This window comes from Methylocaldum sp. 14B (genome assembly GCF_002005105.1).
Lineage (GTDB): Bacteria > Pseudomonadota > Gammaproteobacteria > Methylococcales > Methylococcaceae > Methylocaldum.
Genome location: NZ_MSCV01000008.1, coordinates 115,344 through 173,014 on the forward strand (window position 1 = coordinate 115,344; position 57,671 = coordinate 173,014).

The window sequence follows — 57,671 nt, forward strand, 5'->3', positions numbered from 1 at the left end:
TGCGTCCCCATAGATTCATCGCTGGCCGAGCTTGTCCTCAAAATCCGTTCCGCCTCTCCGTCTTCTTCTTAATCCGTCCCGCAGCCTGGCCGTCGCCGTGACAGCGGTTCACGCATTGGCGGCGTTTGCGTCCCTGGCCAACCCGCTGCCGGCGTGGACGAGGCTGGGGCTGCTCGGCGCCGTGTTGTTCAGTTTGTTCCTTTGTCGTAGGGAATATTCATTGAATCCGGCCGTCAGGGAACTGGTCCTCAAACCGGGAGGCGAATGCGAGATCTTCCCGCCGTCCGGTATGCAATCCGGAACCGTGCTGGACAGCAGCATCGTCACCACGTGGATAGTCATTTTGCACATTAAAACCGAAACGAAGACACACGCCGTTACGGTGTGCCGCGACGGCATGGACGCCGAGTCCTTCCGGATGCTTCGGGTCTATCTTCGCTGTCGGTATTAGTTCGCGATCGATGGGGTTCGCAGGTTCAGCCGATCCTCTACATACTGCGATTGGAAAATCAGAAAGCGCACAAGACATGATGCCGCTAAATTGCCGGAAGAATATTGAAATGGCGCTGATCGAATACGCATCCTGGCACATATTCACGGCAGCCGGTATTTCTTGCAGTAGTCCGGGTAATCTGAAACTTCTGCCGAGTTTATGGGTCGAAGTTTATAAAATCAGGCGCGTAATCTGTTATCGGATATACGTCCGAACGCGTAACATTATGGTTACGATATTCGCATGAAAGTATCTCACGCTCTTATCGTGCCGATAAACACATAAACTGGCGATCTTATGCCATGTTATAAAGTACTAGGCACGCAGAACTGTTCTACGACGACAAACGGTATCAGGAATTCAAGAGAATAGTGGGAGGCCACCTTTTTTAGGGAGAGCGTGCCCTATGCAAAAAGTATTTGGATCGACTGGATTCGAATTCGGTTTTCTGTTCGTCATGCGGGCGGAAAGAGCCATGGATCCGGAGGCTTTTGAGCCGTTTTTCAGCAGTCTTCCCGTCGACCCTTATATCAAGGGTGACTATCGTCTTCGAAAGCTATCACGGTTCAAGGTTTCTGAGGATGGCATCGTTAAAATGCCGCATGGCTTTCTTTTCCAACCCAAAGAATATAATCCCCTGGTCGGCGGTATAAAACGAGAATTTTCCGAATTGGATGAGGAGCTCGTCAATTTCGGAATGTTCAAAAGCCTACTATCGATATTCAGAGATTTTTGCAGTCTCGATATTGGTACCGAAATAGGCGTTCATCAGATACGAACCACATGCTCCCCGGATAACTTTGGAAATCCGGCGCCAGAAGGTATACACAGCGACGGTGCCGACTTTGTTTGTATCTATTCTATTGACCGGAGAAATATTCAGGGTGGGGAAACGCATCTGTACAAAAATAAAACCGGTAATCCTGTTTTTGACAAAATCTTATACCCTGGAGAACTTTTGTTGATCAACGACCGGAAGTTCTTCCACTATACCAGTCCTATCCAACCTATTGGGAAGAGCGCTGGCCACCGGGACGTATTTGTTTTGACATCTCCGAGCTTGCTTATGGATTCCCGAGAAACGGCAGTTGACCGCTGAGATGGAGCGGAAAAGTCCTCGCACATTTTTCACCGCGGTTTAGCAGTGGGCATCGCAATGTGTAGGTCGGCAATCCTTTGCCGACACCCGCCGTCGGCGAGGGCCTTTGTCGGCAAAGGATTGCCGACCTACTTCGGGCGCTAAGCCAAACTGCAAAAGCGGGAGTTTTGTGAAGCAGGTTTCCAAACGGGAGCATGGGAAACCTGCTTTACCTGCGTAGATTCCGAAGGGGGCGCTTTATTAATCAGGTCCGTAAATACCCTCCTGGTATTTCGGGCCGCCGCCCAGGCCGGTACACGCCCGGCCTGGGCTCACGCGGCTTGTCGCCGCGCCGGGGCATCCCTGCCCCGGATTAACCCGGCCTATATTTATAGGCCGGGTTAATAATCCCGATTCTTCGACGGGGCTCAGGACCCACGGTCTTAGCTTGCCCGAACCGCGACACCCGTGGTCGACTCTGTCCCGTCCGGAAGCCGCTTTAACGTACCAACCGCTCCAAGCGGCGCAGAATCCCGTCGGGTTCGGCCACCGCCATGCCGGCGATGGCATCGGCACGCGCCTGAGTGTCCGCGACCGCGTAGATTCGCAGTTCGTCGGCATTGCCGGAAGGCCGCAGATGGGCCACATCCCCGTTGCCGAATCGTATGCGTACCCCGTCGATGAAATTCAGGGTCGTAATGGCGCCGAAACCGAGATCTGCCGTGAAGAAACCGGTGAGTTCCCGCCGAATCGCATCGAGTTTAGGAATTCCCACATCCGCGGTTTCGAGTTTCCGGCCGTCTGCACTCAGCACCGAGGTACCGTCGGGCGAGAACCGAACTTCGCCGATGGCTGGCTCGGAAGGCGAGAAACGTTTGACGATCTCGAGGCCGACCGATCTCGGAAACTGCTTGAGCAGTGCGGCGCGGCTGTAGCGTTTGGGTAATGAAGCGAACAGCTCGGTTAGACCGAGTCCCTGTTCCCGGCCGGCACAAAGCACGGCGAGAATGGGCAGGACGGCGTCGCGCGTGGGCAGCGCCTTGAGGGTCTTGCCGTTCCTGAGGATATCCGAGCCGGTCAGAAATCCGCCATTGGCTTCCCAGCCGCAGACTGCTTTTTTGCCGCGCGCACGCGCGGCTTCCATGCCGGCAATGACGAACGGCGAACCGATGCGCGTCTTGGGTTCGGTGATGTCCTTGAGTGCGCCTCGGTCTATGCCATCGTTGCAGCTGATCGGCACGACCGCGGCATCTGCCCCCAAATATTCCGCCGTAATCATCCCCACCAGATCGCCCCCGAAAAAGCGTACGGCGGAGGTTTCGGGATCCACGCCGAGAATCAGCGGACGATCGCTGTCGCCATCGGTGGAGACTACGGCATCGATCCGGCCGTGTTTCGCCACGGCTTCGTCGAACAGCGTCTGAATAACCGTGAGCTGTTCCGCATTGATGTTTTCGGTATCGATCGGGACGAAGGTTTCGCTGCGCCCGGCGACGACGACCTCGGCGCCGAGTTCGCGCAGGATTTCGACCACGAGATCCCGTCCCACGGCCGAATGCTGGTACACCAGGAGGCGTAGCCCTTTCAGCGACTCGGCACCGAAGAAATCCGCATAGCGCTTGATGTAGGCGGTGGCGGCCTCGCCGCTTTCGGCGGAGAGTTCGAGGTGGCCAGCCTTGAACTGCCCCTGCTCGTCGAACAGGGAATCGGCAAAAGACTGGCCGTATAGCTTTTCCCGCACCTCCCGCACCTTTTCGTTGATGGGCTGCTCATGCTGTTTCAGCAGTTCCCCGCGCGACGTGTTGGTCTTGTAACCGTTGCGGTCGAAAGGGATGTGGCTGCCCGTCACCATGATGCTGCCCTTGCCGCGCGACACGGCATAGTAGGTCAGCGCCGGCGTCGGAATGCGGCCGAGATTCACCGGCCTCATGCCGGCGGTGCGGATGGCGCACTCGACGGCCTGGGCAAGTTCTCCGCGCCGAGGTTCCCCGTCGATGAAGCGGCTGGAACTGGGGCGCAGATCGTAGGCGAAAAAGAAATCCTCGCCGCGCACGATGCCGCCCTCGGCAAGCGGCAACGATTGCAGGTATTCGAGCTCGGCGAGGGCATTGATGAAGATTTCCAGTTGGCTGAGGTGAATCAGCAGGCCACGGCGCCCGCTGGTTCCGAATTGTAGTGTTTGCGGCTCATGCTCCAGCCGCGAACGAAGCGATTCTTCTCGAGGAATAACGGATGTCATGTTGGGCAGGTGTGTCCATGGTTCGAATATCGCCTAAGTGTTCCATCAACCGGGCGACTGGGCAAGCCGAGCGCAGATCCGACCGGGGAGAACGACGGACTTTGAAAAACTGGTCACAGGCTGATTTCAAACCAAATCGAAACCACCGCCCCGGATTCGACCGAAACGAGCGTCTCATCCTTCGCCGGCATCCTTTGTGTTAACCTGTCCGCGGCCCAATGCTAAGACCGACGAAAAACCGGTTGGCGCTCCGATGGACAGGCCGACCGTATCACAGAGGAGTCCGCCATGGCATCTTTTGATCTCGAATGGATACGTTCCCAGTTCCCGGCACTCGCTCAAGGCATCGGCAGCCAGCGCCTCGTTTTCTTCGATGGACCCGGCGGAACCCAAGTGCCTCAATCGGTGATGGATGCCATGAGCCGCTATCTGGCAACATCCAACGCCAATGCGCATGGCGCTTTCGTCACCAGCCGGCGGACCGATGAGCTGATCGCCTCGGCTCGCTCCGCAGTCGCGGATTTTTTGGGTTGCAGTGCCGATGAAGTGATCTTCGGCGCCAATATGACCACGCTCGCCTTCGCTTTCAGCCGAGCCATAGGGCGCAGCTTGAAGCCCGGCGACGAAATCGTCGTGACGCGGCTAGACCACTACGCGAATGTTTCCCCCTGGTACGCGTTGGAAGAAGTCGGCGCGGTGGTTCGTGTCGTCGATATCCATTTGGAAGACTGTACACTCGACATGAGCGACCTGGAGCGGCAGCTCAGCGAGCGGACCCGCGTGGTCGCGATCGGATATGCTTCCAACGCGGTCGGCACCGTCAACGACGTTGCTAAAGCGGTACGTCTGGCCCATGCGGTCGGCGCGCTGGTTTTCGTCGATGCGGTTCACTACGCACCGCACGGCCCGATCGACGTACGCGCTCTCGATTGCGATTTTCTCGCTTGTTCCGCCTACAAATTTTTTGGTCCGCATGTCGGCATCCTGTTCGGCAAACGCGAGCATCTCGCCCGCTTTCGGCCTTACAAAGTGCAACCGGCTCCGGATGAAGTCCCTTCGTGCTGGGAAACCGGAACCCTGAATCACGAAGGCTTGGCCGGGCTGATTGCGACGATCGATTATTTGGCGGAACTCGGCCGGCGTGTTTCGTCTTCCCCAGAAAACCGCCGCGACGCCTTGATCGTGGCGATGGAAGCAAGCCGGCGATACGAGCGTGGCCTGTCCGAACGCTTGATTCAGGACCTGTTGCAAATAACCGGCCTGAAGCTTTATGGCATAACTGACCCTGCTCGCTTCGACTGGCGAACGCCGACCGTTGCCATAACCCTAGCCGGCCACACGCCCTATGCGGTCGCCGAACGATTGGGCGATCGCGGCATCTTCACCTGGCACGGCAATTTCTATGCGCTCGGCCTTACCGAAAAATTGGGCGTCGAATCGACGGGCGGCCTGCTGCGAATCGGGCTTTTGGCCTACAACACCTTCGACGAGATCGATTGTTTGTTGAATGCGCTGGACGAAATCAGCGCCGCTTCGGCCTGAAGCGGCCGAAGCGGCACTTTTTATTTCCTGGTCAGCGTATCGTTCCGCCATTGCCGGTATGCGGGGCGATTTCTAAAACGATCCCGCGATATCGCCGATTGCTGTTTAGGACGGAATCTTCCCGGCCGTTTGCACAGCGATCACCGTTCGCGATCAAAGGTGCCGCTCCATCGACCCTATCGTCGCCGCTGTCCGTCCGTAGCGCCGTCGTCGTCGCCTTCATCATTATCGTGATCGTTGCCGCCGTCGGTCGGCGTAGCGACGGCTACCCCTGTCGGCTCCACGATATTCGGATCGGTAATGGAAGTCAGCAAGGCGCCGGTGTCGGCGTCGTACACGTTCAGGGCGTTGGCGAAGTATTCCGGGACGTACAGCTTGGTCCTGTTCGGATGCAGTGCCATTTGATCCATCCCGTAGAATCCGAACGTCACCGAAATTGGAATCGACAACTGCGGCCTGGCGCCCAATTCCGCTGTCGCGGCCTTATAAGAGAAAACATCCACGAAACCGTCGTAGCTGCTTCTGGCAAAAACCCGGTCCCCGGCCGGATCGACGAAGCCCGAAATTCCGAAGTTCCCGGATAGGGCGCTTGTATTGACTCGCTTCAACCCCGGCACCGTAAACGAGGTTATATCGCCGGACAAAGTGGTGACGACGAGACCCGAGCGACCGTCCGGGGCGCAAAAGACGTTGTTGGGTTCGTCATTGAGAGACAAGACCTCGCCGGTATCCGTTAAGGCGCCGTCGCCATCGATCGTCAGCCGGCGCACCGTCCCGCTGGTAGAGGTCGCCAGCACCGAACCGTCGCGGCAGATATCCACCGAATTGGTGTCGGAGTCCACCGATAAGGTTTGGATTTCGCGCTGGGCGGCGATATCGATGACCGAAATCGGTTGAACGGCGTTGCCATCGGACGCCACCAAATATTTGCCGTCGGGGCTGATCGACAGATCCTCGCCAAAATTGGAGATGCGAATCGGATTGGTGCCCTCGGCAAGGCGGGGAGGAGATGCGGTCAAGTCGATGACGGAAACTTCATTATTGAAGTTGGTCACAAAACCCCGTTTCTGATCCGGCGTGATGAGCACATCGCCGATGGTGCCCGGAGGTATGGGCACCGTTCCCAGCACGCTATCGGTGTCCGCATCGAATACCGTGACCGTGGATTCGGTGTTATCCGCCACCATACCGAGAGTCCTGGCGGAAACCGCGGGCGACTGTAAGGCCAAGGCCATGACCGCGCCATTGAGTACCGCCATCAGGCGCATCCTTTTTCCGTAATCGTTTGTCATGATTATCCATCCCTGTCGATGTGAGAGACAGCCGCCGTTTATGCGGCCTCCAAGTCCACGCTGCCGCTATGGCGAGACGATCCCCGATAGAAACGCCTATCCGGCACGGCCTCGCAGCCGACACACGAAGTTCGGTCGGAGAAAAAGATGTAAAACCTTTAGACAGGTTTTGCATCGGACCATTCGCATCGGACCCGAGAATTTGCGTAGAGTGCCCGTACCTTGCGGTAGACACATCTTCCAGGCAGTATGGACACCAGCGCTCTTAGGGAAGCTCTATCGTTTCGCTGGTTTTCAGGCACGACGCTGGCGTCTGTATGCGGGACGGAACGAATCGCAAACGGGCTTTGAACTTAGAGCATGACAATCGCTCTATGGGGCAATGCTGTTTGAATTACAACAAACATGTTCTCTGCGATAGTTGAGCAGCGCGGCCGGGGTAATCACGCTATGCGTCTGACAGTGCGGTTTGGGAGACACAGCGCCGCGCTGTTTGCGGTTTCCAGGGAATGAACATGGACATCGCCGTGGCCGTTCGAAAAGACCTGGGACAGACTTGCCGACCCACCGTTCGGGTGCATCCGAAAGCCGGTTTCGGACTGAACTCGGCGGCGTGGTTTCGGCGGTGGCTCGTACCGTGGAGCGTGCGACTAACGCTCTTCCTGTGCTTGATCGTGCCCTGCTTGGTCCGGGCCGAGCCGGATCGTCCTCTCGTTGTCGGATCGGAGATCGGCTTTCCGCCCTATGCCGATGTCGATGCCGAGGGCCGACCGACCGGCTTCGCCGTCGAGCTGTTCGCCGCGGCGGCTGCGGCGGTGGATATTCCCGTCACTTTCCGTCCGGGCCGATGGGACACCATCTGGCAAGCCTTAAAGGCGGGCGAACTAGATGCTCTGCCCCTGGCCGCACGCATCGACGAACGTGAAGGGCAAGTGGAATTCACCCGGCCGCATACCATCGGATACGACAGTTTCTTTGTCCGCAAGGATCGTCCGCACATTCATGCCGTCGGCCAGGCCCGCGGCCTGAGCATCATCGTCTTGCGCTCGGATGCCGCTCACCAGGCCCTCGTCAGCCGCGGCTTCACCCATCAACTGGTGATCGTCGACAATCTGGCCGACGGCTTTCGTCTGTTGGCATCGGGGCAGCACGACGCGGTGCTGGCGCCGAGGCTGCAGGGAGACATGCTGGTGCAGACGAGCGGGCTCGCCGGAGTCATCGAAGCCGGTCCGCTGCTCAGGGATTACCGGCGGGAGTTCTGCTTTGCCGTGCGCAAGGGCCATACCGAACTGCGCGACCGTCTCGACCAGGGTCTGGCCATCGTCAAGGCGAACGGGGAGTACGATCGGCTTTACAGGAAATGGCTGGGCATCTACGAAACCCCGACGTTTCCGGTCAAACACGTCGCCTGGGGCGCGGGAGCGATCGCCGTCCTGCTCGCGCTCCTGGGCCTTTGGACCAGACAACTGCGCCGGCAGGTGGCGCTCCGCACCGCGGAACTGGGCCGGGCCGTCGCGGCCGTGCAGGCGGAACGCGAGCGGCTGCATGACGTGCTGCAGGCGCTTCCGGTTTCCGTGGTATTGCTGTCGCGAGACTACCGGATCGTGTTCGCCAATCGCTTCTTCGAACAGCGCTACGGCAAGGCATTCGGGCGGCGCTGCCACGACTACCTGTTCAACCGCGCCGAGCCTTGCGAGGTCTGTGAGACTTTCAAGGTCCTGAAGACGGACGCGCCTCTGGATTGGGAGTGGACCGGCCCGGACGGTTACGACTACCAGATTCACGATTTTCCGTTTACCGACACGGATGGTTCTCCGATGATCATGGAGGTCGGCATCGATGTCACCGAGATCAATCGGGCCAAGCAGGCCCTGAGGGAAGCCAATGCGTCGCTGGAACAGCGCGTCGCCGAGCGCACGGCCGAACTGGAGGCGGCACGACGGGAAGCGGAGGAGGCACGCGACCTCTTGCACGTAACCATGGACAATGCCCCGGCCCTGATGTCCTATATCGATGCCGACGGCCGATACCGCCGCGTCAACAAGGCCTATGAGCAATGGTTCGGTTACGGCTGTAAAGAGATGTATGGGCGTCGTATCTGGGATGTCCACGGCGAAGCCGCGTGGCAGTCCCTCGCTCCTTATGTCGAGAGGGCTCTGACGGGAGAACGGGTCGCTTTCGAAATTCCGGTGTCCTACGCCGAAGGCGGAAAGCGCTGGATTCACGCCACGTACTCCCCGGATCTCGATGCGGCAGGGCGGGTCCGAGGATTCGTGGCGCACGTGGTCGACATCACCGAGCGCAAACAGGCCGAAGATGCGTTACGCGAAACCGACCGGCGCAAGGACGAATTCCTGGCCATGCTCGCCCATGAACTCCGAAATCCCCTGGCGCCGATCCGCAACGCCGTTCAAATCATGCGCAGGCTGGGGGCGGCGGATGCCAAGCTGCCATGGGCGCGAGACGTGATCGATCGCCAGGTCGAGCACTTGACCCGGCTGGTGGACGATCTCCTGGATGTCTCCCGGATCAGCCGCGGGAAGATCGAACTCAAGAAAGAACCGCTTGCCCTGGCCGATATCGTGCAGCGGGCGGTGGAGACCAGTCGGCCGCTGATCGAGGCCCGTCGGCATCGATTCGCCGTGCATCTTCCGCCGGAACCGGTCAGCGTCGAGGGCGACCTGGTCCGTCTGGCGCAGTCGGTGTCGAATCTGCTCAACAATGCCGCCAAGTACACGGACGAAGGGGGGCAGATCACTCTGACCGTCGAGCCGTCCGAATGCGATGTCACGATTCGGGTCCGCGACACCGGCCGCGGCATCGATCCCGCGCAGGCAGCCAGCCTGTTCGACCTGTTTTATCAGGTGGATCACACCCTCGACCGGGCCGAAGGAGGCCTTGGGATCGGCCTCTGCCTGGTGAAACGCCTGGTGGCGATGCACGGCGGCGACGTATGGGCTTTAAGCGAGGGACTGGGTAAGGGTAGCGAGTTTGCGATCCGCCTGCCGCGCTTGCCGGAATACCCGGCGGTTCATCCTCTTGCCGTTCGGGGCGGCGCCGGCGAGCGGCGGATCTCGCTGCTTGGGCCGTCATCTTGAGGTCGGGACGTAAGGCTTGCAATCGCCCTACGGCCAGTATCCGGTGCGGGTTGTTCGCGCCGGAAAGCCGGAGCGTTCCGGCCGGTCGGTCAATAGACCGAAGCCGGTCCGCGCTTGCCTTTCGGTACGATGGTGATCCGGGGCGGGGATGCCGGACTTTGGTTCTTGTCGAGATATCGTCCGTCGCCGATGACGGAACCGGGCGGAATGATGTTGTAGCGATCGACGATGGTCCGGCGAAGTTTCGAGCCCCGGCCGATGACGGTGTAATCCATGATGATGCACTCGTCGATATCCGCGTCCGGCTCGACGATCACTTCGCGCCGAATCACCGAACGGTTGATCCTGGCGCCCCGGATAATGGTGCCCGCGCCGAGAATGCTGTTCCGGACTTCGCCGTCGATGATGCGGGTGTCCGGGCCGAGATAATTGTCGGAATAGATCGGCCAGCTCGGATTGAAAATTTCAAAGCGCGGCTCCTCGCCCAGCATATCCATATGGGCCGCGAAATAAGCGTCGATCGTGCCGACATCGCGCCAGTAAGGCTGCTCTTCGTACGGTTTGATTCCGGGGACCTGGTTCAAGGCGAAATCGTAAACGCACACCTTATGCGTGTGGATCAGCCGCGGCAGGACGTCCCGCCCGAAATCCTGTTCGCTGCACGGCCGAATGGCTTTGAGCGTGTCGATCAATACCTCGGTGCTGAAGATGTAATTGCCCATGGACGCGAGCGCTCTCCGGGGATTGCCGGGCATCGGCCTCGGACTGGCCGGTTTTTCCTCGAACTCCGCCACCCGCCCGGCATGATCGGGACGGATGATGCCGAAGGCCGAGCATTGCTCCAGCGGCATGGGCAGAGCGGCGACGGTGACATCCGCGTGTTGATCGAGATGAAAGCGGACCATTTGATTGATGTCCATGCGATAGACGTGATCGGACCCGAACACGGCCACCACGTCGGGGCGGTGATGATCGATCAGCCCCAGATTCTGGTGGACCGCATCGGCGGTGCTTTGGAACCAGTCCGGTCCGTCCCGCATCTGGGGAGGCACGACGGTGACGAAATGTCCCGCAATCAAATGAGATATCGACCAAGCCCTGCGCACATGCTCGATCAAGGATTGGGACTTGTATTGGACGAGCAGGTAAATCGAATGGATTTCGGAGTTGACCAGATTGCTCAGCACGAAATCCACGATGCGATACCGGCCGCCGAACGGAACCGCCGGTTTCGAACGTTCAGCCGTGAGTGGAAGAAGGCGGTTGCCCGCGCCGCCGGCCAAGACCATGGCCAAGACTTTGGGGGGCGCCATTGTTAGGCCTCTGTTGTTTTAGTTGAACAGCTTGGATAGCAAACGAACACGATTCTCTTTCCGGATGTCCCTGGCAATACGGACGATTACTGACGGCTAGCCCGCATTTCTCACACCTCTTCGTCGCGAGGGCGTCGAGGCGCGCCGCACGGACCGAGCGACGGCGTAGTGGTAGGTCGGCAATCCTTTGCCGACGAATGTGTGTCGGCAAAGGATTCCCGACCTACGACGTCGAGCCGGCGAGAGGGGCGAGGCGGAGAAGCCCATCCTCCGCTGAAGGATGGGCCCGCCGAGCGGGCGGCCAAGGAAGTCCGCCCTGGACGTTGTGCGCAACCGGAGGGCGCAGCGCAAAGACGGTGCGCCACAGCGAGCGAAGCGACCGTTTGCGATTGGAAGGGTCGCGACTAAAGCGACCGTTTGCGATTGGAAGGGGGACTTTGGTGCTCCCAAAGTTCCCGTTTGCGATTGGAAGGGTCGTCCTGGCGCTCCCAGGACGACCGTTTGCGATTGGAGGGATGTGAGATATGCGGGCTGGACCTTGTCGGCAATTTCCGCCACGATTTGCCTCCTTATGAACGCGACGGGTTCGGTATGTCTCGGCAGAGACCTGCTCGAGGAACGCTTTAACTGGTACCAGACTCCAAGCCAGGTCTTTAACCGATCCATATCCCTAAGGTATCAACGCGATGTCCATGTTCAGGTTTTTGCCCGGAATCCTCGTCGTGGAAGCGGCGACGGTCGGCGTGGTAATGGCGGCGAGAGGGGCTTCCGGCGAGACGGACTGGGTTCCGCTCGGGTTGCTCGCCTTCATCATCACGCTGCTGATTTCCGTGTGGTTCGGCTCTATCGCCGATCATGTGAAGAAAGACGCACTGGCCGAAGCCCGGAACAGCTTTGCCCGAGAACGGGAGAATCTCTTGGTCGCCGCGGAAACCGATAAGCGGGCGACGCTCGAGGAAACTCATCAGCGGCTGGTCCGCGAAGTGAGCCGTGCCAACCGCAGGGCCAATATCAAACTCGGCCTCGGACTTTTCGCTCTCCTGAGCGTTGGAGCGATCCTTTTGGCTATCGAGTTGGTGACGGTGGGTTTGCTGACGTTCGCCGCTGCCGGCGGCGCGGTCGCGGGTTATCTCGTTCGCAGCCGGCAGGACTCCCTGGCGTACCAGCAGAAGACTGGCCAAGGCGCGCCGCCTCAGCTCGATCGCGTGATCGAGGTCAAGCAGGCGAAACCGATGTCGCGCCGCCTCATTCGGCAGAGACGTCGGGACGAAGAGAATGATGGGCGTTAGACGGTATGTGGGAGCGGGCTTCAGCCCGCGACTGAAGGCGCCGAACAGATCGCAGGTCGGCAATCCTTTGCCGACAAGGCCCGCTTGCCGACCCAGGGTGTCGGGAAGGGATTCCCGACCTACTATAGCCAGGAAGTGCTATACCAGACCGGAAAATGTGGGAGCCGTGCGCCGCTTTAGCGGATGCACGACATATACCGCCTTCGCTACAGGCGAGCTCCGGCCGACGGCCGTTTACACCGGATCACGATCGTTTTTTCGACGATGGGCGCCGTTTTTCCCTGCCGGATGGCTCCCGTCACCATATCGAAAATTTCATTCATCTGCCGTTCGTCGTTTAAACCGATTTCGTCGTATCCCCGCGTCCCGCAGAGATCGCCGGCCTTCCGATAGCAGCTGTCTTTCGCGAGCCCTCGCTCTTCGCAGGTGATCTGATAGGCCGGTTCGCCGCTGGGCAAATAAATGGACCTTGCGGTCGGCTCCGACAACGAGTGGGCGCATCCCGTCAGCCCGGAGATCAAGCACATCATGCCCAGCCGCTTTTTCATGGATTCGCGCCTCGCGTAAGCCTGGAGTTCCTTAGGAATTATATTTCACTCGGAGCTTTGAGCGGTCTTCGCCTCGATGTATTTCCGGTGCGAGTCCAGATAAGTCGTTCGAACCAGCTCCCGCGCCGCCGCCCATGATCCGAAGCCTTCGGAGAAACCCGGTACGACCGGGTCGAGCGTCAGCCGGGCCGTGCCGATCAAATGCAGAATCAGATCGAGCGGGTCCTCGTCGCCGACGGCGACGCGAATGGTGGTCGGCGAGATGCCGGCTTCGCGCAGCGCTTTTTCGTCCAGCTCCGAATGCGTGGTCAGGGCGGGGCAGGCCACGATCGTGTTGCTCTGGCCGAGGCTGATCATATGGCCGAAAGTCGGCGAGAGGTTGTCGAAGAACCGCTGGAAAGCTTCCCGAGGCAAATCGCCCATATCCAGGGTGAACAGCGGCGCGGGCAGCCCGAGCGTCGCGGTCCTCTTCATGATCTCGCGGTTGGGATTGTCGGGCAGCGCGTTGCAGTGGACCGTGATATTCGGATGGGCGGCCAAGAATCGAGCGAGTATCTGCGTGTTGATGCATTTCTTGAGCATGCGCACATCCAGCGTACGCAGTCCCTGGAGTACGTCGAAAGCGGCATCGGCGTTGAGAAACGCGCCCTTGACGTAATACACGTTCCAGAACAGGGTTTCGTTCCACGGAACGCCGTTCATCGAATCGCCTTTGGGGGTGAACATGTCTTCGTTGCGCCCGATGACGACGCCGGCGATAACCGAGCCGCTGCCGGAAAGATCCTTGGTATAACTGTGGATGACGAAATCCGGGCGTTCCGCGCGATCTTTGCGCTGCAGCGGGGTGTAGAGGAAGGGTGTGCCGACGGTGGAATCGAGAATGATGCGCAGTCCGAGCCGGTGGGCTTCCCGGCAGATGGCCGGCACGTCCAGCACATAGCCGTGCGGGTTGCACGGCGATTCGAGGTAGACGTAGGCGCGCCGCCCGGCCGAGAAACGGTCGGCGTATCCGGCGAGAGCACGCTGCCAGGCTTTCAGGAAATCGTCGACGGTATAGCCGTCGAAGGTTTCGACGGCGATTTCCAGGTTCGCAGATTTAGCGAACCAGTGGTGGATGAGCTGATGAGTGCCGCCGTAGACATTACGGCTGGTGATCAGAATGTCGTCGCGTCCGAGAACGTGCGACAGCACTCCGTCGATGGCGGCCATTCCGCTGTTGAAGTTCCAGGCGAAATACTCGTTAGCATAAGGTCCGGCTTCAAGATCGACGATGTGATGGGCCAATGCGATCGATGTCGGGTTAAGCAGTCGCGAATAGATTTCCAGAAGCCGCTCCTTGCCCTGGAAGGCGTCTTCTATCCACTCGGCGCAGGCGTAGACGTACGTCGCCGTGCGGGTAATGACCGGATTCGCGGAGAAAATCGCGGGAACGTTGTCGAAGACGCTGTAAGGTCCTTTGCTGGCGGTCGTCGCGGTACTGTAATTCAGGCTCTGGTAACAGCGCCGGTTAGGGCGCTGCAAGTTGTCGAGCAATTTCGCCAGTTGAAACGAGAGGAACTTTTTCGCGTTGAAATAGGCGATCCGGTCGGAACGATCCAGGCTTTGGACAGTCTCCGCGGTTTCGACCCAAAGCCGGTCGATATCGGCGCAGCTCTCGTACATCCGCCGCGACACGCGTGCCAGCGTTTGGCCGAAAGTCGTTTGGGGATCGATGCCGAAATGGGCGAGCTGCTCCTCTACCAGTTCATCGAGCGAGCGAGCCGCCGTCGATTTCCGTCGTGGCGAGAGAATGCGCAGGCGATCGATGCTCTCGAAGGCATCGCCCGGCTGCGCCGGTTCACGGGGCCTCGGAGGCGAAGCTAATCCGGTGTTGTCCATAATTCGACTCTTCCTCTTGATCTAGCTTGCAATGAGGCGACAGCCGATCGGTCGCCTTCGGCAATCATTAGACCAAATCGGCGGTCGATCCGCTCGCATAAGGTGCTGTTGTGCCCCTGTTTGGGGCGGGAAGGGACTAGTTCGGTAAATGTGTTCGTCTCCCGTGGTCTGCTCGACGGCTCTTGCAGGCACTTCGCCGATTTTTGCGGATCGTCGCACGAGTACCTGTCACTTTTCGGTACACTAACCCAGTCGTGATGTCCTGGCCGAGGGCGAGGATGGCATCGCAACCAACCCCGTGCGAGCTCCAAGCAGTAGCCGTTCCGAACGGTTCGGCAGATGGAGCGGGGTATCGCCGCCGCAGGTCGAATTTTTCAGACCGCGCGAAAGTTCCCCTTGCGCGATGACTGGCATGAGGCAAATCCGTTGATCGCCTATATCCCCACATATGCACAGTCTGAGTTTGCTTGAAAATATCGCCGCTACGCTGAGCTTCGCGTTTCTGGGCGGGCTGATCGTTCAACGCATAGGCCTGCCGCCCATCGTGGGTTATCTGCTGGCGGGCGTCGTCATTGGTCCTTTTACGCCAGGGTATTTAGCCGATCCCGAAACCATCAACCAATTGGCCGAATTGGGCATCGTCTTTCTGATGTTCGGCGTGGGCCTTCATTTTTCCTTCGCGGATCTGTGGAAAGTGCGCGACATCGCCGTCGTGGGCACGCTGGGACAAATGCTGACCATGCTGGCTTTGGGGTTCGGGCTCAGCCAGCTCTGGGGCTGGACGCCCATGGCGGGGTTGGTGTTGGGTTTCGTGCTTTCCATCGCCAGCACTATCGTCATGCTGCGCGGTTTCATGGACCGCGGCTGGCTGAATACCCCGGACGGACAGGTCGCGGTCGGCTGGCGGGTCATGGAGGACATCGCCACCGTTCTGATCATCATGATCATGCCTAACCTGGCTGACACCGGAGAATCCATAAATTGGAACACCCTCGGCCTGGCTTTGCTGTCCGCTTTAGGCTTTCTCGTGTTCATGTTGTTCGTGGGCACGCGCTTCATTCCCTGGCTGTTGCTGCGGGTGGCCCATACCCGCTCCCGTGAACTCTTCGTTTTGGCCATCCTGGCGATCTCTTTGGGAATTGCCCTGGGCGCCTCGCAGTTGTTCGGCGTTTCGTTGGCATTGGGCGCTTTCGTCGCGGGCGCGGTGGTCAGCGAATCGCCGCTCAGTCATCGCATCACATCCGATCTGCTGCCGTTCCGGGAGGCCTTTTCCGTCCTGTTCTTCGTATCCGTCGGCATGCTTCTGGATCCGGGCTTTCTGGTGCAGCACCTCGAACCGGTCCTCATTCTCACCGGTCTGGTGGTCATCGGAAAGTTCATCGTCTCGGGGCTTTGGGTCTTGCCGTTCCCTCGACCGGCCCGCACCGCTCTCGTCGTGGCGGCGGGCTCGTGTCAGATCGGCGAATTTTCCTTCATTCTGGATCAGACCGGGCTGCGCCTCGGGTTTCTCGACGAGGGGCAACATTCGACGATTCTGGCGGCTGCATTGCTATCCATCGTCGTCAATCCGCTCATGCTGCACGCAGTCGACCCGCTGCAGCGCAGTTTGCGGGCCATCCGGCCACTGTGGCGATGGCTGAATCGGCACGGCTCGACGCAGACGCCGGTGGAGGACTCCGTGGCCGATCATGTGGTGGTGGTCGGCTACGGGCGGGTCGGTTCGCACATCGTCGATATCATGGGCGAACTGGGGATTCCTTATTTGGTGATCGATTCCCGCATCCACCGGATCGAACGGTTGTCGAAAAGGGGCATTCCCACGCTCCTGGGCGATACCGCCAATTCCGACATTCTGACTCACGCCGCGCTGCACCGGGCCCGTCTGCTCGTGGTGACCTTGTCCGAGGAAGCCGCCACCGAACTGACGGTTGCGGCAGCCCGGGACATCGCCCCGGACCTTCCGATCATCGCTCGCGCCGCAACCCGGGCCGGCGTCAAACGGCTTTCCGACTTGGGTGCGCAACTGGTGATCCATCCGGAGCTCGAAGGCAGTTTGCAGGTGATCCGGCACACCTTGTTGCAGCTGGGGTTTCCGTTGCATGAAGTGCGGCATTACGCGGACACGGTTCGGCGCGAGCACTACGATGCGCTGGTCAAGGCACACGGCGAGCACGCGCTGCTGAGAGACTTGCTCGATGCCCACGAGTTGATCGACATTTCCTGGCGAAAAATACCCGCGGAAAGCCCGATGGTAGGGCAGACACTGGGCGAAGCTGCGTTCCGGGCGCGCACCGGCGCAAACGTGGTGGCCATCAAACGCAAGAACGAACTCGTGGTGAACCCGTCCACCCAGACCGTATTTCTTCCGGGGGACCGCATCGGCCTGCTCGGAAATCCTGAGCAGATCGAGGCTGTCGAGCGGTTATTGGCTGCGCATCAGCAAGCTTGAATCGATGTGAGGTAAGCCGGAAAAAGAGGACATCAAAGTTTCAAACTATGCGATGGAAGTGTTGAATGCAAAAGTTACCGAAAGGAACGTATACCAAAGAACCCGCGAACAGGCGGTGAAATTGGTGTTAGGAGAAGGGTTATTGTTGCGAGAGGCCGGCGTGCGGCTTTTTTGACTATCCACAGATTCCGTGGACAACCTTGTGGATAAGTGTGGGGGTAAAACGGACGGGACCTGATCTCACGGGGCTTTAAGTTAGCCTGGCTAGGTTTTTTTCAGGTCCTGGTTTCGCAGCAAGATAAAACGTAAGTAGTTGATTCTGAGGTTTTAATTTATTACGAAATAATGAATTAATAATTTACGGGGAGCAGTGATAAGTCGCCGCTTGCTGAAGTTCCTGTCAAGTCTTGACAGTGGATAAACTTTCAAGCTGGTATCCCGAACGGAACTACATGCATCAGAAAAGCGCCGCCGCAGCCGTTGGCCAAAAACGCCCGGGCGCGGTTGACGAATTCCGCACTTTGCCGGAAAGTTGTTCTCTGGGTCGCGGCGGGTAAGGGAAATGCCTATTGGTCGCTAGTCGGAAATGAGTTGCCCTCCTAGCGTCCGAGCGTTCGGTCATAATCGAATAACACTATGAGTTCACGAAAACACCCGGCAAACGGCGGTCTCGTATATTCCACCGAATTTGGACGGATGTGCCCGGCCTGTCGCAAACCCGTCGCCGAATGCCGTTGCAAGAAAGACCCGCCGGCGCCGAAATCGGACGGCATCGTGCGGGTGCGCCTGGAAACCAAGGGACGCAAAGGCAAGGGCGTGACGGTAATCACGGGGGTTCCGCTGGACGCCACGGCGCTTGAAAACTTGGGCAAACAGCTCAAGCAGCGCTGCGGTTCCGGCGGGACCGTCAAGGACGGCGTCATCGAGATTCAGGGAGACCATCGCGAACGGGTCGTAGAAGACCTGTCCAAACAGGGCTGGACCGTCAAGCGGTCAGGTGGCTGAATCAATCACCGTCTCGGTCGATGAATATCCGGCAATGCACCACTTTAATGCTATTAGCATTCGATGATATTCTTCTGCTATGCTCTACTTCTAAGCCCTATTTCTCACATTTTGCCGCAGCCAGTGCATCGTACGGACCGCGCGGCAGGAGAAGAGAGAAATGCGGGCTAATATTGTCGGGAGGCAGACCCGCGATTCTTGATGCGTTTTCCGCCATCAATTTATCCCGCCTTATGGAACACGACTTGCATCAATCGGGACAGAAAGGGTCGAAGGCATAACGCCTGTCATTTTTCCATACTGGAAGAGACGATATTTCGCCGTTGGGTGATCTTTTGGTGCGCGGCAATGCCGAGGACCGGCATTCCGTGTCGAAACTTTGGAGCCATTGTATGTACGCCATATTGATAATCCTGTTCGCACTCTTGCAAGTCGCAGATGGAATAGTGACTTACTTCGGGCTGAGCTTTTCCGGTTTGGAAGAAGCGAATCCTGTTCTTAATTTTTCCGCCGAACTGGTGGGGCTCGGATATTCGATTGTCCTGATCAAGGCCGCGGGCCTAGCGTTCATCGCGTTTTTATTCAGCGACCGGCATAAGGTGAGAAGCCGCTGGATCAAGGCGACCCTGACTTCGTCCGTTGCCTTTTACAGCTGGGTCGTGACGAACAATGTGATGTTGGTTATCGAGGCGTAGTACTGACGGCAGCCGGCGATCAAGCGCTCTGTACGTTACACGCCGGTTTCGCTTCCGTCTCCGCTTTGCAGTCGCCGAGCGGCAGCCGCACGATGAATTCGCTGCCCTTGCCGGGGCCTTCGCTTTTTACCTCCACCCGCCCTCCGTGCAATTCCGCGATCTTCTGTACGATGGTCAATCCGAGACCCAACCCGCCCTGAGCGCGATCCAGCGTCCGTTCCGATTGGGTGAACACGTCGAAAAGATGCGGCAGCAGCGCGCTGGGGATACCTTCGCCGTTGTCGCGCACCGAAATCGCGACCTCGTTACCCGTATGATCCACGCCGAGCCAGATCCGTCCCCCCGCGGGGGTATATTTGTTGGCATTATCCAGCAAGTTCGAAACCATTTGCGTCAAGCGCACCGGATCGGCCTCGAACCATAAGGGATATTTCGGCAGGGCCGCGGTAAGCAGATGGCGGCGGGCATCGAGCTGCGGTTTAGTGGCCTCCATGGTTTGATGAAGAAGGGCGGTGAGATCCACCGGCGTTTTCTGAAGCTTCAATTTGCCCTGAACGATCCGTGAGACATCCAGAAGGTCGTCCACCAGCCGGGTCAGGTGATCCACTTGTCGGTTGATGACTTCCTGCGCCCATTGCATCCTCGGGTTCGGCGGGGCGAACTTGCGTATCAAATGAGCCGCGTTGCGGATCGGGGCGAGCGGATTTCTCAGCTCATGGCCCAGCATGGCGATGAATTCGTTCTTGCGAAGATCGGCCTCTTTGAGAGCGGTCTCGGTCTGGGCTCGTTCGATAATATCCGCGGTTTGACGCGCCAACAGGTCGAGCAGGCGCAATGCCCGCTCGTCCGGCCAGTGGGGTGTTCCGTAGTGGGTCGAAAGCACGCCGAACAATCGGCCGCCGCGGCTCAGCAGTGGGGTGCAGTGGACCGCGCGCACCCCCGCGTTCAGGATCGCCTGAAGCTCCCGCGCGTCGTTAAAGATAAGACTTCGGGTAACGTCCTCCACGATCACGCGCTTTACCCATTCCATCGTAGCGCCCCAGGGCCCCGGCCCCACATGGGCACTATGCCAGAAATCGACGTAAGCCGGCCCGAAGCCTCGCTGAGCAACGATCCGGAGAGAGCCGGACGGCGTGTCGACCAGTTGAATGTGGCCGCGATCTGCGCCTGCGATGGCCATAGCCGTTTCCACGATCTGATCGAGTACAACCGGCAGCCCGTCCTCCCGTACGAAGAGCGCACCGACCGCTTGCAGTCTCGTCATAGCCTCCAAATCGGCCGCCAAGCGGTCGTTCGCTGCCGCCAATGCCTGCTGGGCCTGTTTACGCTCGGTAATGTCGTGGCTCACCGTCGCGAATCCCACCGGTTCGCCGTTCGTATCCCGGATATAGAACACGTTGCAAACCATCCAAAGCGTAGCGCCGGTTTTAAAATGGCGAAAGCGGATCTCCACCTCGGCACGGCCTTCACGCAGCACGCGCGGGAAGAATTCTTCATAAACGAATTCTTGGTCTTCCGGAAAGACGAACTCCTTCACCGGCGTTCGGCACGCCTGCTCCAGGCTATCCAGTCCAACCAGGCGCCGACCGGCCTCGTTGACGTAGAACGGCTGGAAGTCCAGGTCGCACATGCCGATAAATTCCGTGCTCTGATCGGCGAAGGAAACAAATTTCTGGCGTTCGATCTCGATCTGCTTGCGTTCGGTGATGTCCAGGAAAGTGGCCGTGGCGCCCTGCACGCGGCCGGTGTTGTCATATAGCGGTGCGGCCGCGCTCAGGACGAACCGGCGTGTGCCGTCGGCGCGGACTATTTCCAGTTCCACGTCCTCCACGACTTCGCCCGTCTTCAAGACTCGGCACATGGGGAGATCCTGAGCGGGAACCTCCCGTCCGTTGTTGAAGAAACGGTAAAGAGCGGCGCCGTTCGTGTCCGGCACGGCCGATAAATTTTCGCCTTCCGGTACGCCCAGCAATTGATGCGCCTGAACGTTGCCCGTGATCAGCCGGCACTCCGGGTCATGGGCGACGCAGATGGCGACTCGCGCCGTCTGCATGATGGCCCGCATCTGGACGTTGGCTGCGAGTGCTCGGGCTTCACTGGCTCGCAGAGCTTCCTCGGTCCGTACCAAATCGTCGATATCCGTGAGCGAACCGGTCCAGCGGACGATTTTCCCATCGGCATCGCGATCCGGCAGGGCGCGGGCGATAAACCACCTGTACGAGCCGTCGGCCGACCTCAGACGATACTGGCTCTCGAACGACGTGCCGGTTCGTGCCGCTTTGTTCCACCGGGCCAAAACCTTCGCGATATCGTCGGGATGCAGCGCCGATAGCCAGCCTTGCCCCGCGCTCTGTTCCGGGGACAGTCCGGTATAAGAGCACCATTGCTCGCTTACGAAGGTATTGTTGCCTTCCGCGTCGCTTTCCAACGTAAGGCTCGGGACGGCCTGCACGATCGTGCGGAAACGCGCTTCGCTTGCCCGCAGAGAACGCCGGTCGAGAACCCGCTGCATGGCTATCGCCACCTGGTCGGTGACCGATTTCATCAGATTCAGTTCTTCGGCGGTAAATACTGGGCGGGTCTTGGTGCCGAATGACAGGATTCCGATGACGCGTCCCTGTACCAGCAGAGGATGGCAGGCGTAGGCTTGAATACCGTAGCTTCGGACACGGGCAGCACATAGTCCGCCGTGATGACGAACGTTTTCGGCGGCAACATATTCACCGTCGCCTGCGAAGCAGCCGCAGGCGATCACGTTGCAATCGAGCCACTCGAGATCGCGAATCTCCTCGGCCGACAAGCCGGCGGAAGCATTCAGGCGGAATCGTCCTTTGGCGTCGTCGAGCAGAAAATTGAAAAAGCATTCGCAGCCGAGTTGGCGCATTACGGCGAGGCAAAGATCCTCGATAATCGTATGCGGCTCATCGGTAGCCAACAGCCTCGCCGACGTTTCGGCTAGCAGCTTGAACCGCCGTTCGCTCGCTGCCAGCGTCTGTTCGGCCTGTTTACGCTAGGTAATGTCTATGTTGCTTCCGGCCATATGGACCGGACGGCCTTCGGCATCGTAGCGGATTGTGGCGCGCAGTTCGATCCAGCGGACGGTGAAGTCATTTTGGCGGATGATGCGGAATTCGCTGCTGAAATCCGGCGCTTGCCGCGCGAATGCCGTCTCGATACCCGACTTCAAGGTATCCCGATCGCCCGGATGTACCAGATTCAGCCAGGCATCGGAGGAGTGTTCGAAAGTTTCGGGCGCGATACCGTAAATCTGGTACCACTGCGGCGACATACGGTGACGAGCGTCTTGGCTTAGATCGGCCTCAAAACTCGCTACCTGGACGATCTTTTGCGACAGCTGGAGGAGCTGATCGCGTTCGTATAGCGCAGCCTCGAGGGGCTGCCGCTCGGCCAAGGCTCGATTGAGCAGCGACTGGCGCTCCAATGCGGCCCTGAACGCGCGCCGTTCGGCTTTGCGCAGGCGCGAAATCCCAAAGCTCAGCACTGTGCCTACTCCAAAAAGTAGTCCCAATCGCAGGGCCTCGGCGGGGTTCAGGATGTCGATAGAATCGGTCAGAATGACCAGGAGCGAAATGCTTGCCCCCATGCTCAGCGCGGTAGCCGCGAACCCCGCGCTCATTCCGCCATGCCATGCCGCGAACATTATTGCGACCAAGAACAGGGACAACGGTGGCGGTGGATCGAGAATGGCTCCTAGTGCAAGAATTATGGCGCTGACACAGGCCGTCGCTCCGATCGCAACCGAATATCCGTTTCCCAGCAATCGCTTTACGTTCACTCCGTTGTTCCCTCATATGACGTCAGGTCACGGGTTCACAAATGGTTAGTGTACTGCGGGTTGCGGGAAGGGGTGAAGGTTTTGTCGAGAGGCGGCTAACCGAATGAACGGACGCCCCTCGGACGGGCGGAATATCAAAAGCGGTTAGCTACGGAGAGCGGTGCCGGGCAGGGCATCAGGAAAAGGAGAATTATAAGAATTTTGCCGAAAGCCCCATTGCGGCTGAGACTTACCGCATTAGATGAGATAACTGGACCAGACCGCCTCCTCCTCTTGACCGACTCTCGGCTGGCCTTTGGCCGATGTCTTTTTCTTTGGTATTTTTCTGGTCCAGTTATCTTGGAGCATCCTGTTCCTGCGAGATCCGCATTCCTTTCGCTATGTCCTAAATCCTATCGAATCGTCCATGGTTCGGCCTCGAATCGTTCAACCCGTACTCCTATCCTTAGCCAGGCTTAGGGGTAGGCTGTTACATTCGAGTGACGCGTATTTAGAGCCTATCCCAGTAGGCCGTTCGCCCTGAGCTTGTCGAAGGGTTTCTTGAGCCTACTGGGATAGGCTCTTAAGCGTGTTGCGCCTGACCAAGACATCCGCAAGTCTACGTATGGACACCGGTGTACCGAAAAAGCCGTCGGTTTGGAATTGCCTGGGCCGTTCATGCGTCCATAGGCACTTTTGCGTATTTCCGAAAGAGCTCGGACGCTGTTCAATGACAACTACTCTGCAATCACCAAGGGCGCTTTCCCCCGAGGCGCCCGTGGCAGTCGTCGAGTGGAATCAGGGATGATTCGATCAGTGTCAGGACAAGCGAAAGGAACCGGGATGTCGCATGGAAAAGGATGTTCCGAGAGTAATGATGGCTGGGCGCTGGTGTCGAGTCACCCGGAAATGCGGAATTTGTCGCCGAAACAGCGGATGTTTAGGTCCAGTCGTCAAGACTCTCCTTCGAACCTCACGCTTCGGTTATTCTGTTTTATCGCATCTCGATCCCGGCCGATAGAACATCCTTTTAATCCAGCCAGGACGGAGGAGGGATCGCGTCGTCCTTGGCGCGTCGTCCGATGCCTCAATGTAAAAATTCGATTTGCTTGTCGAGGAATTCCCGCGCCCGGAAGATGCGCGAGCGGACCGTTCCGACCGGGCATTGCATGACCTGGGCAATTTCGTCGTAGCTCAGCCCGTCGAATTCCCGCAACTGGATAGCAGTCCGCAACTCCCCCGGAAGTTTGTCGAGCGCCTGCTGAATGGTTAGCGCAAGTTCCTCGGTCAATACCAAGCCTTCCGGAGTTTCCTGGTCTTTCAGGCGAACGGCGGATTCGAACTGCTCGGCCTCTTCGACATCGAGCTCGTCTTCCGACGGGCGGCGCAGCCGCATCGCCAGGTGATTCTTGGCGGTGTTGATGGCGATTCGATAGAGCCAGGTATAGAACGCGCTGTCACCGCGGAATCTCGGGAGTGCAAGGTAGGCCTTGATAAAGGCTTCCTGCGCGACATCCCACGATTCGTGAGGGTCCTTGATATAACGGCCTATCAGTTGCAAGAGCTTGGCCTGGTACTTGCGCACCAGACGATCGAAAGCACTCCGGTCTCCCTGTTGGACTCGATGTACCAATTCCTGATCGTCGATATAAACAGTAGCCATGAAGATCCTCCTTGGAAAGATTCTGTCGGATCCCATAACGGCTTCAGTGTTCGAGCTCATCAAGACCGTCCTGTCCAAAAAACCCTTCCGCTCAGCAGTTATACCGATTTTTACCGTTATCTTCCTGTTATCATTCGGCCATGGATATAGCCGCACAACAAAAAGCTTATATCGTTAAAAGGCAAATAGTGCCGCTACAGCAGCGAGTTACACCAGCCGTTAGGTGTTCCGACGTTAAATAAGAATTGGTTTATGGTCTTATTAAACACTCGGCATTTGTTGTAAAAAAGTCGTAAAACTTCGCACGAATATCTACGGATCAAATCTCTTCGCCTTTAACCGCTTTCCCGGTTCGTTGCCTGAAAAGACCTCGAAGCCCTTCAAATGTCAGCTGGATTTCATCGGAATGCGCAGTCGTTGACCTGGCCGAAGCACCGTCCCTTGCGTGATCGCGTTCATCGTCAGCAATTTGCGAAGTCCAACGCCGTATTTTGCCGCGATCAGACGCGGAGATTCGCCACGGCGAACCACATGTACCCGGTGCCCTTGTTTCGACAGCTTTGCGGACTTGGCTTTCTGCGCGACGGCTTTTCCGCGCCCGGAGCCCTTTACGATATCCTCTGCCGGGACCGGTGCCGGCGTCGTGAGCAAACGCGATGACATCATCACCGGCTCCTCTCCGACATCGATCAGCGAGGCAGTGACGATGCGTCTGTTGGACTGAGCGTCATCGCCGGCCACCAGCACGGGTTGTTCATAGGCCGAAATGCCCGGGGTGCGCTCCAAGGTCCCTTGAGGAAGCCAAACGTCGATGCCCGCGGGGAGCAGGGTGCGCCCCTTGATCGCGGATGTTGTCCAAGCGGGGTTGAGCTCGGCAAGCGTGTCGCGTTCCAGGCCGTGGAGTCTCGCCAGATGAGTGACCGGAAGGGAGCCGGTTAGACGGACGAGATCGTGCTTGAGAGGCGGTTGGAAGAATACGCCCGCCGGGAAATAATTCGGCAGATTCTGGATGATCGACCGCACGGCAAGGAATTCGGCATAAAAATTCCGTGACGCGAAACCGAAGGTCGAACCTTGGTAATAGCGGACGATCCGAGCGAGGTTCGGTCCGAATTCGTCTCTGGCGCGCGCCATTCCGCCTATGCCGTGGTTGTACGAGGTGATCGCCAGTCCCCAGTCGCCGAGCACTTCATAGGCGTGGGCCAGGTACCGTGCGGCGCCGCGCGTGGCAAACACCGGATCATAGCGCTCGTCGACCGCCCGGCTCAGGTGAAGGCAGCGGCGAGCTGTCGCGCGCATGAATTGCCACATCCCGGCGGCTCCCGCCGAGGAATGCGCGTGATTGACGAAAGACGATTCGACGTGGGGAAGCAAGGCGAGGTCTTCGGGCAATTCGGCCTCGCGGAATATCCTGCGGAACAGGCGATCGTAGCGGCCACTGGCTTCGAGTCCCTTTAGAAAGCGTTCCCGCAGCCCGCGTTGACCGCGTACCCGCTGACTTGCTCCGTACACGGCGTTTTCGCCGGCGTGGCTGACCAGGAGATCGAACAGTCGTTGCTGCGTGTCGGTCAAGCTGGCACCGAACCGCACCCGATCTTCCAAGTCCCGAAGTTCATTTTCGAGGGCATGGACGTGCCATTCTACGGACGCTTTATGCTCATGTGTCAGACCCTCGCCATCGACATCCGGCAGCTTGATCACGTCGTAGACCACGCCCAAATGAACGGTGTCGTGGAGTGCAAACTGATTCAGATGCCACACCCCGAAAACCTGGCGCCAGAATTGCACCGCATCCTGCAATCCTACCGGCTCGACAAACGGGGGGCTGCCTTGTTCCTGCACCGCATCCGGATAATGACGGGGTCGAGGAACGGTATTCTCGGCAGTGGATTCGGCAAACACCATCACCAAGATGCCGAGCGTCATCCAAGAGCGAAACGAGGATTTCGGTTTCATAACGATCCATCTCCATCCGTGAGAAACAGTCGTGCGGGCACGACGGAAAGGTAAAGTCGATGCCTTCTTTTTCGGGTTTCTGGGAAACTGGGGAAGCCCCCCGAAATACCCCGATGTAAGTATCTCTCCGTAGTCAGCTGGGGGCAAGTGATATCCGCAAGCGATTCAAACGGTGCTTTCGGGATCAAGCGTGACGAGGCTATCATCCCGAAATATTCGGCGGAGTGCTTCTACTAGAACCCGGATGGAGGACATGCGTTGACGCCTGATGACTCAGCGAAGCCGGACAGAGGGTCCGAATGGTTCGTTCCCCGATTCGGCTCTCCTAAATTTCGGAGAGCGATCGGCCTTCTTTTTCTGCCCTATACGGCGATGGTCATGTCCTTTACCGTGATCGGGTCCGTGCTGGCACCCGATCTCCATTGGGACCGGGTGATCGCCATCGCCTTCATTTACTTCTTGGGTCTCGGAATCGGCGCCCATGCCCTGGATGCGCTGGGCAGCAAGGCGAAAAAGCCATGGGGCGACGTGTTCGGCAAACGGCAGCTGTGGCTCATGGCGGGATGCTCGCTAGCGGCGGCCTATCTGGTTGCAGCCTACTTCATGGTGCGTTTCGTGCCGAATCTGATCTTCATCGCGCTTGTCGAGGGATTCTTCGTCTTTGCCTATAACCTGGAATGGTTCGACGGACGCTACCATACCGACGGATGGTTCGCGTTTTCATGGGGATTTCTGCCGGTTTTGGCGGGATACGTGATGCAAACGAACACTCTCTCCGTCGCCGTGATCGCGGTCGCCTTGTCCATGGCTCTGTTCAGCCTGGTAGAGATCAAGACATCGCGGCCTTACAAGGCGCTCAAGCAATGCGGCGGCGGCCTCGGCGATGCCGATCGGGCCTTGATGATCCGGTACGAGGCGATTTTGAAAAGCATCAGCCTAGGAGTCATCGTGCTGGGCATGGGCCTGCTGCTGTTTCGCGTGTTCGATTAGGGCGCTACCTCTCTGCCGATATCGGCGAATATCCCGGCGGGTCTTGCCCAAGTTGTGATATGGTCTCCCGAGCGGTTTTCGCCATGTGAGAAGGACTGCGGGCGTGAAGGGATTCAAGGATTATTGCTGCGGGTGTAGGCCGATTCTTGTTGAAGCGATCGATCAGACCTTGCAGGGACTTTTTCAGGGCCTGCATGTCCGTCCCGATGAGGCGCTGAACGATACGTTCCGGGGCGGAAAGATGATCAGAGGTTCCCTCGTGTGCCTGGTGAACGAAAGCCTTGGCGGAAATCCGTCGTCCGCAGTGCCGAGATCCGTGGCGGTGGAGCTTGTTCACGGGGCCACGCTGATCCATGACGATTTCGTGGACCAGGATCGCGCCAGGCGGGGCAAACCTGCTGCCTGGACCTTGGCGGGGGCGCGGAAAGCGGTGCTTTTGGGAGATGTCATCTTCGCTTCCGCCATCGAGATGATGAGCGACTTGAGCCGGGATGATGGCCTGGCGGTGTCGCGTGCGATCGCCCGAATCGCCAAGGGCGCGTTTCAGGAACCCATCGATCCTTCGGAACTGGCTGTTTATCTCCGGGCCGATGCCGTGCCCGAATCCCTCTATGACGCGATCATCGATCTCAAGACCGGCGTGCTTTTCGGCGTTGCCTGCGAACTGGGTGCACTTGCGGCGGGTGCCGAGCGGGATGTCCGAAATGCGTTTTATCGCTATGGTGTTTTGATCGGCGAAGCGTATCAGATCGCCGACGATTTGCAGGAAATCAAGCATCACCTGTCGAGCGGAGTCATCGACGCTCGGGCCATAGCCGCTCTTGCGCCTGCGATAGTCCGCTTCGGCGGGAACCTACAAGCCTCGATTACGCCCCTGTTGACCGGAGAGCGCTCGACGCTGTCGTGCGAACTGTCGAAAAGCTTCGAGGAAGCACGGATGAACATGGAGGAGGAGATGGAACGACGTCTCCAATTATCGTGTCTCGAGGTCTCGGGGCTCGTGCCCGACTCCCGCAAGAGAGTAATGATTCATGACGCTCCACGGGATTTGATCGACATGTTTAACGGGGTTTAACGCATCGGGCTTTGGAGTGAGCGCTCACCGGAATTTCAGCTCGCGGATTTCGTCGCCGTCACCAGGGCCGACGCGCCCCAGGTCAGCGTTTCGACGTTCACCGGGGCGAAGCCGTTCTCGCGCAAAACCTCCGGAAGTTCGGTCAGCCATGCGGTTTGTTTGAGAAATCCGGGCAGTTCGTCGAAAACCGTTTTCCATTCGGGGAAAAATCTGGGTCCCGCCATTTGAAGAATTTTGAAGTAAAACTCCCAGAGCCGAGCGAATATGGGACCGCTGGGATAGGTGAAATCGTGCATGACGAGAACTCCGCCGGGGCGAAGCATGGCCTTGGCGTTTCGAATCAGACTCTCCAGCTCGGCATATTTGGCCAGATAAGAGGATGTAATACAGTCGATCGGGCCATCGACGCGGATGTCTTCGGCTTTTCCGAGCATGAAATCCACATTCCGGAGTTTCAGCGCGCGCGCTTTTTCCTTGGCGATATTCAGATATTCGTCCCGGAGTTCCACGCCCGTGACCCGGCATGCGGGAAAACGGCGGGCGATCTTGAACGTCAGGATGCCGGTCCCGCAGGCCTGGTCGACGATATGCGAAGCGTCTTTAGGAATCGCGTCCACAATCCTCTGTTTCCACCAAAGGTCGAAACCCAGGGTGCAGAGTCTGACGATGGTGTCGTAGCTGGCGCCGGTGCCGGCGAAAAAACGATGGGCCGTGGCTGTTCCGGGATGCGAATCCATGCGACCGACTCCTTGGGCTGCAACAAAGCCCGAAAGTGGATATTTCTCGAAGGCCGAGACTATCACGCGCATTAGGGTTTCGACTACTCCGACATCTATGTCGTCGGACGCTTCCGACGGCGAATGATTTGGATTCTCATAGAGCGTGTTGCCGCCGAGACAAACCGTTTGCGAATCGTAAAGTTCCCACTTATCCTAAACTGAACCGTTTAGTTTAGGGCGTCGCAACTGTGTTCATTCGTTTTCTGCTTCATCGAACTTCTCCGCTGGTCTTTTTTCAACGCCGATTCGGCGCATCGAAGCGCGGTTCGTCTACCCTGATCAGGACTCGAGTTCGATAGCGCGTCATGGCGGCAAGCGCAGCGGAGAAAATCCGTCTCGACACTGCCGGGAGCGAGCCGGAGCACGTAAGCGAAAGTCCGGAGATCCGGGAAAGAGAGGTCAGCCCGTCCGAATGGATCGGTTTTACCGCCATGATCTTCGGAGTATTCATGGCGGTCCTCGATATTCAGATCGTCGCCAGTTCTCTGGAGCAGATTCAGGCGGGTCTTTCGGCGACGCGGGACGAGATCGGCTGGGTACAAACCGCCTATCTGGTCGCCGAAGTGGTGATCATTCCCTTGTCCGGGTGGTTGGGCCGGGCCTTATCGACCCGTTATCTGTTCGTTCTCGCCTGCGGCGGCTTCACCTTGATGAGCCTATGCTGCGCGCTGGCCTGGGATCTGCCCTCGATGGTGGTGTTCCGAGCCTTGCAGGGGTTGTTCGGCGGAGCCATGATCCCGTCGATATTCGCGGTGATCTACACCTTGTTTCCGCCCCGCCTGCAACCGGCGATCACCATCCTGGTGGGGCTGGTGGTTACCGTCGCGCCCACCGCGGGCCCGGTACTCGGCGGCTATCTCACCGAGACGGTATCCTGGAAGGCGCTGTTTCTGATCAATCTCTTGCCCGGCTTGCTGGTCTGCCTAGGAACCTGGCTCTTCCTGCGGATTGACGAGCCCGAATGGGACTTGCTGAATCGGATCGATTTCCGCGGCATTTTGTACATCGTGGTTTTCCTTGGCAGCCTGCAATTCGTGCTGGAAGAGGGGACTCGGAAAGACTGGTTCGAAAGCGGCGAGATCGTGTTTTTCGCTTGTCTTGCCGCGGCGGGCGGCGTCGCGATGTTTTACCGGGAACTGACGCTCGAACACCCTATCGTCGACCTTTGGGCGTTTCGCAACCGCAATTTCGCTGTCGGCTGCGCGTTCAGCTTCATCCTCGGCATCGGCCTCTACACCATGATTTATCTGATCCCGGTGTATCTGGCCGGAGTCAAGGGGCTGAACAGTCTGCAGATCGGTCAATACGTCATGGTGACGGGCTTATTTCAATTCGTATCCGCCTTCTTCGCCGGCCCGTTATCCAAGGTGCTGGATTCGCGCCTGATGCTGGCCGGCGGACTGGCGCTCTACGGAACCGGCGCCTGGATGAACGGCAGTCTGACCGCCGACGCCGGCTATTGGGAATTCTTCTGGCCGCAAGCCGTGGAAGGCTTCGCCTTGATGTTCTGTTTCTTGCCGATCAGCGGTTTGGCCCTCGGTACCTTGCCGCCGGACGAGGTCAAGAACGCTAGCGGGCTGTTCAATCTGATGCGCAATCTGGGCGGAGCTATCGGCATCGCTGTCGCCAGTTCCTTGAAAACGCGCTATATCAAGGAGCATTACGCTGCGTTGCGAGAATCCGTGACCGGGGGTTCGCGGGAGGCAGAAGCCTTGATCGCTAAGCTGCAGGCGCAAATGGCCGGATTTCCCTTGCCGGACAGCGAAAAAGCGGCGCTCAAACAGCTTTCCCGGTGGGTGATACGAGAAGCCGAGGTCATGGCCGCCAACGATTTATTCCATCTGCTGGGGGCTATCTTTTTCGCCTCCCTCTTGTTGATGCCTCTGGTCAGGAAAGTGTCGACGGATCAGGAAACCGGTGGAGGACACTGATCCCGCACCGATTCAACGAAAACCTCTTGGGGAAGGGCAGCAGTAGTCGGCAAGGGATTGCCACCTACGACTAAAATAAACCGGCTCCCGCGATCGGGAGATGTTCTTATCTAAGTCAGCCAAACAAACCTGGTCGCCTGTCCACAGATTTCGTGGACAACCTTGTGGATAAATATGGGGATGAAAGCGGCGGCACCTGATATTTTCGGGCCTTACGTTAGTCTGGCCAGGTTTTTTTCAGGCCCGGTTGTTGGACGGATTAAAATCGTAAACTATTGATTTTGCGAAGATGATTTATTACGAAATGATGAATTGATAATTTACGGTATCGCCTTAACTAAGCGCTGCTTGTTCAAAATCCTGTCAAGTCTTGACAGTGGATAACTTTTCGATGCCGTATCGAAAAAGTATAGCAGTGGCTCAAAAAAGTGCCGTGGCTCACCTTGCCTGATTTGGGCATCGGCGGAACAGACGGAAACGGCCCTCAAACGATCTGATAAAGCCCGTCCAGCACGAGCGTGTTGGGACTTATCATGCCCACGACGTTGCGGCCGTCCAGCACCGGGGCGCGTACGAGATTGTGATTTGCGAACAGGCGCGAGCAGTACCGGATATCCATGTCGGGGTGCACCGAAATCACCGGCTTGCTCATGATTTCGTAGACGTTGACCCGATCGGGCGCGCGATCTTTCGCCAATACGTGCCGAGCAATGTCCCCGGCGGTGATCAAGCCGTATTCGTCGTCATCGTGCCGCTTGTTGACCACCAGCACCGAGGTTCTCATCGATTTCATTTTCTTCAAGGCTTCGCTGATGGTGGCGATGCCGTCGATCGTTCCGAAATCGGTCTTCATAACGTCCCGGACCCGGATAATGGGTTTTTTATCCATCAGAGTTCCTCCTCGACGATGGGGGCTAATTTTTCCATTTGATGCGTGATCCCTACGGCGTCTTCCACATCGATCTGAAGCGCGATTCCGGTGCCGGGCTTTTCGTCGAACTTGCCCGCACGGCCGATGGCTTCCAGGATATGTCGAGTCAGATGCTCCTCTACCAGGAACAACAGCACGTCCCTTTGGCTTTCCAGGCTCAGTCCGAAAAACGTTTTCGTTCGCTTGAGTCCTTCGCCGCGGGCATTGGCGATGACGGTGGCGCCGGTAGCGCCATGTGCACGAGCGGTTTTCAGGATGAGCTCGGTTTTATCGTCTTCCACGAAGGCGATGATCAGTTTGAAGCGCATATGAGGCTACCTTAGTCGTTGTTGGCCGCTTGATTGCGCCGACTCAACCACATGGCGATCTGGCCGTAACCAAGCACGTTGATTATAGGAATTAGACAAGTGAACGCAATCAGGCCGAATCCGTCCAGCAAGGGATTGCGGCCGGGAACGGCGGCGGCCAGACCCAATCCGAGTGCCGTCACGATGGGTACCGTTACCGTCGACGAGGCCACATTGCCGGCGTCGTACGCGAGCCCGGCGATGACCTTGGGGGCGAAAACGGTCTGAATGGCTACGATGGCGTACCCCGTAAGGATGTAGGTGTACAGCGGTGCGCCGGTAACGATCCTGAACGTGCCTAGCGCCAGTCCGCCGCCTACGCCGAGGGCGACCGCGAGACGGAGCGGCAGGGCTCTGATGCTTCCGGCCGAAACCTCCGATACCTTGACCGCAACGGCGATGAGGGTGGGTTCGGCCATGGCCGCGGCGAATCCGATGCAGCCGGCAAACAGATAGACCCAGATATAGTTATACCAATGGACACGATCAGGATCGGGCTCGATACCGAGAAAATCCGGCGCGGTCAGCTGTTGAGCCATCAGATCGCCGATCGGAAACAGGGCCATTTTGAGTCCTACCAGAAATAGGGCAACGCCTAGCAGGACGTACAAAAAGCCCACGAGAATCCGGCCCGGGTGAGGCAAGGGTTTTCTGATGACCAGCAGTTGGAAGAGCACCAGCAAACCGATGATCGGGGATACGGCGCGCAGGGTCTCCAACAATATATTTCCGAATTCGTGCAGCCACTCGTTCATGCAAATATCCCGTATCCCATGACGAAGATCATGGACATCAAGGCGGCGAGGGCGAGCAGTCCGAAGCCATCGCTCACGGGATTACGCCCAGGAATGGAGGACGAGAGTCCAACGCCCAACGCAGTCACCAGGGGCACGGTGATGGTCGAGGTGGTCACGCCGCCGGAATCGTAGGCGATGCCGATGATTTCCGGCGGCGCGAAGATCGTCATGATGCCTACGCCAGCGTAGCCGCCGACGATCACATAAGGAAGCGGCCAGCCGCGGATGATGCGGATCGTGCTGACGATCAGCGCGAATCCCACCGCCGTGGCGACGGTAAGGCGAAGACCCAGTGCGTATGATTTGCGGGCCTCTACCGAAGCTGTAATCGCGCCGTCGTCGGCGGCGATGCGGGCTGCTTCGTCGGCGACGGCGATAAGTGCCGGTTCGGCTACGGTGGCGCCGAATCCCAGTGCGAAAGCGAATACCAGTATCCAAAATAGGCTGCCCTTGCGGACGAACGCATGGGCCATGCTTTCGCCCAGCGGAAACAGCCCCAGCTTCAAGCCCTGCATAAAAAAGGTCAGCCCCAAAACGACCAGCAGCATGCCTGCAACGAACCGTCCGGCCTCGGGAATCGGCTGCTGGATTACCAGGATTTGAAAAAACAGGATGACCACCACGATGGGCACCAGATCCAGTGCGCTGGCGAGTAACTGCCGAACGAAGCGGTTATGCAAAACCCGTTCGATGAAAGGAAATTTTGACCCCATAAGTACAATCGTGAATCTTGCTCGATATGGATTGGTAGATGTGCGACCGCGTTGATGGCAACTTGGCGAACGCGAGTGCCCTAAGTGCGCGAAAATCGCCTCTTCCAGGTCGTTCCGAACCGACGAGGTTGAGGGGGTTTTGCGCTAATAGTGCACCCGGGGTGGGATAGTCTAATCATCGGCCATTTTGGTCGTGCTGTGCAAGGTGGTTGTCACGCTAGTGGTACATTAAGCCGGTATCATGCTGAGTCCAGAGAACGATGATTGAAAGCGTGCGGGACTTGACCGACGATACGTTTTTCCGGTTCTCTAGGCGTTTCCCCATACGAGTTCGCCGAATCGCCACATCGGGAGAATATGTCCTATGGAATACCCGGTACACGGATTCTTCCTCAATCTTCTAATCATTCTCTTGAGCGCGCGCATGTTCGCCGAGCTGGCGGCGCTGGCGCGGGTGCCCCCGGTGGTCGGAGAACTCATGGCCGGAGTCGTTTTGGGGCCTACGGTGCTGGGCTGGATCGAACCGAGCCAGACCATCCGCATGCTGGCCGAGATCGGTATCATTTTGCTGTTGTTCGAAGCGGGGCTCGAAACCGACATCCGCCAGTTGGCGCGCGCCGGCTTCAAATCCTCGATCGTGGCGGTCAGCGGCTTCGCCTTGCCGTTCGCATTCGGCTTCTTGGTGAGCTATGAAGTCTTCGAACGCCCGTTGCTCGAATCCCTTTTCATCGGCGGAACCCTGACCGCCACCAGCATCGGCATCACGATACGGGTTTTGACCGACCTGCATCAGAGGCACTCTCACGAAGCTCAACTGGTGCTAGGGGCCGCAGTAATCGACGACATTCTGGGGGTGGTGCTGCTCGCGATTCTTTATGAGTTTTCCATCGGCGGCGGTATCAGTTATATGAACGCCGGCCGGGTGCTGCTGTTCATCGCCGTATTCTTCCTGCTGGCTCCGATTTTCGCCAAGCTCATATCGCTGGAGATCAGGCGCTTCGACGAGTTCAGCCAGACGCCGGGACTGATTCCCACGACCGTTGTGTCCTTGGTGCTTTTTTTCGCCTGGCTATCCCACGAGATCGGCGCGCCCGAACTTCTCGGGGGATTTGCGGCAGGACTCGCCCTTTCCCGGAGATTTTTCCTGCCGTTCGGTCTGGCCGTGCATGCCGGTACCGAATTCGCCGAGCGCATCGACAATCAGATGCGCCCCATCATTTATCTGTTCGTGCCGATTTTCTTCGTGATGGTCGGGCTATCGCTGAATCTCCGAACCATCGATTGGACGTCCCCCTTCATTTGGGTGTTTTCGCTATCCCTGATCGGTACCGCGATAGCGGGCAAGCTGTTCAGCGCGCTGTTCATCAGCGAACGCTGGGTGACTCGTTTTGCCGTCGGGCTGGCGATGATTCCGCGCGGCGAGGTAGGGCTCATCTTTGCCGAGCTGGGGCGGACATCGAACATCTTGAGCAACGAGATCTATGCCGCTTTGATCATCGTCATCGCCTTCACCACCATCTTCGCGCCGCTGCTGCTGAAAGGGTATTACCACGTCCTCGGATCCCGGCTTGCAGCCGAACCGGTTCGCAGACAGTAAATCCCGAGCCTTGCCCGCCGATGGGCGGTTTCCGTCAGCCGAGAGGCCGCGAAGCAGGCCGGCCGCCTTCAGTGACAGTCAGGCCGGCATGAAGCGATAGCCATTTCAAAATATCTTCGCGCCGGACGAATCCGAGGAGCTGCCCGTTTTTCAGCACCGGCAGCTGATTCACGTCACGCTTGCCGAAAAGGTCCAGCGCGGCGGCTGCGTCCTGCTCGGGAGAAAGAGTCACCAATTCGTGTCTCGGCGTCATGATGTCGCCGACAGTCGTGGTCCTCCACGCGTCGCGCGGGCGCTTCGGCAGATCGCGAAGGCAGATCATTCCGATGAACTGGCCGCGCTCCTCGACCGGAAAAGCGCGTTGTCCGCTCGGCATCAGGTGTTCGTCCACCAATGCCTGAAGAGATAACTGCGGCGCCACCCGCTCGAACCGGGTGTGCATGATGCGCAGGACGGGCACGTCCTCGAGCCATTGGTGAACGAGCAACTGGCGGTAGCTCATGACGGCCGCGTTGTTGAGGAACCAGCCGATCAACGCGAGCCATAAGCCATTGATGAAACCGGCCCCGAATATCGGTACGCGCAATCCCAGGATCATGAGAAAGCCGGACCCCATCAACACCCAGGCAAACCCTTGCCCGACTGCCGAGGCGCGGCGCGTAGCGGTGAGCAAGTCGCCGGTCGCGCCCCACAGCGCGGCACGAAGAATCCGCCCGCCGTCGAGCGGAAAGCCGGGAACCAGATTGAACAGGCCGAGAATGATGTTGATGGGGCCCAGCCACATGAGCAGGCTGACGGTAGGCCCCAAAGTCGCGAACGATTGCTGCGGGTTGTCGGGATCGATCTCCATGGGACCGATAACCATCTTGGCCAGTCCCAGAAAAACGAATCCGAGCACGAGGCTGGTGATCGGCCCCACGGCTGCCATGTACAACTCGGCGCGCCATGAGGGAGGTTCTTTCTCCATATGCGCCATCCCGCCGAACATGAACAAGGTAATGCGCGGAATCGGAATACCGTTGGCTCGGCCAACTATGGCATGGGAAAGTTCATGCAAAAGCACCGACCCGAAGAACAGCAAGGCCGCGGCGATTGCGGTTCCCCAGATCAGCAGCGGGCCCCAGTCCGGATGCCAAGCCGGAAACAAGCCGGCCCCGAGACTTAAAGTAATGAGCGAGAAGATGATCAGCAGGCTCCAGTCAACCAGGATTTCGATGCCTGCCACGCGCCCGAGGCGCAAAGCTGTTCGTGCTCCCATGGTAATGCTCCGTTCGGTTGGTCCGGCCGTCGATAAACTCTTTGACAGTTTCGGGCGGGATAAAGCATCGGAACGCGCAAATCTCACCCCGATCGACTAGTTGGTTCTTTCATCGGCATTTCGCTGCCGTCTTGTCCGCGGCGTTGGGCGTCCGAAAAGCCGACATGCTCGCGGGTGCTGGTCCCGCACGATATGACGAATTGCATGCCTTCTTCCACGGTCCAATCGGTGGGCGTCACCTGGGAAAGGGGCACGATTTCCATATAACCGGACGTCGGATTCGGAGCGGTGGGCATATAAACCACCGCCAGTTCCTCGCCGGTTTCGGTATCCCGGACGATGCGTGTCACAAAGGCCACGGCCCGCATTTTCTCGGTGGGATAATTGATCAGCACGACCCTTTGGATCTGCTCCGGTTGCGCTTGAAAGGCGAGTAGCAGCCGCTTGGTGGAGCCGTAGATGGCTTTCAGTACCGGGATTTTTTCCAGCAACAATTCAAACCCGATCAGAATCTGCCGACCGACCACCCGGCTCGTCAGCCAGCCCAGCATGAAGAGCAAGACGAGGGTGATCAGCAGGGCGAGCACCGAATCGATCCAGCCGTTGAGCATCAAATCCGCCAGCTTGGGAGAAAACGTATAAATGGCTCTATACAAGGCCGGTATCCAAGGTCGCCCGAAGGCGATCAGCTTTGCCAGGATGAAGTCGAAAACGAGCCAGGTGAGCAGTATCGGGGTAAGGACGACCAGCCCCGCGAGAATGTTTCTCTGCACGTGGTGGATGAAAGATCTTCGCCGTTTGCTCTCCATAGAAATTACCGACAAACGTTTTGCAAAGTCGTTGCGTGATTCAGGCTCGCCGAGATATCGCGAGGTTCAAAAATTCTGGCTACGGGCCGGCGAAATCCGTCTTTCAAGAAGGGGCTGCGGCAATCTGTCCATAAGAAAATCATTGAATTATTATGCTGCCGCTCCTGTCCTAGGCGTATCATAGTACCGGTCGGCAGGACTGCGCGATCATTCGGTTTCCAGGAGGAAGAGATCTATTTATTCCAGGCGCTCGCCGGTCGAGGTGAACAACCCCAAAAGATGCGGCTGAGCCGTCTGCGACCATAACGACAGATTCGAGGAGAGCTTATGCAAGATCCAGTCGATCGTTCGCGCCGCCGCTTCATTTTTCAAACCGGTGTCGGTTTATTAGCCGCAGCGAGCATGCCGGCATGGGTGCGTGCCATGGAGATGCACGGCATGCCCAAATTGACGCCCAATCGGGCGTCTCCCGCCTTCAAGCCCGATGTCGAGATCGAATTGGCTGCCCGCCAGGGCTCCATATCCATTCTGCCGGGCCAGGCGACCCGGGTGCAGCACTATACGGCCAAGTTGCTGAGTGGCCCGAAGGATACGCTGACCGAGCTGCCCAGTTGCTATCTCGGACCGATCATCCGCTTGCAAAAGGGCCAGAAAGTCCGCATTCATTTCCGCAACGACCTGATGGAACCCACTATCACCCATTGGCACGGACTCCACGTCCCCGCGCTGATGGATGGCCATCCGATGTACATCATCGATTCGGGCGAGACCTTCGTGTATGAATTCGAAGTGATCAACCGGGCGAGCCTCAATATCTATCATCCGCATCCGCACGAAATTACCGCGAAGCAGGTGTACTACGGTCTTGCCGGCGGCTTGATCATAAACGACGAAGAGGAGGCGAGACTCGAATTGCCTTCCGGCGAGTACGAGATACCCATCGTCCTTCAGGATCGCCGGTTCAATGCCCAAAACCAGTTGATTTACGGTCCGCACATGCACGATCGGATGATGGGATTCTACGGCGACCGCATCCTGGTCAACGGCCAGCCGAATGCCGAGTTCGAAGTGGCCAGCCGCGCCTACCGTCTCCGTTTCCTCAACGGCTCCAATGCCCGTATTTACAAACTCGGCTGGAGCGACGGCACGCCGGTGACCGTGATCGGCGTCGACGGCGGACTCCTGGAGTCCCCGGAAACTTTCCCTTACGTGATGCTGGCACCCGGGGAGCGCCTCGATGTCTGGGCGGATTTCAGCGGCCGGCCCAAGGGCACTGAGTTGACGATGCGCAGCCTGCCGTTCTCCGGCGTGCTGCCGATGATGGCCGAGCACATGGGGGGGCGCGGCGGAAGGGGAGGCATGGGCGGCATGATGGGAGGAATGGGCATGATGGGCGCCATGGCCTTGCCCGTCGGCAGCGATTATCCCCTGTTCAAGATCCGCGTCACCCGCGAGACCGGCGAGAGCCCGAAGCTGCCGAGCCGGCTGTCGAAGATCGACCGCTATACGCTGGACGATGTCGCCAACCCCAGCAAGCCCGTGCCGATCGCCATTTCTGAGTCTCCGATGGCGATGCTGCTCAACGGCCGCTCCTATGCCTTCGACGATATTCAGCCGTTCGAGCGGATTCCGCTCGATACCGTGCAGCTCATGGAAATTTTCCATACTAGCGGCGGCGGACACGGCATGGGCCACGGTATGCGAGGCCGCATGATGGGAATGATGGGCGGCCACGGAAGCGATGCTCAGCCAGAAGGGCAGGGCATGGGCGGTATGGGCATGAGGGGTGGCATGGGGATGATGTTTTCCATGGCGCACCCCATCCACCTGCATGGCGACCAATTCCAGATCATCAGCCGCACCGTAGCCGTCGAGAGAGCGGACAGCTATGCGACGGTAAAAGACGGTTTAATCAGTAGCGGCTGGAAGGATACCGTGCTGGTCATGCCTGGCGAGACCGTGCGCATGATCAAGCCGTTCCACCACTTCAAGGGCGTGTTCATGTATCACTGCCATAACCTCGAACACGAGGACATGGGCATGATGCGGGACTTCTTGATCGAGTAGCCGCCGGGATTTGTCTGTCAACAATATCCCGCCACACCGGAAAACGATGGCGTTGTAGCGTTGTAGGGTGGGTTAGGCGCGCATCACGCCGAGTCCGCAAAGTTCCCTCTGTGTTTCTGCGCGCCGTAACCCACCAGGCAAGGCCGCGGAACCGGTGGGCTTCGCTTCGTTCTACCCACCATCGATGGGTTTCGCTTCGCTCTACCCATCCTACGCCTACGCCGGAAACATGAGGCGTAATCGTGTTTTCCGTCCAACTCGAGGCCGGCATCCTTCGCCGACGCCTGTCCCTCTAATCGGCTCTCAGCCGCTTTCCATCGACTTCGATCAGGCGGTCCAAGCGAATCTCCAACCCGCTCTTCAACTTCAGGAATTCCTCCTTGTCCCTGGCGTAAATATCCTCGATTCGGTCCTCGACGGTAACGGGATCGCCGGACGCGTCCCGATAAGTGATCGGGCACGTACGGCGTCTCACCGCGAGCGTTTCCAGTTCGTCGTGGAAATCGCAGCTGATGGGTTGGTAATGATCCGTCACCGGAATGGCTCAGTGATGGGTATAGTCATGGAAGGATTTCTGAAAAAGCGGCGTCAGGGTTTCCCACAAGACTTCGCTTCCTTGCGCGATGAAATACGAGTCGCCGGGTGTCAGATAAGTGATTGTTCCCGCTGAATCTGTGATTTTGAGCACCCCGTGAATGACTTGCATGTGCTCGTCGAACGGGAAGACGATCCGGATCCTGGCTTGTCCGATCTGCTCGAAAACCCCGTGCACGGTAGTGTCGTCCGGAGGAGGTGGCGCGTCGAACCGCATCTTGATGGTCGGATTGCCCTTCAACACTGTTCCGCCTAGCGCCGGTATCTGGGAAGTGACATCCACGAAATCGGAATCGTCGACGATCCGTCCCATCTTGTAGATCATTACGCCGGTATTGGATGTGTTGGAGCCTTGAACGCCCTCAGTCGTGTCTGTGGTGCCGGCCCAACCATGACTAGCATAAAGGATCAAACCGGAAGCCATGGAAATCGCAATGCGCGAGATGGATTTTTGAGACTTCATCGATACCCTCCCTGAGTTTCCTTCGATTGCTGTTGAGCAAGAACTAGCGGTTCCTTCGAAGAAAGGAACGCGACGGAAGGGTATATATCCCAAAAGGGCTTGTCAGGCAAGCGGACGTCCGGGCCGCCTGAGCCGGCTGTATGACCGATCGTTGACTCGGCCGATTGGCGGATATGCCGGTTACTTCTCGCTGTGGTCGACGTAGATCAGACGATCGGTCGCAAATCCGAGCGCTTCGGCTTTCGTGACCAGGTGGTGTAGTACAGAGGATTCCAGTGTCTTCTCTCTCGCCAATATCCACAAATACGATCGGGTGGGGCCGGAAACGAGGGCGTAGGAGTAGTTCTCCTTGTCCAGATCGATAATGTTATAGCCGCCGTAAAAAGGCCCGAAAAACGAAACCTTCAGCCGGCCGATGTTCGGACTTTCCACGAAATAGGCTTTGCCTGTCGCTTCCCGCCATTCCTGCTTTCGGGAGTCGAAGCCCCGGTTGACCACCTTTATGCCGCCGTCCTCCCGAAGGCCATAAGTCGCGGTGACGCGGGTCAGGCCCCGTTCGAACGAGTGGTCGAGGCGCGCGATTTCGTACCAGGCGCCGAGATACCGGCTCAGTTCAAAGCCATGAACGGGCGAAACGCCTTTGGGGATACCGGCGCATCCCGCGAGAAATAGGGTGGACAGGAGTGCCAGCAGTTTCATTGACCGTGATTCAGCCGAATGGCCTTATAGAAGAACCACCCGGAAAACCCGGCAAACGCCATGGCGGCGGCCAGGGACGCCCAGACGGGCAGGGTGAAAGGACCAAAGCTTACCAGCCATCCGGCGACAAGCGATACGGCGAGGATGCCGGCCATAATGGCGAAGACTCCTCCGCCGAGGAGCAGCATTCCGCTGATACCCGATTCAGCGAGGTCCAACGTGAAATCCGCTTCATCCTCCTCCCGCTGTTGGCCGGTTGACTCGACCTGTTTGAGTTTGAGCGCTTTCTTGCGCACTTTATCCCGTTCCCGGGCCTTGGCGCTCTGCTGTTTCTTGTAAAGCTCGATGCCTTTGGCGATACCTTGCGCCACCAACTTGGTTTGTTCCTTGGTTTGCCCCGGCTTCTGGATACTCCTCGCGACCTTGAGCGCTTCTTCCTGGATGCTTTCGTTGATTTGAGTCTGAATCGACGGTCGAGAATCGGTCTTGGACATGGTGTTTCAGAAGAATGAATTTAATTTCCTCACGTTAGTCCAGGAATGGGGCGTTTGACAATTGCTTTCATAAAGCGAGCCGGATTCAAACGGGTTGCCTCGGCCATCCCGGAGGTCTATTTATTCAAGGTATCGATCTCCCGGAGCTTATTACTCGTGATTTCAAAACCCGCAATCGACGCCGAACGGATTCGAAAGGCCGTGCAATCGGGCAAGGCAGCCGATGCCGAAAGCGGCGGTTTGCGCTATGTCCGATTCGTTCACGATTTCGAGGATATTGCGCGCGGCACCGTCATCTTCGACGAAGGAACCGTTTACGGCTATCCGGCCATCGGGCGGCTGCTCGCGCTGCGAACCGGGCTCGCGAAGCAACTTTCCGGTCCTTTCTGGATGGAGGAGAAAATCGACGGTTTCAACATCCGTGTGACCCGAATTCAGAGCAGCCCCATCGCCCTGACCCGCGGCGGTTACGTTTGCCCGTTTACCACCGATCGCCTGCCGGATCTGCTCGACACGGCGATTTTCGACGACCAGCCGGATTTGGTGCTGTGCGCCGAGGTCGCGGGGCCGGACAATCCCTATATAGAGAGCGCGCCGCCGTTCATTTCGGAAGACGTGAGGCTGTTCGTGTTCGACCTGATGCGGCGGAACAGCCCGCGCTTTCTGCCCCAGGACGAGAAAATGGAGCTGATCCGCCGGTACGCCCTGCCGTCGGTCGAGATCTTCGGAAGTTTCGAAACCAGCGATATAAAACCCATTTCGGACATCCTGAAGCAACTCGACGAGGAAGGCCGCGAAGGCGCCGTGTTCAAGGAGGATTCGCCCCGCCAGCGGCGCACCAAACATGTCACCGGCAGCGCCAATCTTTCGGACATCCGAACCAGCGTCTACAGCCTTCTGGATTTGTCGCCCGAGTATTTCACCAGCCGAATTCTGAGACTGGCATTGTTTGTCGACGAGCAGGAGCTGGAAGGATTCGACGATTTGAACCGGCGGGCCGGGGCGGCATTCCTGGACGGTTTGCAGGAAGCCATCCGGCAGCACCGCAGCGAAGGCCGGGTTTCCCACCGCTTCCGCTGCCGTTTCCGCGATCCGGAAAACGCCCGCCGCTTGATCAAATATCTGAAACGGGCCTCGGGCCACGTTCAGGTCGTCCAGCGGGAGTTGAAGCCGGAGGGCGGATTCTGGCTACTGGAGTTCGACCGCATCTATCCGTCGCTGAACGGTCTATTGAGCGACTGGCTGGCCGGGAAAGTGGTGTTCGATTAGCGTTTCCAGAACGCTGCGGAGGTTTTCCGGCATCAGGATTTTTACGCCGACCTTGTCGGCCCATTTCCGAAGTCCCTCGTCGGCGGATATCAGGACGCCGTCCAATTCGTACGCCAGCAGCAGCACGTCCATGTCTTCGCGGCTGTCGATGATGCCCTGCCGCAGCGCTTCCCGGTAACGCTCCCTGAGCCGATTGATGACCCGTCCCGCGTCCTGGATTTCGCCGGTTTCCCGGGCGGCCTTGGCGTATTCCTCGGCGATGTGCTGGCCGCGGTCGATGCGCTTGCGCACTTCTTCGATGAGTTCGTAAACGATCTGGGCGGGAATCTGCAAGTTGAACTTGCGCGGCGAGCGGATGCGTACGCTGGCCTCGAAAGCCGGCGGCAGTTCGCCCATGTTTTTCATGAGGCGGAGCTCGTCGTACACCGAGCGCGGCATGAAACATTCGACGGACGTCTGGCGGACCAGTTCGAGAAAGCCGAGTATGGCGCTCGGCGAATCGACGCCGAATTGGGTGTAGATGTCGGGATTGGTGAAAACGCTGGTATCGAGGACGAAGCGCTCGGTCATGGCGGCTCCTGCGCGGGTTTTGGAAGGTTATAGCCAACCGGGTTGCGAACCGTCAACCGTTACTGCATGCGATTCGTGACCGGCGAGCAATGCTTTTCATTACCCTTGGAATCACCCCGGCCGCACACGTTGCAAACCTGGCATAAGGGGAATATGTTGAATCCGGCGGCCTAAGCCTGAGGAGAATGCCCCGAGTGCGGACGTATCCGCTTATTCACTGAGAGGAGTTGCATGAATCTGGAAAAAGTCGTCTTTGGTTTCTTCATCGTTCTCGCCGCCACGCTCAACTTTGGCTTCTTCGTCGGCGAAATCGACAAGCCTCATCTTCATCATGTCTCCGAGTTGTTCGCCGCCATCGTGGTGAATCTGATCGCCACCGTGCTCAAGTTCGGCGATCGCACGCAGATCGGCGCGATTCATCTGGCCACCAGCCTGGTGGCCGACCTTCAGTTGATCGCCGCGGCCGTGGACTGGGGCTATGCGGTTTATATGTCGGCCGAGGGGCTGACGCCCGGAGCCATGGCCAGCGTGGTTTCGCTTGCCGGCGGTGCGATGCTCGCCAATCTCATTTCGGTGACGATGCTGATCGCCGAGACGGTAATGCTGCGCCGATGAATACAAGCCCGATAAACACCGCCTTTTTTGTCGCGCTCCGCCACATGCGGGCGCCGCTGATCTTCTTGATCGGGATCTTTGCGATTTCGGTGGGCGGGCTGGTGCTGATTCCCGGTGTCGATGCGCAAGGAAATCCCTGGCGGATGGATTTCTTCCATGCGCTTTATTTCATCAGTTACACGGCAACGACCATAGGCTTCGGCGAAATTCCCTACACCTTCACCGACGCGCAGCGGCTTTGGGTCATCTTCTGCATTTTCCTGTCCGTGATCGGCTGGGCCTACGTCATCAGCAAGCTGTTTGCCGTGATTCAGGACCGCGGTTTCAAACAGGCGCTGACCGGACAACGCTTCGCCCGTTCGGTAAGAAGGCTGGGAGAACCTTTCTATCTGATTTGCGGTTACGGTGAAACCGGCCAGTTGCTGGCCCGTTCGCTGGATTATCTGAACATCCCGTTCGTGGTGATCGACATCGATCCCGAGCGTATCGACGAACTCGATTTGCAGGATTATCTATTCGATGCGCCAGGCCTGGCCGGAGATGCCCGGCTGCCGAACAATTTGATCATGGCCGGCTTGACCCACCCGAACTGCGTGGGCGTCATCGCCCTCACCAACGACGACTCCGCCAATCTCGCCGTCGCCATCGCGGTACGGCTGTTGAATCCGGAGATTCCCGCATTGTGCCGGGCGACGACGGTCGACGTGGCCGCCAACATGGCATCCTTCGGTACTCGGCACATCATCGATCCGTTCGAGAAATTCGCGGAATATCTCGCGCTGGCGATACGGTCTCCCGGCTCCTACCGACTGCTCGAATGGCTGACAGGGCTGCCGGGCACGGAACTGGCCGCCGAGCGGGTGCCGCCTCGCGGGAATTGGCTGGTGTGCGGCTACGGGCGATTCGGGCAGGCGATCGTTCGTCATATCACGCACGAACAGTTGGACGTAACCCTGATCGACCCGAAGCCGCCCAGCCGCGAAACGGCTCTGCCTTGGGTTCTCGGCGTGGGCACGCGCGCCGAGACGCTGTGCGAGGCCGGGGTGAACGGCGCGGTGGGCATCGTCGCCGGTACCGACGACGACATCAACAACTTGTCGATCGTGGTCACGGCGCGCGAGCTCAACCCCAATCTATTCGTGGTGCTCAGGCAAAACCTGCAGGCAAACCGCGAATTGTTCACGGCTTTCGATTCCGATTTCACGGTGGTTCCGAGCGAAATCATCGCGCACGAATGCCTGGCGATCCTGACGACGCCGCTGCTGTCGCGCTTTCTCGCGATCGTGAAGCGCAAGGACGATGCCTGGGCCGACGATGTCATCGCCCGGATTTCCGCCGTCACCGGGACGCTCGTTCCCGCCGTCTGGAGCGTGACCCTCGATTCTCGGCAGGCCCCGGCCGTCGCGGAGATGATCCACCGCTCAGCGATTGGTTTGGACAGCCTGATGCGCGATCCCGTCGACCGGAATCGGCATCTGCCCTGTATCCCGTTGATGGTGGTGCGGAGCGCCGAGGACATCGAGATTCCTGCGCCGGAGCTCATGCTGCGCGAGGGTGACAGCATCCTGTTTGCCGGGATGTCGTCGGCCATTCCGGACCAGCAGTCGATACTCCGCAATCTCAATGTCCTGAATTACGTTTTGTTCGGCACGGAGGTTGCCAGCAGCTGGCTTTGGCGAAAGCTGACCGGCGCCGAGGCGGGACTCTAAGGGTACAGTCCATCTTGGCCACCTGGTGGACGGACCGTTTGCCGCTATGACAGACTTTTTCGATTGACGACCCTGCGAGAAGACATACCGATGACCATTCACCCTGACGCACTGCGGCAATCCATCGATGAATTTTGGGACCGAGAGATCCTGCCGACGCTCATCGATTACATCAAGATCCCCAACCTGTCGGTTGCGTTCGATCCTGACTGGCAGGCGAACGGCCACATGGAACGGGCGCGCCGGCTGGCGGTGGACTGGCTGAACGCGCATCCTGTTCCGGGCTGGACCCTGCACGATCTCAGCATTCCCGGCCGGACGCCGCTGCTGCTCCTGGACATTCCGGGGGATTTGGACAAAACCGTGCTGATCTACGGCCATCTGGACAAGCAGCCGGAAATGGAAGGCTGGCACGAGGGTTTCGGGCCGTGGACGCCGGTGCTCAAGGACGACAAGCTCTACGGGCGGGGCGGCGCGGACGACGGTTATGCGCTGTTTGCCGCGGTTGCCGCCTTGAAAGCGCTGGAAGGGCGAAAGCGCCCTCGCATCGCGATTCTGATCGAGTTCTCGGAAGAAAGCGGATCGCCCGATTTGCCGCCTTATCTCGAACGCTATGCCCATCTGATCGGCAAGCCCGAGTTGGTGATCGCGCTCGATTCCGGAGCCGGCGACTACGAGCGGCTTTGGTCGACCACCTCGCTGCGCGGCCTGGTGAGCTGTATCGTCGACGTGAAGGTGCTGACGGAATCCGCCCATTCGGGCATCGCCAGCGGCATCGTCCCTTCGTCCATGCGGATCATGCGCCAGTTGCTGGACCGCCTGGAAGACGCGGCGACCGGCGGCATTCGCCTGCCGGAACTCAAGGCGGAGATTCCGGTTCAACGGCGGGAACAGGCGAAAGCGGCGGCGGCGATACTGGGCGGCGGCCTGCTCGAAAGTTTCAGCGCGGTGCCGACGCTCCGTCCGGTGAGCGACGATCCGGCCGAACTGCTGCTCAACAGTACCTGGCGTCCAACGCTTTCGGTAGTCGGGCAGGGCGGCATGCCGCCGCTGCAATCGGCCGGCAACGTGCTGCGCGCGCACACCGCTTTCAAGCTGTCCTTCCGCCTGCCGCCGACGGTGGACAGCCTAAAGGCCCAGGACGTCATCCGGCGCGTGCTGACCGCCGAGCCGCCTTACGGCGCCGAGATTTCCGTCGAATTCGAGCAGGCCGGAACCGGCTGGGACGCCCCCGCCCTGGCGCCCTGGCTGGAGCGGGCCACGAGCGAGGCCTCGCAAACCTTCTACGGCCACGATGCGGCCTATCTGGGGCTGGGCGGCAGCATTCCCTTCATGGGCATGCTCGGCGAGCAATTCCCCGAAGCCCAATTCCTGATTACCGGCGTTCTGGGCCCCAAGAGCAACGCCCACGGGCCTAACGAGTTTCTGCACATTCCCTATGCGAAGAAGCTGACGGCGTGCGTGGCATATATTCTGGCGAGATACTCGGAGTTGGCGGGCTGAATATCCAGCCGTCCAAATGTGTAGTCTGGCTTGAGCAACGAAACCCGGCAATTTCGCGGGGTTGCCGGGATTCCCTCTTCATTCCGGGGTGCTTTTGGGACACGTGGGAGTCGTAGGTCGGCAATCCCTTGCCGATGAAGCCGTCGGGAAAGGATTCCCGACCTACTTGGTGGCCCGGTTTTGTAGGTCGGCAATCCCTTGCCGACAGACCCGCTGGGGGCCCTCCAATAAGCAGAAGAATGCTCTCGCCGTCCCCGGAGCGGGGCCGACCGGCCGAGATCTTCAGCCGATAACCGACTCCGGATTCCGTCAGAAGCGACTTCGAATCGGTGGGTTACGCTTCGCTAACCCACCCTACGATTGGAGCCGTTTCCATTCGGACGTAAGGATCGATTGCAAATGGCCTAGTGTGGGAGCGGGCTTTAGCCTGCGATAAATCGCTCGATCGCGGGCTAAAGCCCGCTCCCACAGCTACCTCCGTCGGAAACCAACTCTTACGCGCGAATCGAACTCCGACAGTTTGATTGATGCGTCAGCCGCCATCAGTAGAGCGCAGTCGGCCGGCCGACACCGGCAGCCGATAACCGACTCCGGATTCCGTCAGAAGATGTTCTGGCTTGGCGAGATCGACCTTTAGCTGACCGGTCGCGAATTGTCCGGCCCCGATGCCGCCGCAGTCGAGGCCATCGCCCGGCAGGCCGTGAAAGACGGCACCGTACCGCTGCACCCGGAACCCGGCAGCTATCCCGTCCGCGATCCCCTCCGGAACCGCCGGGAATTCGCCGTCCTCCTCGGTTATTGGTGGCAACCGCCTCCGGAGCTGGAGCGGTATTACCCGACCCTCGAAGAGGACGGCGCCGCCTCGGCGATCGCCGACGACGGCACCGAAATATGGATTTACTCTTCGCCGAAACGGCTCGGCGTTGGAGAAGGGCTACTGCTCCGGACCGGATAGTGAAGAGCAGGGCGCCGGCGATCATTCGCTCCTTGCCGAGTTGATGCGGCAAAGCCACGAGCCCACGGGAAAACGGCCCGATAATCGAAGGCTGGGGTCGCCGACCGATCAATTGGGCCGGATTCCGCGAAGGCCCCGGCTTGGTTACGGAGATAGCGATGTACCGAATGCGATTTCCGCGATCGTTTACCGCATGCGATCAGGCGCCCATCGTCTCGTCCATTTGCGCCAATGGACGTGCCGCCTCCCGCAGGGCATCGAACGCGTCGTCCAGAGGCACCGCCTTGTAAGAGGCCAATCGGCCGACGGCGCGCAAGGGCACGAGCACGTCCTTGGTTTCATCTTCACAATTAATCCATAGCGCCTCGAAATTGAGAGCAGGCACACGGAACATTCTCAGTTCACATTCCTCGCCGATCTGTTTAACCGTTGCCAGCGCTTCCGCCATGCCACGCGCGAAGGGTTCCAGATGGTTCTTCGATGCGGACATCTGCAGCAGGCGTGGTTGTTCCTCTTCGCTGACATCGAAGAAAGCCTGTGGCGTGTCGCCGGATATTTCATAGACACGAATACCGATCGCGTGGGGTGCCGGAGCTCGATCGGCGACCAATGAATCCAAGCCGACCGAATAGATGCGATGGGCCATTCCAAGGGAGGCACGTCCTTCCTGCAAGGCATCGCGCATGTTCCCGGTGAACGTCATATCTTGCTTCAAGCTCAACAGCGGTCGAGCTTCCCATATCCGGCGGAGAATTGGTTCTTTGGGAATCAATAGTTTAATCGGCATCTTGAAGTAACTCTTGGTGAAGTAGGTGTGCGTCCAAGTTCCGCTGCCTTGGTAGTTACTGGCGAACTCCGAGACGGCAAGATGGCTATTGCCGTAGATCGGGTCATCAATATCGAAGTATTCGACACCGCCAACAAGGCTATAGCCGCAGATCACCATGAAGTGGCCACCACCCCCGTTCCAGCCAACCCGCGCGCCGACGGGTCGTCCGGCATCGATTTCATCGCGTATCTGCTGAAAGCTGGCCTGTCCCATCATACTGACAAAATTATCGGTACGCGTCAGCGCCCGATCGAGATACCACGGAACGTTACACGCCGGTGGGACCGTGCTGTTGCAGCAATCGCTTCGTCCCAACTCGCTGCTCGCGACGCGGCACTGCGTCCATGTGCTCGTGAGCCAATAAAAGTGAGACACGCTTGTTGCCGTCGCGGCCCAACACCAGTTGGATTCGGTCTGCGCCTGCATCTCAAAGGCCAATTGCTTTGATGCGAAGAGCTTTCCCAGAATGCTCACCTCCCGTAACAGAGAGCTGTACGGGCGACTTGTAGCCAGTGTGAAGGATGCATTCATACCTCATTTCCTCCTAATCAATGGTGGGCAAGGTCCCCAGCTGAGGCACGTGCCATGATGGCCCGGGCCAAAGCCGGGGATGCTTAACGCTAACTCGGACGTTCGCCGAGTCGCCGGGCAGGGCTACCCCGCTAGGGGTTCTATCTCTTGCGAAACAAGCCTTCCCGGTCGGTCGGCGGTTAAAAGAAGCACATTGCTCCGATACGAGAGCGGATTCACGAAACCCGCCGGTTACGATGCGCTTCGGGCGTGTCTGTTCAATACCCGCTCTATCGTTCGGGGAGGCTTGATGGCAACACGGGGATATTCCGTCAAGTCAACGCCGAACACGTTCACGCTCGGGTCGGAGGAAAATTCCAGGGATGTCGCCGGTTCGTCCGATACCGTGTTATCCAGGATCGCATCGAGATTGTTATTGGCGTCTTGATACGACACTGCTTGTGCCTTGTCCAGAAACGCCACGAACTGCTTGTAGTCATCGGAGGTCGGGTCCAATATCGATGCCTTCAAGCCGGTGACGTAGTACTCGTACTTGAAGTCGAAGGTCAATTTCTCCACCGTTGCACAACTGGACGTGAAGGCATGCTGGGAGGAGTCGACCGAGATGTAGTAGTACTTGATCTTGGGGAAGTAGACGGTGGTCTGGTCCGAAGCATCTACGGGAACCGCTTCGTGACATTGACCGAGCAAGGCGGTCGCATAATGCCTGGACTTGTCGTCCCAACTCGCCCGCAGGGATTGTCCGACTCCTTGCACAAACTTCACGACATCACTCACGATGCTCTCGGGAGCCGCGGCCGCGTCGAATAGAAGCTTGATCAGCGAGGTGCTGAACTCGGTGATGACCTGAGTTACAGAGTAGGTCTCCGTTGTGACCCTGTAATTCGTGAGTCCGCCGGCCTGAGTCAGCAGAAATTGCATATAATGGGTCACGGCGGCGTCCCACTGCGTTTTCGGCACGCTGTCTCCCGGCAGAACCTTGCCGGGGTTCTTCTGTAGATAGCCGAAAACCTTGATTCGCAGGGTCGCGAAGAAGTTGGAAACTTTGTCGCAGACCTCCCGTCCGGTTTTGTATTCCGGGTTGCTGGTAACGAAAGAGCTGGACATGTTTACGAACGAGATCAGTCCATCCGAGTCCTGGAAGGCCGATTGGTCCGTGGCGAGGACTGCGTCTAAAGCCGCGTGGGGGCCGGCGGCGATGATTTGATCCAGTTCAGCCAAGGACATGGTCGATACGGCACTCAGCTTCAACGCGCCGCCATGGGTGCTTTCACCTGCTTCCACGACCTCTACCCACGTTTCTTCCACCTGGAATAGCAGCCTGTCACTTTTACCTTTTCCGTGCGTTCCACTCGGGTATATTTCTACATAATTGTTCTTGCCCGCCAATTTTCTGGCGTCTATTCCTTTCTTCCTCAAAAGAGAAAGCCACTGCGACATGTAGTCGGGTTGTCTCTTGGTATCAAGGCAAAGCTGCGCAATTTCGCGCAACACCTCCTTTGCCTTCCCTTCGTCTTGAAGAGACCTGTCAATCTGTTTTTCGATCTTCGCCACATCCGTCCGATTCTCATAGGTACACATATCAACCTCCGAAATGTTGCGGCGCTTGGTCCATAAATTAAGCTCCCTCGAAGCGCCCTTTAGCGGCGGAGCCTAATGCGTTAGCCTGGAGGTGCTGAACTTCCGCCGGAGAGGAAATGTCCAGCGCATCTTCAGAACGCGCTGACAAACTAACTCGGCCGCAACGAGATATCGGTACGCTGGCGTACCCAATGCAAAAAAAATTGGAATCGAACGGATGATTTTGACGCTGCAAGCATGCTGTTAGTCCTGTCTGCACGGTTAAACAGGACTGGCGTATCCGCGCTACCGCAGCAACCGGCCGCTCCCCTTCCGCAGTGCCCGGGCCACGCCCCCTAATGGGCGCCGATTGTTCCGGCGTTCCCGACTCCTTAATGACGGATGGCGTTTCCAACCCGTCGCGATTTTGCTTCCTGGTTGACGGCCCAATAGCATTCACAAACGGCCGCTTCCAAGCCCGACCGGTCCAAAACCGTGATTCGGCCCCGGTAGCAAACAATCAGTCCCATTTCCTGCAAATGGCCCGCAGCGACGGTGACGGTCGCCCGGCGGCCGCCCAGCATGTTGGCAATGCCGTCCTGCGTCACGGCTATCTCGTTAGACGAGAGTCGGTCGAGGCGCAGGAGCAACCAGCGACATAGGCGTTGCTCCATGGAATGGAAACGATTGCACACGGCGGCTTGTGCAACCTGAGCAAGAAAGGCTTGGCTATAGCGCAACAGCACGCGCTGGAGTAGGTCGCCGCGGCAATATTCAGCATGCAGCGAGGCAAGCTTGATTCGGAATGCGTCCCCGGCGAGTGTGCAAACTTCCTGGCCTGGCGCCGTCCCCCCCAGGAAGGTGTTTAAACCCACGACGCCATCGTTGCCTATGACGCCGATTTCTACGGTCGAACCGCTGGCCAGGGTATAAATAAATGAGACAAGAGCGGTTGTTGGAAAATACAGATAAGCTTGCGTGCAAAGCGGGGTTTTCGGCGAAATTCGGGTAATCTCCAGATGGGGCGTCAGACGCTCGATCTCCCCATGGGAGAGTTGGGTAAGTAAACGATTACCGGCGACACAGGAAGACTTACGAACCTGTGAAGCTACACCCGCTCTCAATTTTGAAAGCTCCTTGGCATAAGTGGACATGTCCCTCATGTAAAGTAGCCTCGATCCGTGGCTCGGTCGGTACGCTGGAGTACCGTAAGTGTCCATTGCAGAACGGGGAGTCTCAATAACGTGATATCGGCGGCGAAGCCGCGAGACAGCTAAGCCTTATCGTCGCGTCCAATTCCACATCGCGCCCGTCGACACAATAAGCTCGTCCTCATCTTCAGGTGCGACGGAGTATGGCGAGACTGCCAAGGGGGTGAGCCGTTTCGCCACGAGCTCACGCCGCGTCCGGGAAGGTGCGGGGCATCGAAGCACCGGAAGGTCTCTCGTGCTGGATGTGCTTGATGCCGGAGCCGGTGGGCGTCAGTCTTGGAGAGTGTTGCGACCTGATCAGGCCCTGTCCCCGTCCGGGCCATTTGCGCAATCGTTTTGGGCTTCCGACGCCGCCTTGGTGAACTCGGGCTCGATTTCCGACATCCTCGGCGGGGATTCCTAAGTTGAAAAGGAGGTCAGGAAGATGGATGAGACAGGGATCGTTACCCTTTTTCCTTTCGGCGGTCGCGGCGGATTTACATAGCAACTGCACGATTTCGCGCTGAGGGGAATAAATTTCTTTGCGGTGTTCAAGATTCTACGGACCATGGCGATCGGCCGGGTCAATCGGGAGTTTGCGAAGTGCCCCGAATCTTACCGTCCGTGCTTTCTCACCGCGAAGTTGCGCTGGTTCCCAAACTCCCGTTTGGGAACCCAGTTCGAGAAGCTCCTGCTTCGCGATTCGCATGCAATTTTGAGAAGCTTGAGTTTCTCGGATAAGACTCCGAAGCGGGAGCTTGGGAGCCAGCGGAAAGAGTGTTCTTTCGGGTCGAATCATCGGTTCACGCGGACGGCCATGTCGAGCGCTCGAATCGCTTCCGCGATTCGATCCAGAAATGCCTCCGGCAAAGCCGAGAGCCGTGGCGCCTGCTCCTGCATCGAGGGCCGCGCGAGGCCGTAGAGCAGGATGCCGCGGATCGGCACGCTACGCCGTTTGAGCTCGGCCAAGAAATCCAGATACGCGTCCAGTTCCGCTTCGGAAGGTGGCTCGCCGTCGAATGCGAATAGGCAGGTTTGAATCCAGGTGGGACAAAGCCGTGCGCTGATCTCCAGATTGCGGAGCACGGTCTCCGGGGCGAGGTTGACCTGGTTGATCCGAAGCATGCCCTCGGCCGTCGCGCTGTCGACTTTGAACCAGACTTCGCCCCCGAATTCGCCCCAGCGTTTCACGCCTTTCTGCACGACGGGCTTGTGCATCAGGCTGCCGTTGCTGATCAGCACGAGCTTGATCTTGCCGAGCAGGCCGAACTCGCCGCAAACCGCGCCGATCCACTCGACGATCCGGTCGAAGGTCTTGCAGCTGGTCGGTTCGCCGTTTCCCGAGATGGCGATGTCCTTGATGGCGCGCTGTTCGTTCGGTATCCGAAACCGTTCGTAGAAATCGCCGAGCAAGATGTCGTTCAAGAATTCGAGCAGCTCTTCTCGCAGACAGTCTTCATCAATGTCGGGAGCGGCGCCGCGGGCGAGATCCGGCACCTGGCAGTAGACGCAACGCCAGTTGCAGGCATTGTTGGGGTTGAGATTGATGCCTATGGATAACCCGCCGGAGCGCCGGGAAATGACCGGGTAAACATAGGTGAGGCCGGCGCTGTCGCGGCTGTGGTTCGTGGTGGTGAGTTGACGCATGAATTGACGGGAGGGTTTGCTCATTAGTCAGGCGTGATGTTTACAAGTTTCTTGAAATACTACCTTCCCCGCAATCGATTTTGCCCGAGCCCAAGGCCTCAGCACACCGTTTTGCCGCCGTAGCCCGGTTCCGGCTCGGTGTTGAACTCAGACTCGATTTTCGACATCCTTGACGGGTTCATTAGTTGACAGGGAAGTGCAACATATGGATACAACAGGGACTGTTTCCGTTTTTCCGTTCGGCGGACGCTGCGGGTTTACCCAGGAACTGCACGATCTCGCGGTGAAAGGGATAAACTGCTTTACAGTATTCAAGATTCTACGAGCGGTGACGATAGGGCGGGTCAATCTGGAGTTTACGCAATGCCCCGAGCCTTACCGACCGAGCTTCCTTACCGCGAAGAGGCTTCGCGAGTTCGCCCTTAACCCCGAAAACGGGATGTCGGAGAGCTTCATAGAGGAAGCGCTGGCAAAAGGCGACGAGTGCTACGGCATCTGTGACGGCAATCAGCTCGCCTCTTACGGCTGGTATTCGTTTCGCCCGACGCGCATCGATCCTCCGGATCTGCTGCTGCGCTTCAACCGCGACTACGTCTATATGTACAAGGGATTCACGCATGCTCGCTATCGCGGGCAGCGGCTCCACGCGATCGGGATGACGCTGGCTCTGCAACACTATCTCGGTAAGGGATACAGGGGACTGATCTCCTACGTCGAGTCGAACAATTTCGACTCGCTCAAGTCGGTCTCGCGGATGGGATATGAGGAGTTCGGCTCGATCTATCTGATGAGGATTTTTGGCCGCTACCTCACGCATGCGAGCCGCGGCTGCGAAAGCTTTGGCTTCGCCCTCGAGGAACTGTCGGCGGAACCCGCCGGATTGTAGCGGCATCCGGCCCAACCCATTCTCTCCCAGGGAGCCGATCTACAGCGCATGCCATCGAGGTCAAAAGGAATCAGACGCGACCATTTTGCTTCCTCGGGCTGCCCATCCTTTTCGGAGCGTAGCATGAAATATCCTAGTTTCCGAAATGCAAGCGGCAGGTCCAGAAGTGACCGAATGTGTATGGTGGCGCCTTGCAGTTGCTCCAACGTATGCGAGGTAAGAACCGCAATTACCCGCATGCCGGCTTTCAAACAGGACGCTACTCCGGCCGGGGCATCCTCGAGTACGATACAGCCCTTTGGCGGGACAGGCTCGGAACCGGCGGACGCTTCATGTTCTCAACGGCCGAGGGAGTAGGTCGGTCATTGGGTATCCCCAAGGCCACGCAGCCTGTACTAAGCCGATAGTGCATCGGCCAGAGCACGCAGCAGTTTCGCGCCGTCGCCGGACCAGGCGCTGCCGTGCATGCACGCCAGGGTGGTCGGCTCGGTGGCGGCCAGCCGCTCGAGGAGCGCATGGCTATCCCGCCCGTGCGAGAAGTAATCCATTTTCTGTCGGAATGCCTCGCTGGGTCCCAGGATGTCCGTTTCCGTGACCGGGGGTAGATTCGCGCCGCCCTGCGTGAACAGATCGCCGCAGAGCAAGGTGCGGGTTCGTTCTTCCATCAGGAAGCCGCATTCCCAGGCATGGGGCAGATGGGGCGTATCGAGCCAGCGCACGCGATGTTTGCCCAAGGTCAGCATCTCTCCGTCTGCGAGCGCCCGAGGAGCCCGATCGGCCAGATCTTGGATGGAGACCATCGCCGCAACCGCACCGCACACGGGCACGGATCGAGGGGATACGGCAAGCCATTCATTGAGTGATCCACACTCGTCAGCCTCCACGTGCGAAAAAGCGATGTATCGAAGCCGTTCGACCGGCAGTATGCTCGCCACGGCTTCACGCACCAAAGGAAACATCTTTCGAGGCCCGGTGTGGAACAGCAAAGGCTCATCGTCGACGATGAGATATTGGTTGAATGTAAAGCCGTCTGCGCCTTCGATCACAACTGGCGTATTGATGCGGTAAATCCCTTCGGAAACTTCATGGACGTTGGTCCCCGATTGGCTATTCGTAACAGTCATGGCATTCTCCTTGATCCTTAATTATGCGGTTCATGATGGGAAAATAGGTCCTCGTTATCCAAGGCTGGCGATAACAGGTTAATTCGAAAAAGAGAAAAACGGTTCCTAAGCCCAGAGTCCCAATTGATCGTCCTTCTTAGACGCTTTTCTCAATGGGCTTTCCCATCACCATGATGCTTTTGTTTTCATGAAATTCTAACGACGAGTAGAAGCGCGAATGGATATTATCTCTATGGGTGGCCAGGTATATTCTTTATACTCCACTTTCTCTTAGCATTTCCTCAAGCGTCATCGTAAGAGCTGTGCCGACTTTTTCCCTTTGAATGGCTTTGCTGATACATATTTCTTTTAGGCAATAAGGCGTAGCGAAATTCCATCGCTTAACTCCTTCAAAAAGAAAGCCACATGTATCGTCGATACTTATTACCTTGATAGCGACTGCTTTAGGAAAAGCTAGAAAGTCACTCGGCTTTTCAAAGGTATTGTTCGGCGTCCATTCTTCATTCCAGGGAAACTCATGAAAACTAGCGACATATAGATCAGAACAACGGACTAAATCACCATCATCAATGTTCGAAAACATTATTTCCATCGTTTTGTTCAAGCTATTGCTTCAGTGGCGAAAAAGGGGGTAGACGCCTAAAATACCAGTATATGACCCTATTTTTTTCCGTTTTGATAACAGACCAAGTCGAACCCGCCGACGGACAATGGTAGCGCCTCGATAAAATTGACGGAAAATTTTGCAAACTTTAGCCTATTCTGAAATTCTTGCAGATAGTCCTCCATGAGTAGTTTCCAGCAACTTTTCTCCTCAAAACGCCGACCCCAAGTTAGTTGTGAGTCCTGCAGTCTCGGCAGACTCTGCATTCCGCAGGGCCTTAGCGAGCAAGAAGTGGAGTTGGTCAGCAGGATCGTGACAATCAATCGCACGCTCGGCAAAGGCGACTATCTCTATCACAGTGGGGAGTGGTTCCACCGCTTTCTGGCGCTGAAGTCCGGCACGGTCAAACTGGTTACCCTGGACGGCGCAGGCAACGAGTATGTCGTCGATTTCGTGATGCCAGGCGAACTGCTGGGCTTCGACGGACTCAGCGGAGAGCGTTATACCTGTTCCGCGATTGCTTTGGAAACGGTCAGCTACTGCGAGCTGCCGCCTCATCAGCTGGAACGGTTGGGACGGGAAATCCCCAAGCTTTCGCAGATATTGTTACAGCTTTCCGGAAGTCAATTCCAACTGGGCATCCAGCGGGTCGTCCTCAGCCGCCGCCAGGCCGACGAACGTTTGGCGGCGTTCCTGGCGCATCTTTCCGAGCGCCATCGAAAGCGAGGATTCTCGCCAACGGAGTTTCGTCTCAGCATGACCCGGCAGGAAATCGGAAATTATCTCGGTCTGGCACCGGAAACCGTAAGCCGCCTAATGAGT

At 58.2% G+C, this 57,671-nt stretch carries 48 protein-coding genes (2 of these 48 cut by a window edge); 21 read left to right on the forward strand and 27 right to left on the reverse strand.

Going from position 1 to position 57,671, the window contains the following annotated elements:
• The 3 genes from B2A78_RS07855 to B2A78_RS07865 all read left to right on the forward strand — a co-directional run.
• Positions 1 to 72, forward strand: the 3' portion of a protein-coding gene (locus B2A78_RS07855; RefSeq protein ID WP_240502445.1) for a succinate dehydrogenase assembly factor 2. The gene continues 213 nt to the left of window position 1, outside the view; 72 of the gene's 285 nt are visible here — the last part of the coding sequence; the start codon falls outside the window, past its left edge; it ends in the stop codon at positions 70 to 72.
• Between the two features lie 25 nt (positions 73 to 97).
• Positions 98 to 451 carry a protein YgfX gene (locus B2A78_RS07860; protein ID WP_143735103.1) on the forward strand — a complete coding sequence of 118 codons (354 nt, stop codon included), beginning with the start codon at positions 98 to 100 and terminating at the stop codon, positions 449 to 451.
• Between the two features lie 448 nt (positions 452 to 899).
• Complete coding sequence (locus B2A78_RS07865; RefSeq protein WP_077729379.1) at positions 900 to 1,592, forward strand: 2OG-Fe dioxygenase family protein; 693 nt, start codon at positions 900 to 902, stop codon at positions 1,590 to 1,592.
• A gap of 478 nt (positions 1,593 to 2,070) precedes the next feature.
• Here the strand turns inward: B2A78_RS07865 and B2A78_RS07870 are convergent, their stop codons facing one another.
• On the reverse strand, positions 2,071 to 3,810 hold the full coding sequence (locus B2A78_RS07870) for a hypothetical protein (protein ID WP_077729381.1): 1,740 nt from the start codon (positions 3,808 to 3,810) through the stop codon (positions 2,071 to 2,073).
• Positions 3,811 to 4,098: 288 nt separating this feature from the next.
• On the opposite strand from B2A78_RS07870, the gene B2A78_RS07875 reads away from it, so the two are divergent.
• Positions 4,099 to 5,352, forward strand: a complete 1,254-nt coding sequence (locus tag B2A78_RS07875; RefSeq protein WP_077729383.1) for a cysteine desulfurase-like protein — start codon at positions 4,099 to 4,101, stop codon at positions 5,350 to 5,352.
• Positions 5,353 to 5,528: 176 nt separating this feature from the next.
• On the opposite strand, the gene B2A78_RS07880 is transcribed toward B2A78_RS07875, so the two are convergent.
• Positions 5,529 to 6,644, reverse strand: coding sequence for a hypothetical protein (locus tag B2A78_RS07880; RefSeq protein ID WP_143735104.1), 1,116 nt, complete (start codon positions 6,642 to 6,644; stop codon positions 5,529 to 5,531).
• A 509-nt stretch (positions 6,645 to 7,153) separates the two neighbouring features.
• On the opposite strand from B2A78_RS07880, the gene B2A78_RS07885 reads away from it, so the two are divergent.
• The gene (locus B2A78_RS07885) at positions 7,154 to 9,742 is read left to right on the forward strand and encodes a transporter substrate-binding domain-containing protein (RefSeq protein WP_240502446.1); all 2,589 of its coding nucleotides are present in this window, start codon (positions 7,154 to 7,156) and stop codon (positions 9,740 to 9,742) included.
• 89 nt (positions 9,743 to 9,831) lie between these two features.
• Here B2A78_RS07885 and glgC read toward each other — a convergent pair whose 3' ends face one another.
• Positions 9,832 to 11,055, reverse strand: a complete 1,224-nt coding sequence (gene glgC / locus B2A78_RS07890; protein ID WP_077729387.1) for a glucose-1-phosphate adenylyltransferase — start codon at positions 11,053 to 11,055, stop codon at positions 9,832 to 9,834.
• Positions 11,056 to 11,747: 692 nt separating this feature from the next.
• Between glgC and B2A78_RS07895 the strand changes: the two genes are divergently transcribed.
• Positions 11,748 to 12,344 carry a hypothetical protein gene (locus B2A78_RS07895; RefSeq protein WP_077729389.1) on the forward strand — a complete coding sequence of 199 codons (597 nt, stop codon included), beginning with the start codon at positions 11,748 to 11,750 and terminating at the stop codon, positions 12,342 to 12,344.
• 206 nt (positions 12,345 to 12,550) lie between these two features.
• Here B2A78_RS07895 and B2A78_RS07900 read toward each other — a convergent pair whose 3' ends face one another.
• Both B2A78_RS07900 and B2A78_RS07905 read right to left on the reverse strand, forming a co-directional pair.
• Positions 12,551 to 12,892 carry a hypothetical protein gene (locus tag B2A78_RS07900; protein WP_077729391.1) on the reverse strand — a complete coding sequence of 114 codons (342 nt, stop codon included), beginning with the start codon at positions 12,890 to 12,892 and terminating at the stop codon, positions 12,551 to 12,553.
• A 45-nt stretch (positions 12,893 to 12,937) separates the two neighbouring features.
• Positions 12,938 to 14,770 (reverse strand): PLP-dependent transferase, encoded by a 1,833-nt coding sequence (locus B2A78_RS07905; RefSeq protein WP_077729393.1) that lies wholly within the window; start codon positions 14,768 to 14,770, stop codon positions 12,938 to 12,940.
• 463 nt (positions 14,771 to 15,233) lie between these two features.
• Here B2A78_RS07905 and B2A78_RS07910 point away from each other — a divergent pair, with 463 nt between their 5' ends.
• The 3 genes from B2A78_RS07910 (at position 15,234) to B2A78_RS07920 (ending at position 18,919) form a co-directional block, all read left to right on the forward strand.
• A complete protein-coding gene (locus B2A78_RS07910; RefSeq protein ID WP_205780700.1) occupies positions 15,234 to 17,219 on the forward strand; it encodes a cation:proton antiporter in 1,986 nt (661 codons plus the stop codon).
• A gap of 636 nt (positions 17,220 to 17,855) precedes the next feature.
• Positions 17,856 to 18,224, forward strand: a complete 369-nt coding sequence (locus tag B2A78_RS07915) for a translation initiation factor Sui1 (RefSeq protein WP_077729397.1) — start codon at positions 17,856 to 17,858, stop codon at positions 18,222 to 18,224.
• Between the two features lie 392 nt (positions 18,225 to 18,616).
• On the forward strand, positions 18,617 to 18,919 hold the full coding sequence (locus tag B2A78_RS07920) for a DUF5658 family protein (RefSeq protein WP_143735105.1): 303 nt from the start codon (positions 18,617 to 18,619) through the stop codon (positions 18,917 to 18,919).
• A gap of 19 nt (positions 18,920 to 18,938) precedes the next feature.
• Here the strand turns inward: B2A78_RS07920 and B2A78_RS07925 are convergent, their stop codons facing one another.
• The 4 genes from B2A78_RS07925 to B2A78_RS07945 all read right to left on the reverse strand — a co-directional run bounded on the left by B2A78_RS07925 (position 18,939) and on the right by B2A78_RS07945 (position 26,313).
• The gene (locus tag B2A78_RS07925) at positions 18,939 to 21,854 is read right to left on the reverse strand and encodes a PAS domain S-box protein (RefSeq protein WP_077729401.1); all 2,916 of its coding nucleotides are present in this window, start codon (positions 21,852 to 21,854) and stop codon (positions 18,939 to 18,941) included.
• A gap of 75 nt (positions 21,855 to 21,929) precedes the next feature.
• Complete coding sequence (locus B2A78_RS07930; RefSeq protein WP_077729403.1) at positions 21,930 to 22,715, reverse strand: PAS domain-containing protein; 786 nt, start codon at positions 22,713 to 22,715, stop codon at positions 21,930 to 21,932.
• Between the two features lie 1,066 nt (positions 22,716 to 23,781).
• Positions 23,782 to 24,357 carry an RNA polymerase sigma factor RpoE gene (gene rpoE / locus B2A78_RS07935; RefSeq protein WP_077729405.1) on the reverse strand — a complete coding sequence of 192 codons (576 nt, stop codon included), beginning with the start codon at positions 24,355 to 24,357 and terminating at the stop codon, positions 23,782 to 23,784.
• A gap of 387 nt (positions 24,358 to 24,744) precedes the next feature.
• Positions 24,745 to 26,313: a lytic transglycosylase domain-containing protein gene (locus tag B2A78_RS07945; RefSeq protein ID WP_077729409.1), complete on the reverse strand. Its 1,569-nt coding sequence runs from the start codon at positions 26,311 to 26,313 to the stop codon at positions 24,745 to 24,747.
• 378 nt (positions 26,314 to 26,691) lie between these two features.
• On the opposite strand from B2A78_RS07945, the gene B2A78_RS07950 reads away from it, so the two are divergent.
• Together B2A78_RS07950 and B2A78_RS07955 are read left to right on the forward strand one after the other, a co-directional pair.
• The gene (locus B2A78_RS07950) at positions 26,692 to 27,303 is read left to right on the forward strand and encodes a hypothetical protein (protein WP_205780701.1); all 612 of its coding nucleotides are present in this window, start codon (positions 26,692 to 26,694) and stop codon (positions 27,301 to 27,303) included.
• Between the two features lie 103 nt (positions 27,304 to 27,406).
• The gene (locus tag B2A78_RS07955; RefSeq protein ID WP_077729413.1) at positions 27,407 to 28,378 is read left to right on the forward strand and encodes a polyprenyl synthetase family protein; all 972 of its coding nucleotides are present in this window, start codon (positions 27,407 to 27,409) and stop codon (positions 28,376 to 28,378) included.
• A 35-nt stretch (positions 28,379 to 28,413) separates the two neighbouring features.
• Here B2A78_RS07955 and B2A78_RS07960 read toward each other — a convergent pair whose 3' ends face one another.
• Positions 28,414 to 29,115 (reverse strand): class I SAM-dependent methyltransferase, encoded by a 702-nt coding sequence (locus B2A78_RS07960; RefSeq protein ID WP_077729492.1) that lies wholly within the window; start codon positions 29,113 to 29,115, stop codon positions 28,414 to 28,416.
• A gap of 347 nt (positions 29,116 to 29,462) precedes the next feature.
• On the opposite strand from B2A78_RS07960, the gene B2A78_RS07965 reads away from it, so the two are divergent.
• Positions 29,463 to 31,088 carry a DHA2 family efflux MFS transporter permease subunit gene (locus B2A78_RS07965; RefSeq protein WP_077729414.1) on the forward strand — a complete coding sequence of 542 codons (1,626 nt, stop codon included), beginning with the start codon at positions 29,463 to 29,465 and terminating at the stop codon, positions 31,086 to 31,088.
• A gap of 484 nt (positions 31,089 to 31,572) precedes the next feature.
• Here B2A78_RS07965 and B2A78_RS07970 read toward each other — a convergent pair whose 3' ends face one another.
• From B2A78_RS07970 to B2A78_RS07985, 4 genes are read right to left on the reverse strand one after another with little or no spacing between them, the layout of a single operon-like run.
• Complete coding sequence (locus tag B2A78_RS07970) at positions 31,573 to 31,980, reverse strand: CBS domain-containing protein (protein WP_205780707.1); 408 nt, start codon at positions 31,978 to 31,980, stop codon at positions 31,573 to 31,575.
• The gene (locus B2A78_RS07975) at positions 31,977 to 32,327 is read right to left on the reverse strand and encodes a P-II family nitrogen regulator (protein ID WP_077729416.1); all 351 of its coding nucleotides are present in this window, start codon (positions 32,325 to 32,327) and stop codon (positions 31,977 to 31,979) included. The genes B2A78_RS07970 and B2A78_RS07975 overlap by 4 nt, the downstream gene beginning before the upstream one ends.
• 11 nt (positions 32,328 to 32,338) lie before the next feature.
• Entirely contained in the window at positions 32,339 to 33,121 is a 783-nt protein-coding gene (locus B2A78_RS07980; RefSeq protein ID WP_077729417.1) for a DUF1538 domain-containing protein, read from the reverse strand.
• On the reverse strand, positions 33,118 to 33,876 hold the full coding sequence (locus B2A78_RS07985; protein WP_077729418.1) for a DUF1538 domain-containing protein: 759 nt from the start codon (positions 33,874 to 33,876) through the stop codon (positions 33,118 to 33,120). The genes B2A78_RS07980 and B2A78_RS07985 overlap by 4 nt, the downstream gene beginning before the upstream one ends.
• A 364-nt stretch (positions 33,877 to 34,240) precedes the next feature.
• On the opposite strand from B2A78_RS07985, the gene B2A78_RS07990 reads away from it, so the two are divergent.
• Positions 34,241 to 35,473 carry a cation:proton antiporter gene (locus B2A78_RS07990; protein ID WP_077729419.1) on the forward strand — a complete coding sequence of 411 codons (1,233 nt, stop codon included), beginning with the start codon at positions 34,241 to 34,243 and terminating at the stop codon, positions 35,471 to 35,473.
• Positions 35,474 to 35,507: 34 nt separating this feature from the next.
• On the opposite strand, the gene B2A78_RS07995 is transcribed toward B2A78_RS07990, so the two are convergent.
• Positions 35,508 to 36,731, reverse strand: coding sequence for a site-2 protease family protein (locus B2A78_RS07995; protein ID WP_077729420.1), 1,224 nt, complete (start codon positions 36,729 to 36,731; stop codon positions 35,508 to 35,510).
• Between the two features lie 83 nt (positions 36,732 to 36,814).
• Positions 36,815 to 37,540 carry a DUF502 domain-containing protein gene (locus tag B2A78_RS08000; protein ID WP_077729421.1) on the reverse strand — a complete coding sequence of 242 codons (726 nt, stop codon included), beginning with the start codon at positions 37,538 to 37,540 and terminating at the stop codon, positions 36,815 to 36,817.
• Positions 37,541 to 37,867: 327 nt separating this feature from the next.
• Between B2A78_RS08000 and B2A78_RS08005 the strand changes: the two genes are divergently transcribed.
• Positions 37,868 to 39,607, forward strand: a complete 1,740-nt coding sequence (locus tag B2A78_RS08005; protein WP_077729422.1) for a multicopper oxidase domain-containing protein — start codon at positions 37,868 to 37,870, stop codon at positions 39,605 to 39,607.
• Between the two features lie 292 nt (positions 39,608 to 39,899).
• On the opposite strand, the gene B2A78_RS08010 is transcribed toward B2A78_RS08005, so the two are convergent.
• The 4 genes from B2A78_RS08010 to B2A78_RS08025 form a co-directional block, all read right to left on the reverse strand.
• Positions 39,900 to 40,142, reverse strand: coding sequence for a hypothetical protein (locus tag B2A78_RS08010; RefSeq protein ID WP_077729424.1), 243 nt, complete (start codon positions 40,140 to 40,142; stop codon positions 39,900 to 39,902).
• Between the two features lie 9 nt (positions 40,143 to 40,151).
• A complete protein-coding gene (locus B2A78_RS08015) occupies positions 40,152 to 40,664 on the reverse strand; it encodes a cupin domain-containing protein (RefSeq protein ID WP_077729425.1) in 513 nt (170 codons plus the stop codon).
• 180 nt (positions 40,665 to 40,844) lie between these two features.
• The gene (locus B2A78_RS08020) at positions 40,845 to 41,363 is read right to left on the reverse strand and encodes a lipocalin family protein (RefSeq protein ID WP_077729427.1); all 519 of its coding nucleotides are present in this window, start codon (positions 41,361 to 41,363) and stop codon (positions 40,845 to 40,847) included.
• Positions 41,360 to 41,857 carry a DUF2956 domain-containing protein gene (locus B2A78_RS08025; protein WP_143735106.1) on the reverse strand — a complete coding sequence of 166 codons (498 nt, stop codon included), beginning with the start codon at positions 41,855 to 41,857 and terminating at the stop codon, positions 41,360 to 41,362. Before B2A78_RS08025 ends, B2A78_RS08020 begins: the two co-directional genes overlap by 4 nt.
• A gap of 156 nt (positions 41,858 to 42,013) precedes the next feature.
• Between B2A78_RS08025 and B2A78_RS08030 the strand changes: the two genes are divergently transcribed.
• Positions 42,014 to 43,126 carry an RNA ligase gene (locus tag B2A78_RS08030; RefSeq protein WP_205780702.1) on the forward strand — a complete coding sequence of 371 codons (1,113 nt, stop codon included), beginning with the start codon at positions 42,014 to 42,016 and terminating at the stop codon, positions 43,124 to 43,126.
• On the opposite strand, the gene B2A78_RS08035 is transcribed toward B2A78_RS08030, so the two are convergent.
• Complete coding sequence (locus B2A78_RS08035) at positions 43,085 to 43,696, reverse strand: RNA ligase partner protein (protein ID WP_077729430.1); 612 nt, start codon at positions 43,694 to 43,696, stop codon at positions 43,085 to 43,087. The two genes, B2A78_RS08030 and B2A78_RS08035, sit on opposite strands and share 42 nt — an antisense overlap.
• 231 nt (positions 43,697 to 43,927) lie before the next feature.
• On the opposite strand from B2A78_RS08035, the gene B2A78_RS08040 reads away from it, so the two are divergent.
• The 4 genes from B2A78_RS08040 (at position 43,928) to B2A78_RS08055 (ending at position 48,478) form a co-directional block, all read left to right on the forward strand.
• On the forward strand, positions 43,928 to 44,311 hold the full coding sequence (locus B2A78_RS08040; RefSeq protein WP_077729431.1) for a DUF6394 family protein: 384 nt from the start codon (positions 43,928 to 43,930) through the stop codon (positions 44,309 to 44,311).
• Complete coding sequence (locus B2A78_RS08045) at positions 44,308 to 46,020, forward strand: potassium channel protein (protein ID WP_077729432.1); 1,713 nt, start codon at positions 44,308 to 44,310, stop codon at positions 46,018 to 46,020. Before B2A78_RS08040 ends, B2A78_RS08045 begins: the two co-directional genes overlap by 4 nt.
• A 90-nt stretch (positions 46,021 to 46,110) precedes the next feature.
• A complete protein-coding gene (locus B2A78_RS08050) occupies positions 46,111 to 47,523 on the forward strand; it encodes a M20/M25/M40 family metallo-hydrolase (RefSeq protein ID WP_077729434.1) in 1,413 nt (470 codons plus the stop codon).
• 652 nt (positions 47,524 to 48,175) lie between these two features.
• A complete protein-coding gene (locus tag B2A78_RS08055) occupies positions 48,176 to 48,478 on the forward strand; it encodes a hypothetical protein (protein ID WP_077729436.1) in 303 nt (100 codons plus the stop codon).
• Positions 48,479 to 48,677: 199 nt separating this feature from the next.
• Here the strand turns inward: B2A78_RS08055 and B2A78_RS08060 are convergent, their stop codons facing one another.
• From B2A78_RS08060 to B2A78_RS08075, 4 genes are all read right to left on the reverse strand, one after another.
• Positions 48,678 to 49,838: a papain-like cysteine protease family protein gene (locus B2A78_RS08060; protein ID WP_077729438.1), complete on the reverse strand. Its 1,161-nt coding sequence runs from the start codon at positions 49,836 to 49,838 to the stop codon at positions 48,678 to 48,680.
• 231 nt (positions 49,839 to 50,069) lie between these two features.
• Positions 50,070 to 51,419, reverse strand: a complete 1,350-nt coding sequence (locus tag B2A78_RS25995; RefSeq protein WP_166642561.1) for a hypothetical protein — start codon at positions 51,417 to 51,419, stop codon at positions 50,070 to 50,072.
• 371 nt (positions 51,420 to 51,790) lie between these two features.
• Positions 51,791 to 52,561: a helix-turn-helix domain-containing protein gene (locus tag B2A78_RS08070; RefSeq protein ID WP_168175376.1), complete on the reverse strand. Its 771-nt coding sequence runs from the start codon at positions 52,559 to 52,561 to the stop codon at positions 51,791 to 51,793.
• Positions 52,562 to 53,383: 822 nt separating this feature from the next.
• Positions 53,384 to 54,259: a radical SAM protein gene (locus B2A78_RS08075; RefSeq protein ID WP_077729442.1), complete on the reverse strand. Its 876-nt coding sequence runs from the start codon at positions 54,257 to 54,259 to the stop codon at positions 53,384 to 53,386.
• Positions 54,260 to 54,440: 181 nt separating this feature from the next.
• On the opposite strand from B2A78_RS08075, the gene B2A78_RS08080 reads away from it, so the two are divergent.
• The gene (locus tag B2A78_RS08080; protein WP_077729444.1) at positions 54,441 to 55,121 is read left to right on the forward strand and encodes a hypothetical protein; all 681 of its coding nucleotides are present in this window, start codon (positions 54,441 to 54,443) and stop codon (positions 55,119 to 55,121) included.
• 395 nt (positions 55,122 to 55,516) lie between these two features.
• On the opposite strand, the gene B2A78_RS08085 is transcribed toward B2A78_RS08080, so the two are convergent.
• A complete protein-coding gene (locus B2A78_RS08085) occupies positions 55,517 to 56,245 on the reverse strand; it encodes an MBL fold metallo-hydrolase (protein WP_077729446.1) in 729 nt (242 codons plus the stop codon).
• A 253-nt stretch (positions 56,246 to 56,498) separates the two neighbouring features.
• Positions 56,499 to 56,828, reverse strand: coding sequence for a hypothetical protein (locus B2A78_RS08090; RefSeq protein WP_143735107.1), 330 nt, complete (start codon positions 56,826 to 56,828; stop codon positions 56,499 to 56,501).
• 333 nt (positions 56,829 to 57,161) lie between these two features.
• On the opposite strand from B2A78_RS08090, the gene B2A78_RS08095 reads away from it, so the two are divergent.
• Positions 57,162 to 57,671, forward strand: the 5' portion of a protein-coding gene (locus B2A78_RS08095; RefSeq protein ID WP_240502447.1) for a helix-turn-helix domain-containing protein. It continues 90 nt past the right edge of the window; the window shows 510 of its 600 coding nt (coding positions 1–510); the start codon lies at positions 57,162 to 57,164; its stop codon lies beyond the right edge, outside the window.

Coding starts and splice junctions, on each gene's coding strand:
- B2A78_RS07865 (WP_077729379.1), top strand. CDS start 900: ATGCAAAAAGTATTTGGATCGACTGGATTCGAATTCGGTTTTCTGTTC.
- B2A78_RS07870 (WP_077729381.1), bottom strand. CDS start 3,810: ATGACATCCGTTATTCCTCGAGAAGAATCGCTTCGTTCGCGGCTGGAG.
- B2A78_RS07875 (WP_077729383.1), top strand. CDS start 4,099: ATGGCATCTTTTGATCTCGAATGGATACGTTCCCAGTTCCCGGCACTC.
- B2A78_RS07880 (WP_143735104.1), bottom strand. CDS start 6,644: ATGACAAACGATTACGGAAAAAGGATGCGCCTGATGGCGGTACTCAAT.
- B2A78_RS07885 (WP_240502446.1), top strand. CDS start 7,154: ATGAACATGGACATCGCCGTGGCCGTTCGAAAAGACCTGGGACAGACT.
- glgC (WP_077729387.1), bottom strand. CDS start 11,055: ATGGCGCCCCCCAAAGTCTTGGCCATGGTCTTGGCCGGCGGCGCGGGC.
- B2A78_RS07895 (WP_077729389.1), top strand. CDS start 11,748: ATGTTCAGGTTTTTGCCCGGAATCCTCGTCGTGGAAGCGGCGACGGTC.
- B2A78_RS07900 (WP_077729391.1), bottom strand. CDS start 12,892: ATGAAAAAGCGGCTGGGCATGATGTGCTTGATCTCCGGGCTGACGGGA.
- B2A78_RS07905 (WP_077729393.1), bottom strand. CDS start 14,770: ATGGACAACACCGGATTAGCTTCGCCTCCGAGGCCCCGTGAACCGGCG.
- B2A78_RS07915 (WP_077729397.1), top strand. CDS start 17,856: ATGAGTTCACGAAAACACCCGGCAAACGGCGGTCTCGTATATTCCACC.
- B2A78_RS07920 (WP_143735105.1), top strand. CDS start 18,617: ATGTACGCCATATTGATAATCCTGTTCGCACTCTTGCAAGTCGCAGAT.
- rpoE (WP_077729405.1), bottom strand. CDS start 24,357: ATGGCTACTGTTTATATCGACGATCAGGAATTGGTACATCGAGTCCAA.
- B2A78_RS07945 (WP_077729409.1), bottom strand. CDS start 26,313: ATGAAACCGAAATCCTCGTTTCGCTCTTGGATGACGCTCGGCATCTTG.
- B2A78_RS07950 (WP_205780701.1), top strand. CDS start 26,692: ATGTCCTTTACCGTGATCGGGTCCGTGCTGGCACCCGATCTCCATTGG.
- B2A78_RS07960 (WP_077729492.1), bottom strand. CDS start 29,115: ATGGATTCGCATCCCGGAACAGCCACGGCCCATCGTTTTTTCGCCGGC.
- B2A78_RS07965 (WP_077729414.1), top strand. CDS start 29,463: ATGGCGGCAAGCGCAGCGGAGAAAATCCGTCTCGACACTGCCGGGAGC.
- B2A78_RS07975 (WP_077729416.1), bottom strand. CDS start 32,327: ATGCGCTTCAAACTGATCATCGCCTTCGTGGAAGACGATAAAACCGAG.
- B2A78_RS07980 (WP_077729417.1), bottom strand. CDS start 33,121: ATGAACGAGTGGCTGCACGAATTCGGAAATATATTGTTGGAGACCCTG.
- B2A78_RS07985 (WP_077729418.1), bottom strand. CDS start 33,876: ATGGGGTCAAAATTTCCTTTCATCGAACGGGTTTTGCATAACCGCTTC.
- B2A78_RS07990 (WP_077729419.1), top strand. CDS start 34,241: ATGGAATACCCGGTACACGGATTCTTCCTCAATCTTCTAATCATTCTC.
- B2A78_RS07995 (WP_077729420.1), bottom strand. CDS start 36,731: ATGGGAGCACGAACAGCTTTGCGCCTCGGGCGCGTGGCAGGCATCGAA.
- B2A78_RS08000 (WP_077729421.1), bottom strand. CDS start 37,540: ATGGAGAGCAAACGGCGAAGATCTTTCATCCACCACGTGCAGAGAAAC.
- B2A78_RS08005 (WP_077729422.1), top strand. CDS start 37,868: ATGCAAGATCCAGTCGATCGTTCGCGCCGCCGCTTCATTTTTCAAACC.
- B2A78_RS08015 (WP_077729425.1), bottom strand. CDS start 40,664: ATGAAGTCTCAAAAATCCATCTCGCGCATTGCGATTTCCATGGCTTCC.
- B2A78_RS08020 (WP_077729427.1), bottom strand. CDS start 41,363: ATGAAACTGCTGGCACTCCTGTCCACCCTATTTCTCGCGGGATGCGCC.
- B2A78_RS08025 (WP_143735106.1), bottom strand. CDS start 41,857: ATGTCCAAGACCGATTCTCGACCGTCGATTCAGACTCAAATCAACGAA.
- B2A78_RS08035 (WP_077729430.1), bottom strand. CDS start 43,696: ATGACCGAGCGCTTCGTCCTCGATACCAGCGTTTTCACCAATCCCGAC.
- B2A78_RS08040 (WP_077729431.1), top strand. CDS start 43,928: ATGAATCTGGAAAAAGTCGTCTTTGGTTTCTTCATCGTTCTCGCCGCC.
- B2A78_RS08045 (WP_077729432.1), top strand. CDS start 44,308: ATGAATACAAGCCCGATAAACACCGCCTTTTTTGTCGCGCTCCGCCAC.
- B2A78_RS08050 (WP_077729434.1), top strand. CDS start 46,111: ATGACCATTCACCCTGACGCACTGCGGCAATCCATCGATGAATTTTGG.
- B2A78_RS08060 (WP_077729438.1), bottom strand. CDS start 49,838: ATGAATGCATCCTTCACACTGGCTACAAGTCGCCCGTACAGCTCTCTG.
- B2A78_RS25995 (WP_166642561.1), bottom strand. CDS start 51,419: ATGTGTACCTATGAGAATCGGACGGATGTGGCGAAGATCGAAAAACAG.
- B2A78_RS08070 (WP_168175376.1), bottom strand. CDS start 52,561: ATGAGGGACATGTCCACTTATGCCAAGGAGCTTTCAAAATTGAGAGCG.
- B2A78_RS08075 (WP_077729442.1), bottom strand. CDS start 54,259: ATGAGCAAACCCTCCCGTCAATTCATGCGTCAACTCACCACCACGAAC.
- B2A78_RS08080 (WP_077729444.1), top strand. CDS start 54,441: ATGGATACAACAGGGACTGTTTCCGTTTTTCCGTTCGGCGGACGCTGC.
- B2A78_RS08085 (WP_077729446.1), bottom strand. CDS start 56,245: ATGACTGTTACGAATAGCCAATCGGGGACCAACGTCCATGAAGTTTCC.
- B2A78_RS08090 (WP_143735107.1), bottom strand. CDS start 56,828: ATGTTTTCGAACATTGATGATGGTGATTTAGTCCGTTGTTCTGATCTA.